This is a genomic window from Curtobacterium sp. MCBA15_008 (assembly GCF_001865065.1).
In the GTDB taxonomy this organism is placed as follows: domain Bacteria; phylum Actinomycetota; class Actinomycetes; order Actinomycetales; family Microbacteriaceae; genus Curtobacterium.
This window is the reverse complement of record NZ_MJGN01000075.1, coordinates 1-56,398: the sequence shown is the minus strand read 5'-3', so window position 1 is coordinate 56,398 and position 56,398 is coordinate 1. Positions and strand designations below refer to the sequence as shown.

The following is a 56,398-nucleotide window of genomic DNA, read 5'->3' as shown; positions in this document are numbered from 1 at the left end:
CGAGCAGAACGCGGCGTTCATGGCCGCGGCGGTCGGGCGGCTCACCGGTACCCCCGGCGTGGTGCTGGTGACGTCCGGGCCGGGGACGACCAACCTCGCGACCGGCCTCCTCACCGCCACGACCGAGCAGGATCCCGTCGTCGCCCTGGCCGGCGCGGTCCAGCTGTCCGACCGGCTCAAGCGCACCCACCAGTCGATGGACGCCGCTGCGTTCCTGGCGACGGTCACGAAGTCGACCACGGAGTCCACCGATCCGGACGACGTCCGCGAGGCCGTGGCCAACGCGTTCCGGGCGGCATCCACCGAGCCGAAGGGTGCCGCCGCCGTGGTGCTGTCGGCGAGCGTTCTGGCGGCAGCGGCGACACCGCTCCCGGCCGGACGTCCGGCCAACCTCACGCCCGCCCTGGGGCCGGCTCCGACGGACGACATCGCCCGCGCCGCCGAGTTGATCCGCGCGGCTCAGCGTCCGGTGCTGCTCGTCGGGCTCCGCGGCTCCGACCCGGAGAGCGTCCGTGCACTGCGGGCCGTGCTCGCCGACACCGAGCTGCCCGTCGTCGAGACCTTCCAGGCCGCGGGCCTCGTCTCCCGCGAGCTCGAGGACCACTACCTCGGACGCGTCGGCCTGTTCAAGAACCAGCCCGCCGACCTCGCGCTCACCGAGTCGGACCTGATCATCGCGGTCGGGTACGACGCCGTCGAGTACGACCCGGTGATCTGGAACGCGGAGGTGGACCGACCGGTCATCCACATCGACACCGTCCCGGCCGCGTACGACCGCCACTACCGCCCTGCCCTCGAGCTCCGGGGCAGCATCGCGGCGACGATCGACGCACTCTTGCCCGCCGTCTCCGGGCTGACGCTCTCGGACGACGCGCGACACCGCGCGGTCGAGCACCGCGAGCAGCTCGGGGCGATCGACGACCACGCGAGGACGGCGGACGCCGCACTCGGCCTGGTCGACCCGGCGCGACTGGTCCTGACGCTGCGGGACGTGCTCGACGACGACGCGACGGTCGCGTGCGACATGGGCTCGAACTACATCTTCATGGCGCGGCACTTCCGCGTGTACGAGCCGCGGCACCTGCTCTTCTCGAACGGCCAGCAGACGCTCGGTGTCGCGCTTCCCTGGGCGATGGCTGCCGCGCTCCTCCGGCCGGGGACGCAGATCGTGTCGGTGGCCGGTGACGGCGGGTTCCTGTTCTCCGCGCAGGAGCTCGAGACGGCGAACCGGCTCGGTCTCTCCCTCACCCAGATCATCATGCGGGACAACGCCTACAACATGGTCGCGTTCCAGGAGGAACTGAAGTACGGCCGGACCTCCGGGGTCCAGCTCGGCGACTACGACTCCGTCGCCCTGGCCGCGACCTTCGGCGGCACCGGACGGCGGGTGTCGACGCTCGCCGACTTCGAGACCGCGCTGCGCGCATCGCTCGACGAGCCGGGGGTGTCGATCATCGACGTCGCGGTCGACTACAGCCGCAACGCCGAGATCGCGGCGCACCTGGATGCGGACTCCTTCGAATGACCACGCCATCGCAGCCCACCCACCGGGTGGACGACTCGGACGACTACGCGGTCTACCAGACGTCGACGATCTCGGCCCTCCTGGCGGGCGTCTACGACGGAGACGTCACGGTGGCGCAGCTCCTCGAGCACGGCGACTTCGGGCTGGGCACCTTCAACCACCTCGACGGTGAGATGGTCGTCGTCGACGGCGTCTGCTACCACCTCCGTGACGACGGCAGCGTGACCGTCGCGTCGAGCACGGACCGGACGCCGTACGCGGCGGTGATGCGCTTCCACGGGGCGACGGAGATCACCGTCGACGAGCCCTGCACCCTCGCGGCGGTGACCGCCCGCGTCGACGCAGCGGTGGGCAGCCCGAACCTGCCCGTCGCGGTGCGGATCGACGGGACGTTCTCCACCGTCCGGACCCGGACGGTCGGGGAGCAGCACGAGCCGTACCCACCGCTCGTCGAAGCGACCGCGCACGAGACGACGAACACCCTCCACGAGACGACCGGTACCGTCGCGGGCTTCCGGACGCCGCGGTTCGAGCAGGCGATCTCCGTCGCGGGCTACCACCTGCACTACGTCGACGACGCCCGTCAGCACGGCGGTCACGTGCTCGACGTGGCGGTGCGGGAGGCGCGTGTCCGGATCACACCGATCTCCGAGATGCGTCTCGCCGTGCCGGACGGCGCCGCGTTCCTCGGCGCCGACATCGACGTCGACCAGATCGGCCAGCAGGAACGGCAGGCCGAGGGATGACCGCGTCGCGAGCGGACACCCCCACGGCCGTCACCGTCGACGACCTCGTCGGCGCGTGGACGCTCGTCAGCGCCGTGCAGACCTTCGACGACGGCGAGCAGGTGCCGGAGTTCGGTCCCACCGCCGACGGCTACATCATCTACACGGCCGACGGTTCCGTCTCCGCGACCCTCGGCGACGCGTCCCGCCCCCGGAGCGGTGCGACCGATCCGCAACGGGCGACCGACGGGCAGCTCGCGGCCATGGCGCAGCGGTTCATCGCCTACGCCGGACCGTTCACGCTCGACGAGGACACCGGCACGGTGACCCGCCACATCGTGACGTCGCTGTTCACCGACTGGCAGGCCGGCGAGCAGCGACGACGCGTCCGCATCGAGAACGGGCTCCTCCACGAGGCGGGGACGCCACGGGAGGCGCCCGACGGACGGCGCTTCACCGTCGAGCTCCGCTGGAGGCGGGTGCCGGCCGGCTGAGGCGCGCGCCTCACCGTCGAGCGGCCGCGCGGAACCCGAGGTCCAGGAAGTCGACCATCCAGGTGAAGCTCGCGTCGACGTCGGTCGCCATCTGGAACCCGTCGGACGCCTCGAGCGTGGCGAAGCCGTGCAGGACGCTGCGGAGCATCCGGAGCGCGTGCACCTCGTCCGCGGAGTCGAGCGCGTAGGCCCGCAGCGCCGCGGCGAACGACGCCATGGTCCGGTCGAGCGCCACGGTCAGCGGGTCGTCGGGATCGGTCGGCCGGACGCCGGTCGTCGCATCGTACCGGCCCGGGTGCTGCTGGACGTACCGGCGGACGGTCTGCGCCGCGGCCTCGAGCGCGTCGCGTCCCGCTCGGCCCTGCATCGCGTCCCGCAGCTCGTCGCCGAGTTCGGTGGCGGCGAGCACCGCGATGCGGCGGACGAGGTCGGGCAGCCCGTCGACGTGCTTGTAGAGGGACGGGGCCTTCACGCCGAGGCGCTCGGCGACGAGGCTCATGGTCAGCTGCGCGAGCCCGATCTCGTCGGCCAGGCCGGCCGCGGCCTCGGTGACGATCGCCGGGTCGAGGCCGGCCCTAGGCACGCTGGTCCCCGGCGACCGAGGGCAGCGTCCGACCGAGGAACGGCAGCAGCAGCGTGAGGACCTCGGCCGGCGCCTCGGTGTGCGGGTAGTGGCCGACGCCGTCGAGGACGACGAGGGTGCCGAGTCCGTCGGGCAGGTCGGCGAGGACGCGTTCGCCCTCGGCCCGCGGGTCCGCCCAGTCCGGGTCGGCGCTGCCCTCGACGACGAGGACCGGGCACCGGACGTCGCCCAGTCGTGCACCGGCGTCGGCCGGGGAGGTCTTCGTCATCGCCCGCAGCGCCGCCATCCGTTCGGGCTGCTGCAGCGTGCTCTCGATGCGCCGGCGCTCCTCGGTCCAGTCCGCCGGCTTTGTCGGGATCGCGATGTCCAGGTAGGCGAGCCAGCCGGGCAGGCTGCCGGTCGTCATGAGCTTGAGGAGCTGCATCGTCCCCGCGCGGTGGGTGCGGTTGCGGAGCAGGCCGACGAGGTCGAAGGACTGCTTCCGGGTGAACGGTGCGAGTTCGACGATGCCGACGACGTCGTCGGGCGCGGTCGCGGCGGCGATCGTCGCTGCCCCGCCGCTGATGGACTGTCCGACGACGACCGCCGGGCCGCCCAGGTGCCGGACGAGCGCGACGAGGTCGCCGGCGATGTCGGCGCGTTCGTAGCTCGCCCACCCGGTGCTCGAGTCACCCGCTCCGCGGATGTCGACGTTGGCGACGCGGTAGCCCGCGGCGACGAGCTCGGGGACGATGAACCGGTACGAGTGTCGGCTGTCGCCCATGCCGTGGGCGAGGACGACGAGCGGTCCCGTTCCGGTGACGTCGTACGCGATCGTCCCTGCACCGGTGTCGAGGTGTTCGAGCATGGCGGCCTCCTTGGCTATTGCCTGTAGCCAAAAGCTACACCGCGTAGCCAAAGCGTGTCAAGCGCTCAGCCCGGCAAGTGCTCCAGCCGCCAGCCACCGTCCGCCCCGGGGTCGCGGGAGTAGGCCAGCCGATTGCTCGGCCCCGCCGCGTCGCCCTGCCAGAACAGCATCCGCACGGGGGTGATCGCGTACCCGGCCCAGGTCTCCGGCGGCTCCAGGTCCGCACCGCGATCCCGTTCGAACGCCGCCCACCGCTCGCGCCGACGGACGTCCGGCTCGGCCGCGAGCTCGTGGTCGTTGAGCCACGCGAGCACCTGCAGGTAGCGGCTGCGAGCGGCGTAGGCGTCACGGGCCTCCTCCGCGGTGACCACCGCCACGTCGCCGGTCACGACGAGTTGCCGCGCGTGCTCGGGCTGGTGCAGGGTCACGGTCGCGCGGGGGACGGCCGCGAGCTCGGCGGCCTTTCGGCTGCGCGTGTCGGTGTGGAAGTGGAACCGTGCGCCGTTGAAGCGCGAGAGCAGCACGGTGCGCGCGGACGGGTACCCGTCGAGGCCGATGGTCGACAGCGTCATCGTCGGTGGCGCCGCGTCCGCCCCGTCCAACCACGCCGCGGCCAGGACGAGCGGATCCGACGACGACGACGCCGACGCGGCCGACACCGGCACGGGCCCGGCCGCCGCTGACGCCGGTGCCGGTGCCGCCGCCGGCACGGCCCCGCCCGCTGCCGTCACCGCGGCGACGCCGGGTCGAACCGCGCGATCTCGTGCAGCGACGCCACCGCCTCGTCGAGGGAGTGCTCCCAGAGCGCCGCCCCGTACGAGGCGGTCGCCCGGCTCGCGTCACCGACGACCCCGGCGTCCCCGAAGTCGTTCGAGAGCCACCCGAACGACACCGGTCCGCCGTTGAACGCGATCTTCGAGAAGGCGGCCAGGTGCTCGGGCACCCAGCGCTCGGCGAGCGTCATGTCGACGAGGTCGGGGCGCAGGTGCAGCATCATCGAGGTCTCCGCGGCACCGCCGTGGATGCCGAGGCCGAGTTCGTCGGCGTCCTCGCCGTCCGGCGCGGGGATCCGCGCGAGGGTCGGCATGAGGAACGTCTTCAGCCCGTACCGCTTGCGGATCTCGCGGAGCGCGACCTGCAGCAGGGCGACGTTGCCGCCGTGCCCGTTCGCGAACACGAGCGTGCCGGCGCCGGTGAGCGCCACGGCCCGACCGACCTGCACGACCGTGTCGAACATCGTCTCGGTGTCGAGCCACACCGTGCCGGGCGCCCAGCTGTGCTCGTCGGACTTCGTGAACGCGAGCGTGGGGAGCTGCCAGACGTCGAGTCCCTCGGCGGCGGCGCGTTCGACCGCCGCGCCGCCGATGTGGTCGGCGAGCAGGAAGTCGGTCAGGAGCGGCAGGTGCGGTCCGTGGTGCTCGACGGCCCCGGTCGGCTGCACGACGATGGTGTCCGGCCCGAAGCCCGCGGCGACGGCGGGTCCGGACAGCTCCGCGAGCTTGCGGGTGCCGGCGCCCGACGCGGTCACTTGCCGAACCCCGGCACGGCCGGCTGCGCCGACGCGGTCGACCCGCCCGACACCACGAGCGACGGGTCGATCACGTGTCCGGGGTTGAGCAGTCCGTCCGGGTCGGTGCGCTGCTTCAGCACGATGAGCTCCTCGACGCCGTGGTCGACGTAGTACTGGTGCGGGCTGTGCACCCGGACGCCCAGGTCGCGGAGCACCGGGTAGCCGGCGTAGACGTCCTCGGCCCCGGTGTAGGGCGCCGTGAGCATCCCGATCGGGCCGACGTGCGCCGCCTCGATGTGCAGCATCCCGCCCGGGTACACGGCCTCGACCTCGGCGATCCGGTCGATCAGCGCCTCGCCGCCGACCTCGACGTGGAAGTACTCGGTGTCCGGCGTGTTCCGCTTCAGCCACCAGATCGGGTGGTTGTACGACAGCATCGACACCTTCGTGGTCTGTTGCAGGCCCTCGCGGACGTCCTCGACGGTGCCGCCGGCCAGGTCGATCAGGTCGCGGGCCTCGTCGAGCGCGACGGCGTCGACGATGCCCCGGAGGCTCGCCCGCCCCGCCACGATCGCGGCGTCCTTCGGCAGGGTCGCGGCGATCTCGGCGCGGTCCGCGCTGACGAGCCGCGGGACCGGGTCCAGCCCGCGCAGGGTCCGGACGGCGGTCAGGGCCTGCTCGAACGTCGGGAACGTCGCGTAGACGGCGCGCCAGTCCTGCAGTGGCTCCAGCCGGACCGTGGCGCGGGCGATCACCCCGGCGGTGCCGTACGTGTGCACGAACGTCTGGGCTTCCTCGCCCTCGACGTGGAGCAGCTGGGCCGCGCCGGGCAGGGCGATGTCGAGCGCGGTCACGAAGCCCTGCCAGTTCGACCCGTGCGCGATCGACCCGGTGCCGCCGGACCCGCCGGACAGGAACCCGCCGATCGTCGACTGTGCGGTGGACGGGTACATCCAGAGCTGCTGTCCCGCGGCCGCGGCGGCCTGTTCGAGCGCGACCATCGAGGCGCCGGCCTCGGCCGTGACCCAGCCGTCGCCGACCTCGACCACGGCGCGTGCCCGGGACGTGTCGAGGACGAGGCCGCCGTGCAGCGGGATGCCCTGGCCGTAGTTGCCGGTGCCCTTCCCGCGGGTGGTGACGGGCACGCCGTGGCGGACGGCCGCCTGCAGGGTCGCCTGGATCTCGTCGGCGCTCGCCGGCGAGGCGACGAGGTCGGCCAGACCGAGCGGCAGCTGCTCGGTGAGGATGGGGCTCATGGTCGCCTCGTCGACGGAGGCGCGTTCACGGGTGCGCTGGTCGGTGCTGACGCCGCGCTCGCCGAGCAGGTCGACGAGCTCGGCGCGGAGCGCCTCGATCGTGGTGGTGGAGGCGGTGGTGACGGTGGTCATGCTGGCTCCTGTGGGGTGGACTGGTGCGGGACGACGGACTGGAGGCGCGGGGCGGTCTGGCACCGCGCCTCCAGTCCGGTTGTGGGTCGGCTCAGCCGGCCCGGGTCAGGAACCGAGCCCGATCTTCTGGTCGAGGAACTCGTTCGTGAACAGGTCGGAGGCCGTGAGCCCCGACTTCACGTCGCCGCCGGAGCCGGAGAAGACGGGGGTGGCCTTCTTGATGAAGTCGGTCATCCGCTGCTCGTCCATGTCGCCGACGTAGCCGTTCGAGCCGTCGGTCGCGATGCCGAGCTTCACCATCTGCTTCGCCGCGAACGCGCCGACCTTCGAGTCGTAGGTCCAGCCGTTGTTGTACTGCTGCACGAGCTTCGTGATGAGGTCGTTCGTCGCGCCGGGGGACTGCAGGTAGTCGACGTCGGCCTGCTGCGTGATCGGCACGAGCTTCTCGAGGCAGGGCTTGAGCTTCGACATCTCACCGGAGCGGATCGACATCGTCTCGGGGTAGGGGTTCCAGCCGGTGCTCGAGACGAGCTTGTAGTCGACCTTCTTGCCCCAGGCCGCGACCTGGTTCTGGTAGATGTACGGCTCGGCGGTGGCGAAGCCCTGCTGGGCGTCCTTGCCGCCGGCGGAGACGAACTTCGACGGGGTGCCGTCGTAGCTGCCGTCGAGGACGCTCTCGGGGAGGATGCCGGCCGACTCGAGGTACGACATGTACGAGGCGCCGTTGAAGTAGCGGACGACGCCCTTGTTCTTCTCCAGCTGCTTGCCGAGGTCCTTGATGCTGTCGACGTCCTTGTAGGTCGACGGGTCGTACATGATGACGAAGGGGGACTGGTCGTTCTCGGCGAACACCGCGGTGGTGGGGAGCTTGCCGGAGAACTGCACCGCCTCGTCGGTGGAGACGTAGCCGAGGGTGATCGACTTGTCCTGGTACATCTGCGAGCTGACCTTCGAGTAGCCGATGGCCGGGCCGCCGGCACGGATCTCGAGCTTGACGCCGGTGCTCTTGCCGTTGGCGACGAGGTCGCCGGTGACGCTCTTGTCGGAGGCGTTGATCGCCGGGTTGGCGCCGAGCATCTGGTACAGGTGGCCGTGCTCGCCCTCGGGGTTCCAGTCGGTCTGCACGACGACCGTCGCGGGGCAGACGCTCGACAGGTCGACCTTCGGCCCGGTGGCGGTGTTCGAGGTCGCGGCGGTCGTGTTCGTGGTGCCGGCCGAGCCCGACGCGCAGCCGGTGAGGGCGATGGCGGTGGCGGCGAGGGCGGCGGTGGCGACGCCGATTCGGGTGGTGGTGCGCATGGAGGCTCCGTTCGTGGTGCGGGTCTCGTGGTGCTGGGGTGGGTTCAGGGGTGCGGGTGCGGGTGCGGGTGCGGGCGCTGGGGTGTGGCGGCGGGCGCGGCGCGCTCGCCGCACTCGCCGCACTCGCCACGCGGGGTCAGCCGAAGTCGTGCCAGCGCCCGACGGCGAGGCGTCCGACGAGGCCGAAGACCAGGAAGACGGCGACGCCGTACAGCGAGGCGATGATGATCGTCGCGTAGAGCTCGGGGCCCATCAGGCGCGAGGCCGTCACCTGGATGAGGACGCCCAGCCCGGGGTTGCCGCGCTGGAAGAACTGGTCGCCGACGATCGCGCCGATGACGGACAGGCCGGCCGAGGTGCGCAGCCCGACGAAGATCGACGGCAGCGCGGCGGGGACCTGGAGCTTGACGAGCTGCGCGAGCCGGCTGGAGCGCTGCAGCTGGAACAGTTCGCGCTGGGCCCGGTCGGCCGACTGCAGCCCGAACAGGGTGTTCGACACCATCGGGAACAGGGCGATCATCACGGTGACGATGACCCGGCTGACGAACTCGTAGCCGAACAGGGCGCCGATCAGCGGCACGAGCGCCAGGATCGGCACGCACTGCAGCACGACGGCGTACGGGTAGAGCGAGTTCTCGAGCCACTTCGCCTGCGCCATCGCCATCGCCCAGACGACGCCGATCACGATCGCGAAGCCGAGGCCGGTGAGCGACACGACCGTGGTCCGGCCGAGTGCCGCCCAGAGGTCCGAGCCGAACGTCGTCGGCGCTCCGTTCATGCCGGTCGGCGCGACGATCGCCTTGAGGACGAGGTGCGGGTACGGCACCAGGAACGCGAGTTCCCGGACGTGGTCGTAGTAGTACGCGACGGCGTACCAGACGGTGACGAGCAGCGCGAACACGACGACGGGCTGCCACCAGGTGACCGAACGGCGGACGCGTGGTGCGGAACGGCGGGCGGCGGCGCGGGTCGCGCGGGCGTCGGCGACCTCCTGCAGGGTGGCCATCAGCGGTGTCCTTCCCGGAGTGCGTGCGAGACCTCGCCGACGAGCTCGGCGAACTCGGGGGTGAAGCGGATGTCGGGGTCGCGGGGCATCGGGAACGGCACGTCGAACCGGCCGACGATGCTGCCCGGACGGCCGGACATCACGATGACCTCGGTGGAGAGGTACACGGCCTCGGACACCGAGTGGGTGATGAAGAGGCCGGCGAACTGCTGCTCCACGAAGAGCCGGAGGAGTTCGTCGTTGAGGCGTTCACGGGTGATCTCGTCGAGGGCGCCGAACGGCTCGTCGAACAGGAACAGCTGCGGGTCGAGCGTCAGCGACCGGGCCAGGGACACGCGCATCCGCATGCCGCCGGAGAGCTGCTTCGGCAGGTTCGTCTCGAACCCGTTCAGCCCGACCAGGTCGATGGCGTGCTTCGCCTTGGCGGCCCGTTCGGCCTTCGGCACGTGCTGGAGCTCGGCGAGCAGCTCGACGTTGCCCTGCACGGACCGCCACGGCAGGAGGGTGGCGTCCTGGAACACGTAGCCGATCCGGTCCGCGGCGACCCCGGCGGTACCGTCCGAGGCGGTCTCGAGGCCGGACGCGATCCGGAGGAGGGTCGACTTGCCGCAGCCGGACGGGCCGACGACGGAGACGAACTGCCCCCGGTCGACGGTGAGGTCCACGCCCTGCAGCGCGATCGTGCCGTTCGGGAACGTCATCTCGACGTTCCGGAAGTCGAGCAGTGTGTCCGTCGCGGTGACGGGGGACGGTGCGGTGGTGGTCACGACTACCTCGTGTTCTCGTGCATGGGCGTGCGCGGTCAGGGAACGGGGACGGTTGCGGGCTCGGACTCGCGCGCCGGTGCGGCGTGGGTCCGGGCGGGGGCGGCGACGCTGCGCCGCACCTCGGTGCGGGCGACGAGGCGCCCGCGGGACAGGACGATGCGGTCGGCCGGGGCGTTCGCCACGGCGTCGGTGATGCTCGTCGCGGCGACGGCGAGCAGGTCGGCGCGTGCACCGGGCACGACGCCGGCGACCGGCAGCCCCATGACGCTGCGGGCGGTGTCGCTCACCATCGCGTACGCCTCCTCCGGCGTCAGGTGCCCGGCGGTGACGAGCAGGGACGCGGTCTCGAAGGCGTCGCTCCGTCCGACCGGGTTGAACGGGTCGCGGACGTTGTCGGCACCGGCGGCCACCCGGACGCCGGCGTCGAGGAGCGCCCGGATCGCCGTCAGCCCGCGCGGCGTCGCCACCGGGTGCTGCCACCCCTGCAGGTAGAGGTTGGTGATCGGGAGGGTGATGACGCCGAGGTCCGCGGCGGCCACGTCGGCGACGACCTCGGCGAGCCGCTCCGGGTGCAGGGTGCCGAGGCGGACGCAGTGCCCGGCGGAGTACTGCCGGTCGCGGGGCCAGTCGCGGACCGATCGGGCGTAGTGGTCGAGGGTGACGGGGCCGTCCAGGCTCTCGTCCGCGTGCAGGTCGACCCCGAGGCCGCGGTCGCGGGCGATGGCGAGCAGCCGGTCGACGTCCGCCGCGGGGTCCTCGGCCAGGTGCGGGGCGCCGCCGACCAGGTCGACGCCGAGGTCGAGGACGGCCGCCACGTGGTCGTCCGGGGCGAGGGGGCCGGCGAGGGCGACGAGCTCGATGTCCATCAGGTCGGCGAGTTCCTCCCGGACGCGCACCAGGGCCCGGGCACCGCGCACGGCGTCCGCGACCGTGGCGGAACCGTGCGCGCTGAGGACGTCGACGTGGCTGCGGACGGCGGTCGTGCCCGCGGCCAGCATCGCCAGTGCCTGGGTGCGGGCGCGGTCGGCGATCTCGTCGACCGACATCGTCGTCGCGTAGTCCGACCACGCGGCGATCGCCGAACCGAGGTCGCCGAGCGGCGGGTGGATGCGGTCGGCGCTGAGGGCCTTGTCGAGGTGGGCGTGCGGGTCGGCCGGGGCGGTCAGCAGCAGGCGTCCGGCCAGGTCGAGCGTGCTCTCGGCCGGGGCACCGAGGGACCCCGCGGGCACGACCTCGGTCACGTGTTCGCCGCGGATCGCGACGTCGACGAGCCCGCCGTCGGGCAGCAGGGCGGACCGCAGGAGGGTGATCCGGCGGGGCAGTGACGACTCCATGGGACCCTCTCGATCGTGTGTGACAATGTTGATCGCATCAACATTCACGATGCTAGGTGCGGCGTGTTTCCCACCCGTTTCCAGCCGGTTGCCGACTGTGACGAGCAGTCGCTCCCGGAACGCCCACCGCCCCCAGACCACGAACGGAGCGCGATGCCCACCGACCTCCTCGACGCCGATCGCGTCGTCGACGAACAGGCCAGACGGATCGGCGAACACGTCCGGAGCCGCCGCCGTGCCGCACGGATGACCCTCGTGCAGCTCGCCGACCGCACCGGGCTGTCGCACCCGTTCCTCAGCCAGGTCGAGCGCGGACACTCCCGTGCGAGCATGGTCTCGCTCGAGAAGATCGCCGCGGCGCTCGACACCACGCAGGTCGCACTCCTGGCCGCCGCAGCACCCGAGCGCGAGGAGCCCGACGACCAGACGCCGGAGGTCATCCGCGCCGGCGAGGGTGCGCGCGGACCGTTCTCCAGCGGCGAGGCGCGGCTGCTCGTGCACGCCGGACCGCACGCCTTCGAACCGCTCGAGTGGGTCGGGGACAACACCGACCTCGGCGAGTACTTCGAGCACCACGAGGACGAGTTCCTGACGGTGCTCGCCGGCGACGTCCTGCTCGACCTGCGGGGTCGACCGCCGCTGCGGCTCGGACCCGGCGACTCCGCGTACTACCGCGGCGGGACCGGGCACCGGTGGGCGAGTGCCGACGGCAGCCGGTTCCACATGATCGTCGTCAAGGAGTCCCCGCGCACCGGAGCGGCGTCGTGAGTGCCGCGCCGACCACGGCCGTCCCGACCGGTGCCGACCTGCGACGCCGCGTCCGCGTCGCCGGTCGGGAGCGCGTGACCGACGACGTCGTGGTGCTCGACCTCGCCGCACTCGACGGCACGCCGCTGCCGGACTGGGAGCCCGGCGCCCACATCGACCTCGAGGTCGCGCCCGGCACCGAGCGCCAGTACTCCCTCGTCGCGACCACGCCGGACGGGCACTGGCGGATCGCCGTCCTCCGCGAAGCCGCCGGCCGGGGCGGATCGGCCGCGGTGCACGACGGACTCGACGTCGGGGCCGAGACCACGGTCGCCGGCCCGCGGAACCACTTCGGCTTCGACCCCGGTCGCCCGGCGGTGTTCGTCGCGGGCGGCATCGGCATCACGCCGATCGCCGCGATGGTCGCTGCCGCGGAACGCGCCGGCACACCGTGGGAGCTGCACTACGCGGGTCGACGGCGGGACCGGATGGCGTTCGCGGACGCGCTCGTCGGCGATCACCCGGACCGGGTCGCGCTCGCCGTCTCCGACGAGGGCACCCGGCTCGACCTCGACGCGCTGCTCGGGCCGGTCCGTGACGCCGTCGTCTACTGCTGCGGCCCGCGCCGGCTGATGGACGCGGTCGAAGCGGCCACCGCGCGCTGGCCTGCCGGGAACGTCCGGGTCGAGCGCTTCGAACCCGCGGCGGACGTGGACGCACCGGGTGAGCCCTTCGAGGTGGAGCTCGCCGTCACCGGGGTCACCGTCACGGTGCCGGCCGACCGGACCCTGCTCGAGGTCGCCGAGGAAGCGGGCTCGTTCGTGCTGTCGTCCTGTCGCGAGGGCACCTGCGGGACGTGCGAGACGCCCGTGCTCGAGGGCGCGGTCGACCACCGCGACACCGTGCTGAGCCCCGAGGAACAGGCCGACGACCGCACCATGATGGTCTGCGTGTCCCGCGCCCGACGCGGCTGCCCGCGCTTGGTCCTGGAACTCTGATCGCGTCGGACGGGAGGCGGTGCGCGCGACGTGCGCACTGCCTCCCGTCCGTCCCGTCCTTGCCCCGCTACGGGCGTTCGGTGTCGTCGAGCGGCGCGCCGGTGAGCGCCGACAGGCGCTCCAGGCCCGCCTCGGCGACCAGTTGCCGTGCGAGCGGCCGCGCCCGCGCGACCGCCTCGTGCACGTCGACGCGGGTGACCTCGCCGTCGGCCAGGCTCAGCTCACCGTCGACCCAGACGTCCTTGACCTCGCGGCTGCCGGCCACGAACACGACCGCCTGGTAGGGGTCGTGGACGTTCGCCAGGGTCGGGCTCTCGCCGTCGAACACGACCAGGTCCGCGCGCTTGCCGGGCTCGAGCGAGCCGATCGTGTCGTCCATGCGCAGTGCGCGGGCGCCGCCGATCGTCGCCATCTCGAACGCCTCGCGGGCGCTCATCGCGGTGGCCTGCAGGTCGCGGACCCGGGCGAGCAGGGCCGCGGTCTTCATCGCCTGCAGGAAGTCCTGCGAGTCGTTCGACGCCGGGCCGTCCACCCCGATCCCGACCGGCACGCCCAGCGCGCGGAACTCGGCGACCGGCGCGATGCCGCTCGCCAGGATCCCGTTCGCCACCGGGTTGTGGGCGACGCCGACGCCGTTCGTCGCGTACCGCTCGCGGTCCTCGCGGTCGACCCAGACACTGTGCGCGGCGATCACCGGCACCTGGAACATGCCCGTCGCCTCGGCGTGGCCGATCGCCGTCCGGCCGGTCCGCTGTCGTGCCGCGGTGACCTCCTCGCGCACCTCGTGGAAGTGCACGTGCACGCCGTGTCCGCCGGCGACGGCGTAGTCGACGTGCTCCTGCCAGGTGTCGTCGGTGTAGCGGCCGATCGACGAGACGCCGACGCGGAACGAGCTGTAGCGGCTGGCGTCGGCGGCTTCGCGGAGGGCCTCGAACTCCTCGAGGATCGGTGTCGCCCCGAAGTCGCGGTCGACGTCACCGGAGCCGAACGACACCACGCCGCGCAGGCCGAGCTCCTCGAGCGCCTGCACGACCCCGGGCGTCGCCGGTTCGTCGGGCATCGGGTCGGCGCAGAACATGTCGTTCGCGGTCGTGACGCCGCTCCGGAGCATCTGGATGCCCTGCAGCATCGTGCCCGCGTACGCCTTCTCGCGGGTCATCACCGGGTTGACGCGGCCGATCAGGGCGGTGAGCCACTCCCAGAGCGTGTACTGCGAGCCGATGCCCGTGATGAGCCCCTCGCTGAAGTGCCCGTGGGTGTTCACGAAGCCGGGCGTGACGACGTCGTACGCGCCGCCGCGCACCGTCGCCTCGGGGTGGGCGGCCGAGAGCTCCGCGAAGGTCCCGACCGCCGCGACCTTGTCGCCGTCGAGCAGGACGGCCCCGTCGCGGATCGCTGCGGGCGTGGCGGAGTCGTCCGGTGCGGCGGTGAGCACCCAGCCGGCGCGGATCAGGGTCTGAGACATGCTGCGACCGTACGGGCCCGGTGTTCCGCGGGGGTTACGGGCGGGTTTCCCGGAAGGCCCCGGCGACCGGACGGGAACGGGCCGTCACGGGCCGGAAACAGCGGGCTGCTAGAAACGCCTGCATGCTGACCGTCACCGGCGCCCGCCGCGTCCTCGTCGACCCCCGGACCGAGCGCGACGGCGACGTCGTCGTGGACGACGGCAGCGACGTCGCGAGCACCCTCGACGCGTCGGGGTGCGTCGTCACCCCTGGCCTCGTCAACGCGCACCACCACCTGCTGCAGACCGCGTTCCGGACGCTCCCGGGGACCCGTGGGGTGCCGATGGCGGACTGGCTGCCGACGATGGCGCAGGCGTACGCGCGGGTCGGGCACGATCCCGAGCTCTACGGGTTGGCGGCGTCCGCCGGGGCCGCCGAGGGCCTCCTGTCCGGGGTCACGACCATCGCCGACCACCACCTGAACTGGCCTGCCGACGCGACCACCGACGACACGGTGGCGCTCGCCGCCGCGACGGTCGACGCCGTGCGGGGGCTCGGTGGCCGGCTCGTGTTCGTCCGTGGTTCGGCGCGGGACGACGCCCAGCGAGCCGCGACGTCTGCGGACGCGATCGCGTCGGGGCTGCTCCACGCGGAGGCCGTGGGCGGCGTCGACCCGGACGGCTTGCTGCAGGTGGCCGTCGGGCCGGCGGGGGTGCACTCCGACGGCGAGGCCACGTTCCGCGCACTCGGCGAGGTCGCCGCGCGGCACGGTCTCCGACGACGCACGCAGGCGAACGAGCAGGTCGACACGGCGATCGCACTGGAACGGTACGGGCGGCGGCCCCTCGACCTGCTCGACGAGTGGGGGTGGCTCGCGCCCGACGTCACGATCGCCCACCTGTGCGACGTGACCGACGACGAGATCACGCGCATCGCCGCGTCCGGTGCGAGCGCGACGCACGCGCCGGGCTGCGACGTGCCGATGGGCTGGGGGATCGCGCCCGTCGCGCGCCTGGCCGCGGCGGGGATCACGGTCGGTCTCGGCACGAGCGGTGGCGGCAGCAACGACGCGGGCCACCTGCTCGCGGACGGCCGGCTCGCGATGCAGGTCTCCGCGCTCGTCGGGCCACAGCTGCCGGCTCGGCAGGTGCTCGGCATGATGACCGAGGGATCGGCGGTCGGGCTCGGGCGTCCCGAGCTCGGGCACCTCGGTGCCGGGTCCGCCGGTGACCTGTGCGTGTGGGACGTCTCCGGTGTCGCGGACGCGGGGGTCGACGACGTGGTGGCCGGTCTGCTCTGGGCGTCGCCCGGTCGCCGGCCCCGGCACGTCGTGGTCGGCGGGCGTGTGGTGGTCCGGGACGGGAGGCTCGTGTCGGCTGACGAGCGCGAGGTGGCGGCCCGGCTCGCCGAGCGGTTGGCGCGGACGCCGGCCCGGTGACGCGGGGGCGCGCGGCGTTCGATGCGTGCGAACCCTGCGACACGGCACGCGTCGAACGACAAGTGGGATGTCGGAACATGCGCACGCACCAGATGCATGCGCACCTTGCGACACCACACGCGTCGAACGACAGGTGGAACGTCGGAACATGCACACGCACCAACGCCCACGGCCCCCCGCGCCGTGCGTCACACGCGCAGCGCCTCGCCCCGTCGCCGGTGCAGGGGCCCCTCGCCGCCGGTGAGCGCGCCACCGCCGGCCCCGTTCCGCACCGCGATCACCTCGGCCATCACCGCGATCGCGATCTCCGCCGGCGTCACCGCACCGATGTCGAGCCCGATCGGGGACCGGAGCCGCCCGAGGTCCGGCGTCCCCAGCGCCCGGAGCTCCTCGAGCCGCCGCTCGTGTGTCGCGCGGGACCCCATCGCGCCGACGTAGCCCGCACCACGCCGCAGTGCGAGGTCGATCACCGCCGCGTCGAACCGGTCGTCGTGGGAGAGCACCACGACCGCGGTGCTCGCGTCGACGGGTGTCTCCGCGAGCACCCGGGTCGGCCATCCGACGACGCGCTGGTCGGCGGCCGGGAAGCGCTCGTCGGTGAGGAACACCGGGCGCGGGTCCACGACGGTGACGGCGTAGCCGAGGACCGCCGCCGCGTTGGTCACCGCAACGGCGAACTCGACGGCACCGACCACGATGCACCGGGGACGGGTGTCGGCCCGCTCGGTGAAGACCCGTCCGCGGCAGCCCTCCGGCGCGGTGACGACGGTGGCGAGCGTCCCCGGGTCGAGCGAGAGCGCCAGGGACACCGGGGCGCCGGTCTCGGCCCGTCGCAGGGCGTCGACCACCGCGTGGTCGTCCGGCGCGACCCGGTGCACGAGGACCTCGATCCGGCCGCCGCACCGGAGCGCGGGCGCCCACACCGCATCGGGGTCGCCGTCCGGTCCGGTCTCGTCGAACCCGAACCGCTCGAGGACCGCGACGCCCGTGGCGAGCACCTCCTCCGCGGTGCCGTACAGCGACCCCTCGACGCAGCCGCCGGAGATGGTCCCGACGACCTCGCCGCCGGGCAGGATCGCCATCGAGGTCCCGACGCCGCTCGGCGCGCTGCCCTGCATCGAGACGGCCGTCGCGACGACAACGGGGTCACCCGCGTCGAGCACGGCCAGGAGGCGCGGTGCGAGTTCGAACATCAGGCACCTCCGGCGTCGGTCGCGTTGGCGATCAGGGCCCAGACCCGGTCCCGCGTCATCGGCAGCCGGTACGGGCGGATCCCGATCGCGTCACGTACGGCGTTGGCGACCGCCGGTGCGACGGGGTTGTACGGCGCCTCGCTCATCGACTTCGCCCCGAGGGGCCCGAGGGGGTCGTGCGTCCGGGCGAAGAGCACCTCGGTGCGCGGCACGTCGGAGATCTTCGGCACCCGGTAGGAGCGGAAGGCGTCGGTGAGGACCCGACCGGTGTCGTCGAGCAGGACCTCCTCGTACAGGGTCGAGCCGATCGCCTGCGCCGACCCGCCCTCGACCTGACCGCGCAGCTGCTCGGGGTTGAGGACCGTCCCGGCGTCGACCGCCTGGACGCTCTGCAGCACCCGGACCTCACCGGTGGGGCGGTGCACGGCCACGCGTGCGCCGTGCACCGTGAACGCCAGCGACCGCGGCGTGCCGTCGTGGCGTCCGTGTGCGAGCAGCGGCCCGTCGGCGAGCAGCTCGTCGTGCCCGACCAGTTCGTCCCCGATCCGGACGCCCTCGGGGCCGACCGCGATCGCGGGGCCGAGCGGGCCGTCGGCCGTGCGGGGTGTGCGCGCGCCGACGATCGCCATCGCACGGGCGACCAGGTCGTCTCGGAGCGTCTGTGCTACGGCGTACAGCGCGCGCCCGGCGACCACGACCCCCGCCGACCCGAACGCGCCGGTGTCGTGCTCGGCGGCGTCGGTGTCGGACTGGTGCACGTCCACCCGATCGGGCGTGGTGCCGAGCGCGTCCGCGACGAGCTGCGTGTGCACCGTCGTCGTGCCGTTGCCGAACTCGGCCGTGCCGACCCCGATCCGGTAGCGCCCACCGGGCCGGAGCTCCACCGTGGTGTGGGCGTGGTGGCCGCGCGGCGGCATCGTCGCGATGGCCGCGAGGGCGATCCCGGTGCCGTACGCCCAGTCCGGCGAGTCGTCGAGCACGGGGCCGTCCATCCGGGGGACCTCGGGGAGCGGGCCGGCGAGGGCGTCCTCGACGAGGTCGAGGCACTGGTCGAGGCCGTAGCTGCCCTCCCACCGCAGGTCGGTCTCCTCGTCGGGGTCGGTGACCACCAGCGGGTCCCCGGGCACGATCACGTTCCGGCGGCGCAGGTCGACCGGGTCGATGCCGAGCTGCCGTGCGAGTTCGTCCATCGCGGACTCGATCGCGAAGACCACCTGCCCGAGGCCGTAGCCGCGGAAGGCCCCGGCAGGGAGGTTGTTCGTGTACACCGACTCCGCGTCGACCCGCTTCACCGGGCACCGGTAGACCGCGACGGACTCGCTGACCGAGTGGAACATCACGCCGACGCCGTGGTTGCCGTACGCGCCGGTGTCCATGGTCTGGTCGACGTGCATCGCGGTGAGCGCACCGTCAGCGGTCGCGCCGAGCCGGACCCGCACGCGCATCGGGTGACGCGTCGGCGCGATGGTGAACTCGTCCTGCCGGCTGTACTCGTACTGCACGGTGCGTCCGGTGCGGAGGACGGCCAACGTGACGAGGTCCTCGGTGAGCAGCTCCTGCTTGCCGCCGAACCCGCCACCGACCCGCTTCGCGACCACGCGCACGCGCTCCGGGTCGAGCCCGAAGACGCGCGCGATCTCGTCGCGCACCAGGAACGGCACCTGCGTGGCGGTCCGCAGCACGAGGCGTCCGTCCGCGTCCAGCCGCCCCCGTGTGGCGTGCGTCTCGAGCGCCGCGTGGGAGACACGCCCCGTCGACCAGGTGCCGTCGACGGTCGCGTCGGCCGTGGCGAGGGCGGCGTCGACGTCGCCCGTCGCACCGTGCAGCGCCGCGACGACGTTCCGCTTCGGTTCGGCGATCCGGTGCTCGGCCGTCGACTTCTCGCCGTGCAGCAGGGGAGCGCCCGGCCGTCGTGCCTCGTCCGGGTCGTGCACGCTCGGCAGCACCTCGTACTCGACGCGGACCAGGTCGCACGCCAGCTCGGCGGTCCGGACGCTGTCGGCGACGACGGCCGCGACGCGCTGGCCACGGAAGCGCAGCACGCGGTCGAACACCAGCGTGTCGTCGGGGTCGTCGAGCCGCGACTCGTGCCGGCCCGTCGAGAAGAGCACCCCGGGGTCGTCGTGGTGGGTCAGGACGGCGTGCACGCCGGGCAGGGCCTCGGCCGCCGTCGTGTCGATGGCGGTGATCCGGGCGTGCGGGTGGGGGCTGCCGAGCACGGCGAGGTGCAGCAGCGCCTCGGTGCCGCGCACGTCGAGGGTGTACTCCTCCTGCCCGGTGACGATCCGCCGTGCGGCCGGGGCAGCGACGGAGCGGCCGATCGCCTCCCCGGCGCCGGCGCAGGCGGTGTTCGTCACGCCGTCCAGGGCGTCCTCGATCGCCCGGTACCCGGTGCACCGGCAGAGGTTCCCCTTCAGCCTGCGGTGGCGGTCGGCCAGGTCGTCGGGGTCGAGGGTGGACGCGGTCACCACGAAGCCCGCCGTGCAGAACCCGCACTGGAACGCGGCCGCGTCGGCGAAGGCGCGCTGCACGGGGTGCGGGTCCTCCGGGGTGCCGAGCCCGGCGGCGGTGGTCACCGAGCGGCCCTCCAGCCGGTGTGCCGGGGTGATGCAGGAGTGCACCGGGACGCCGTCGACGAGCACAGAGCAGGCTCCGCAGTCGCCCGCGTCGCAGCCCTTCTTCACCGAGGTGACGCCGTGCTCGCGCAGCAGCGTGCGGAGGACCTGGCCGGGCTGCGGGTCCACCTCGAACGGGGCGCCGTCCACGTCGATCCTCATGCCGCCACCGCCGTCGTCCGGGCGGCTTCGTCGCGCAGCTCGTGCGCGAAGCGGGTGCTCACGGCGCGACGCCACGCGGGGGAGCCGTGCGGGTCGTCGTACCAGTCGTCGTGCGCACTCAGGGCCTCGGCGAGCACCTCGGCGCGGGGCACCGACGGGAACCGGAGCACGAGCGGCCGGGGCGTCGCCGCGGTCACGACGAGCACGAACCCCGCCGACGACCACCGGGCGGTGACGAGCGAGCCGGACCGGCCGTGCGGGCTGAGCGACACCCGGCGGAACCCGGTCGTCGCGGTCAGCGCCGCCTCCGGCACCTCGAACGACCGGATGACCTCGTCGGTGCCGAGGTCGAGCGTCCGGACGCCGAGCACGAGCTCCGCCACCGGGACCCGGCGCTCCCCGCCGTCCGACGTCCAGACGACCGCGGTCGCGTCGAGCGTGCTCAGCAGCGCGGTCATCGCGCCGGCGGGCAGCCCCACAGCCACGTTGCCACCCACGGTCGCGCTGTTCCAGACCTTGAACGACGCGAGCAGCGCGTTCGCGCACCGGTCGACGAGCGGCCACGCCGACCACTCCGGTTCCGGACGCAGCCGGAGCAGGGCCGCGATCGTGCAGGTCGCCGCGATCGTCAGCGAGCCGGGCGCCCGGTCGACGTCCGGCCAGCCGAGCGCGGTGAGGTCGACGAGTCCGGTCAGGCCGGGCTGCTCCTCGGAGAAGAGCCAGGTACCCCCGGCGAGCGGGCGGTCACCCGCGGTCAGGGCGAGGTCGTCGCGGCGCGTGGGCGTCCGCACGGTGCGGACGGTGACGAGGTCCATGGAAGGGTCCGATCGGAGTGGTCGAGGGGGAACTGAGGACACGTCCCCGCCGTCGGCCGTGCGCGATCATCCCGCGGTTCCACGCCGAGGTCGGACGCGTCGAGCTGCTGGCGCTGCCGCTGCTGTGCACGACGACCTCCTCGGATCGGATCTGGTGTCGGCCACCGTACGGAACGGGTGTTTCAGCGTGGTTACGGGCCGGGAACACTCGGTGACGGCGGTCGCGACAGGCCGTCACCTGCCGGAGACACCGCCGAAACAACCGGGTGGAATCCTCCGGGACATGACCGACACGACCACGGGCACCCCCGCGAGCCCGACCTCGACCGCCACGACCGTGCACCTCGGTGCCAACCAGTACGGGAAGGCCGAGGTCCGGCTCGTCCGGGTGACGCGCGACACCCCGCGGCACGAGATCGAGGACCTGACGATCACGACACAGCTGCGGGGCGCGGCGCTCGCCGACTCGTACACCGACGGTGACAACGCCAAGGTCCTCGCCACGGACACCCAGAAGAACACCGTCTACGCCTTCGCCCGCGAGCACGGCGTGCACACGCCGGAGGACTTCCTGCTCCGCCTCGGTCGGCGCTTCACGAGCGCGTTCGACTGGTACGAGGGCGCCACGCTCTCCGCCGAGCAGCACGCCTGGGAGCGGATCGCGGTGGACGGCAGCGAGCACGACCACGCCTTCGTCCGCGCCGGCCGCGGTACCCGGACCGCGGTCGTGCAGGTCGACGGCCAGGACGTCCACGTAGTCGCGGGCGTCACCGACCTCACCGTCCTCAAGTCGACCGGCAGCGAGTTCCACGGGTTCCCGCGGGACGGCTACACCACGCTCGCCGAGACCGACGACCGCATCCTCGCGACCTCGGTGACGGCCCGCTGGCGGTACACGCCCGAGGCCGTCGCGGCCGGGATCGACTACGACGCGCTGTACCGAGGGGTCCTCGACCGGATGCTCGCGACCTTCGCCGAGCTGCACTCGCTGGCGCTCCAGCAGACCCTCTTCGCGATGGGCCGCGCGGCGATCGAGGCATTCCCCGAGATCGCGGAGGTCCGCTTCGCGATGCCGAACAAGCACCACTTCCTGGTCGACCTGGCGCCGTTCGGCCTCGACAACCCGGGCGAGGTCTTCTTCGCCGCCGACCGGCCGTACGGGCTCATCGCCGGCACGGTCGTCCGCGACGGCGTCGCCGAGGCGCCCGCGGCCTGGACCGCCGTGCCGGGCTTCGTGTGACGGCGGAGGGCGGTCGCACCACGGGGCTCCTGCTGGCGGCCGGCGCCGGGACCCGGATGGGGCGGCCGAAGGCCCTCGTCGCGGGCCCGGACGGCACCCCGTGGACGGTGCACGCCGCGGCGACGATGCTCACGGGCGGCTGCGACGACGTCGTCATCGTCCTCGGTGCGCGCGCCGACGAGGCCGCCCTGTTGCTGCACGACCGGCCCGGCGTGCGCACCGTCGTCGCACCGGACTGGGCGCGCGGCCTCGGCGCGTCGCTCTCGCGGGGCCTGGCGGCGCTGGCCGCGTCGTCCACCCCGGTCGACGCCGCGCTCGTCTCGCTCGTCGACCTGCCGAGGCTGCCGTCGGCAGCGGTGCGACGGGTCCTCGGGGAGCGGGCCGGACGGACCGGCGCCGTGCGGCAGGCCGAGTACGCGGGGCGCCCGGGGCACCCGGTCCTGATCGGCCGAGCGCACTGGGCGGCCGTGTCCGACCACCTCGACGTGGCCGCAGCCGATCCGTCGACCGCGGACCGTGGCGCGGGTGCCTGGCTGCGAGCCGTCGGCGCCGAGGCCGTGCCGTGCGCCGACCTCTGGGACGGCGCCGACCAGGACCGGGTCTCAGGCCCCTGACTCCGAGAACAACACCACCAGCGTGGCCACCAGGCCGATCACCACGATCGCCAGGTCGAGCACGGCCAAGGTGACGAGCCGTGCACGCCGCGGTCGCACGGCAGCCCGCACGACCACCATCGCCACGAACAGCACGACCACGGCGACGAGTGCCGGCCACCCCACGCCCGGCGAGCGGATCGCCATCAGGACCATCACGGCGGCGACGAGCACCGCGGTGACGGCACCCCACACGAGCCAGTTCGATCCGGATGCGGTGCGCAGTGCCGGCTGGTCACCGACACGGGTTGGATCGGTCTGGTGCGGCTGGTGGTCTGACACGGCCCGGACCGTACGCGGACGGCGCTCCCCGGGGTCTCAGCGCCGCAGCACCGCTCGCACCTGCGCCTCGATGTCGCCCATCACCGCGTCGACGTCCGGCGTCGTCGTCGCGGCCATCGCCAGGAACGTCACCGCCGAGACCGCGCGGGCGAGCTGCACGGCGTCGTCGTGCCCGGTCCCGTCACGTTCGATGATCGCGACCAGCTCGGCCTCGGTCTGCGCCACGATGGTCAGTGCAGCGGCGTGGTTCGGCTCGGACGGGTCCCCGAAGACCATCTCCCGCAGGTACGTCCGTCCGTTCTCGACCTGCTCGCGGTTGCAGGCGACCACCGGCCGCACGAGCGCGAGGACCGCGGGGACGGCCGACGTCGACGACCCGGCCGCGGAACGCGCCGCAGCGCGCCCCGCTTCGAGTGCTTCGGCGTAGTGGGCGTTCTGGACGAGCAGCAGCAGCTCGCCCTTGGTCCGGGCGTAGAGGAACAGGGTGCCGGTGCCGATGTCCGCGGCGTCGGCGATCTGCTGCGTCGTGACGTCGTCCACCCCGTGCTCGGCGAAGAGCGTGGCCGCGGCGGCGACGATCCGGTCGAGCTTCTCCTGCTTGTTCCGCTCGCGGCGACCGCCGGTTGTCGATTCGGGCACTCCTGGTCCTTCCGCCGCCGTCGTCGTCCCTCATCCTGCCACGGCCTCTTGACGATCGGGCTGAGTGCACTCAGTATTGAGTGTACTCACCGACCGAGACGAACCGAGATCGGACGACCATTCAGGCATTCGTGCTCACCCGCTACCAGCAGCCCCTCGAGCTCCGGGACGTCCCGGAGCACGTCGTCGGACCCGGCGACGTGCTCGTCCGCGTCGAGGCGGCCGGCCTGAACCAGCTCGACGAGAAGATCCGGCTGGGCGAGTTCAAGGCGATCCTGCCGTACGACCTGCCGCAGGTCCTCGGGCACGACGTCGCCGGCACGGTCGTCAGCGTCGGGGACCACGTCCGCGCGTTCCGACCCGGCGACCGGGTGTACGGACGACCGCGGAAGGACCAGGTCGGCACCTTCGCCGAGCGGGTCGCCGTGGCCGAGCAGGACCTCGCGCCGATCCCCGCCGGCCTGAGCACGGTCGAGGCGGGGTCGCTCCCGCTCGTCGCCCTGACGGCCTGGCAGGCGCTCGTCGAGCGCGGCGACGTCCGCCCCGGGCACCAGGTGCTCGTGCACGCCGGCGCAGGGGGTGTCGGTTCGATCGCGATCCAGCTCGCGAAGCACCTCGGCGCGACGGTCGCGACGACCGCGAGCGCAGCGAACGCCGACTTCGTCCGGTCGCTCGGCGCCGACGTCGTGATCGACTACCGGAACGAGGACTTCGAGGCGCTGCTCGACGGCTACGACCTCGTGCTCGACAGCCTGGGGGGCGACAACCTCGCGAAGTCCCTCCGTGTGCTGCGGCCCGGCGGACGCGCGATCGGGATCGCCGGCCCGCCGGACCCGGCGTTCGCTCGGGGTGCGGGGCTCAATCCCCTCGTACGGCTCGCCGTCGCCGGGCTGAGCCGGAAGGTGCGCTCGCAGGCGGCCGCGCTCGAGGTCGGCTACGAGTTCCTGTTCATGCACGAGAGCGGCGCGCAACTCCGTGAGCTGTCGGTGCTCGTCGAGGCCGGGGCGGTCCGTCCGGTGGTCGGTCGGACCGTCTCCTTCGCCGAGACCGCAGACGCGCTCTCCGCAATGGCGTCCAGTGGCGTGCGCGGCAAGACCGTCGTCGTGTTCTGACCGAGTAGCGGACAACGCTCCGCTCAGCCTGTACGTTCACAGCGAGGTCGCTGAACGCAATCGAGTCCCAGGGAGCAGAACACATGGCAAACACCACCGCAGGTCGCCCGACCTCCGTCACCGTCTCGTTCGTCATCTGGCTGGTGGTCGTCCTCGCGAACATCATCCAGGGCATCATCAGCCTGGTCTCGGGCAGCGGGTCGTCCGCGGCCGAGAGCGTCGGCACCGCTCCGCTCGTCGGAGGCGCGATCTTCGCGTTCGTCCTGGCCGTGATCGAGCTCATCATCGTCTTCAAGATGCGCGACGGCCGCAACTGGGCCCGCATCGTCCTGCTCGTCCTCGCCATCCTGCAGGTCATCGGTGTCGGCGTCGGCGCGGCCTCCGGTGGCAACGCCTTCGGCTGGATCGGAGCCGTCGCGGTGATCGTCGCGACCGTGCTCATGTTCGTCGGCGGCGCGAACGGCTACTTCCGCCGTCGCTGACGACGTGCTCCCGGGTCGCGACGCGACCCGGTGACGGACTGGAGGCGCGGTGCCAGCTGGCACCGCGCCTCCAGTCCGTTCCGTGGTCAGGCGAGCACGACCACCTTGCCGGCGACCCGCCCGGCCTCGGCCTCGGCGTGGAGCGCCGGCAGCTCCGCGAGCGTGATGCGCCTGGTGACCTCGACCGTCAGGTCGCCCGCGTCGACGAGGGCGACGAGCTGGGTGAGGCGCTCCCGGTTCGGCAAGACGAACACGGTTGCAGCACGCACCCCGCGTGCCGCATCGTCGGGCGTCGCCATGAAGGCGGTGGTGCTCACGACGATCCCGCCGTCGCGCACGGCGGCGACGTCGGCGGCGAACTGCTCCGGGTCGAGCGGCGCGAGGTTGAGCAGCACGTCGACCTGCCCGTCGAGCGCGTCGAGCGGCGCGGTCGTGGTGTGGTCGATCACCTGGTCGGCGCCGGCTGCCCGGACGGCGTCGGCGCTCCGGGGGCTGGCCGTGGCGACCACGGTGACACCGGCACGCTTCGCGAGCTGGACGGCGTACTTGCCGACGACGCCCCCGGCGCCGACGATGAGCACCCGCTGCCCGGCCGTCAGGTGCCCGTCGTCGAAGAGTGCCTGCCGCGCGGTCAGGGCGACCGAGGGCAGGGCCGCAGCGTCGGCGAGCGGGATGCTGGTCGGCGCTGGTACGAGTGCCTCGACCGGGGCCACGACGTACTCCGCGGCACCGCCGTCGCGCTCCATCGGCAGGAACCCGATCACCTGATCGCCGACCGCGATGCCCTCGACGCCGTCGCCGAGCGCGTCGACCGTGCCGGACACGTCGTAGCCGGGCACGTGCGGGAGGCTGATCGGGATCGGCAGGAACCCGCCCCGCATCCCGCCGTCGGCGGCGTTGTAGGCGGACGCCGCGACGCGGATCCGCACCTCGCCGGTACCGGGAGTCGGCTGCTCCACGTCGACGATCTCGAGGACCTCGGGTCCTCCGACCCGTCCGAACTGCACTGCCTGCATGGTTGCTTCCCCTTCGTTGTTGCTTCGATTTCGAAGCACTAGGGGAACGGTAGCACTGCTTCGAACTCGAAGCAACAGGTGCGAGAGGATGGGATCCGTGAGCCGTGCCCAAGCGATCCTCGACGCCCTCGTCCGCCAGGTCGACGCGACCGGCTTCGTCGCCCACGGGGTGCACGTGCTGGTCGGCGACGACACCGCCGAACACCACTGGACGCCGGACGTCCGGCGCGAGGTCCACTCCGTCGCGAAGGGCGTGTGCGTCCTCGCCACCGGCATCGCCGCCGACGACGGGCTGGTCGACGTCGACGTCCCCGTCGGTCGGTACCTGCCCGAGTTCGTCACCGGCCCCGGCGTCGACGCGGTCACCCTCCGGCACCTCCTGACGATGACGAGCGGCATCGACATGCCGTGGTCGCCGACGGAGCGGAGCGACTGGCCGGACCTCGCCGCCGAGTTCCTCGGGCGGCCCTCCCGCGGCCGGGTGTTCCAGTACGCGAACGCGAGCACGTACACCGCGATGCGCGTCCTCGAGACCCGTGTCGGCGACGTCGGGGCGTTCGTCTCGGAGCGGGTGTTGGCCCCGCTCGGCATCGACGGCGTGGAGTGGGAGCGCTGCCCGAACGGGTACGTCGCGGCAGGGGAGGGGATCGCGCTGCGCACCGAGGAGCTCGCGCGGATCGGTCGCCTGATCCGTGACCGCGGTGTGGTCGACGGGCAGCGGGTCGTGAGCGGTCGGTGGTGCGATGCGATGCACACGGACTGGATGCGGCGCGAGGGCACCGACCCCGCGTACGACCGCCATGCGATGGCCGGCTGGGGTGGGCCGGGCCGGCTCTGGCGGCTGCACGGGGCGTTCGGCCAGATGCTCCTGTTCGACGAGGGCGAGGGCGAGGGCGAGGGCGAGGGCGGCGGAACCGTCGTCACCGTGACCGCCGACGACCACGCCGGCGCCGACGCGTTCGCCGCGTCCGTCGCCGACGAGCTGGCCCGCCGACTGCCCTGACGCACCAGGACGGCCGCGCAGCGCACGCATGTGCGCCACCTGCGAGCGTGAGCCCCCCGCCGGTGCGATGATGAGCGGCGGCCGTCGCCCGGACGGCCGGAGACGGAAGTGACGAGCGTGACCGAGACCCGCTCTCAGACACCGACGACCGAGACGACCGACGACGGTCGTCACGGCCCGGGCAAGGGCATCGCCGTCCTGGCCCTCGCCGCCCTCGGCGTGGTGTTCGGCGACATCGGCACGAGCCCGCTGTACGCGCTGCGGACGGTGTTCACGATCGACGACGGCCTGGTCAAGGCCAACCAGGAGGACGTCTACGGCGTCATCTCGATGATGTTCTGGAGCATCACGATCATCGTCTCGATCAAGTACGTCCTCGTGCTCATGCGGGCGGACAACGACGGCGAGGGCGGGGTGATGGCGCTCGCCGCGCTCGCCCGACGGCTGTACGCGAAGCGCCGCGGCGGGGCCACGATCTTCCTCGTCATCGGGATCGTCGGCGTCTCCCTCTTCTACGGCGACTCGGTGATCACGCCCGCGGTCTCGGTGCTGTCCGCGGTCGAGGGGCTCGGCACGGCGGCGCCGTCGGTGGGGCACCTCGTCGTGCCGATCGCGGCGGTCATCCTGGTCGTGCTGTTCGCCGCGCAGCGGTTCGGCACCGGCAAGGTCGGCAACCTGTTCGGCCCGGTCATGCTGCTCTGGTTCGTGGTGATCGCCGCCGCCGGCGTGCCGCACATCCTCGCGCACCCCGGGGTCCTGCAGGGCCTCTCGCCGACGTGGGCGATCGCGTTCACGTTCGCCCACCCGTACATCACCTTCGTGGCGATGGGCGCGGTCGTGCTGGTGATCACCGGTGCCGAGGCGCTGTACGCGGACATGGGGCACTTCGGACGCACCCCGATCCTCCGCGCGTGGTTCTTCGTCGTGTTCCCCGCGCTCGTCCTCAACTACCTCGGGCAGGCGTCGCTCGTGCTGAGCGATCCGTCCACCGCGAAGGACCCCTTCTTCCTGCTGTTCCCGGACGGCCTGCGCCTGCCGGTGGTGGTGCTCGCGACGCTCGCCACCGTGATCGCGAGCCAGGCGGTCATCTCCGGGGCGTTCTCGCTCACCCGCCAGGCCGTCCAGCTCGGCCTGCTGCCGCCGCTGACGATCCGGCAGACGTCACGGCAGGAGAGCGGGCAGATCTACCTGCCGGCCGTCAACCTGCTGCTGTTCATCGGCGTGCTCGCGATCATGCTCGCGTTCCGGTCCTCGGCGAACCTCGCCACCGCGTACGGGGTGTCCGTCACCGGCGCGCTCGTCGTCGACACCCTCCTGCTGCTGCTCGTCGTGCGACCGCTCTGGAAGTGGAAGCCGTGGAAGCTCGTCGTCGCAGCCGTGGCGTTCGGCGGCCTCGAGCTGACGTTCCTGGCCGGCAACCTGTCGAAGATCATCCACGGCGGATGGGTGCCGCTCCTCATCGCCCTCGCCGTGATCACCGTGATGACCACCTGGCGGCGCGGGCGTGCCCTCGTGCAAGAGGAACGGAAGGAGCGCGAGGGGTCCCTCGCCGATTTCATCGAGCGGGTCAACGAGCACCACATCCCACGCGTGCCCGGGGTGGCGGTGTTCCCGCACCCGAACAAGGAGACCACCCCGCTGGCGCTCCGCGCGAACGTCGAGCACAACCACGTGCTGCACCGCACCGTGCTCATCGTGTCGGTCCTCACCGCCAACGTGCCCCACGTCCCGCACGCGAAGGCGTTCTTCCGCGACGACCTCGGCTACGAGGACGACGGCATCGACCACATCACGGTCAAGTTCGGCTTCTCGGACGACCAGGACCTGCCGAAGGCCCTGCACGCGGCCTGCCTGGCCGAGGTCCTCGACATCGACCCGGAGGAGATGCAGCGCGCGTCGTACTTCATCTCCCGCGGCGCGCTCCGGCCGACCGCCGGCAACCGCGGCATGGTGTCGTGGCGGAAGAAGCTCTTCGTCGGCCTCGCGCACAACGCCGCCGACCCCGCCGCGCGCTTCGGGCTGCCCGCGCAGCGCACCGTGACGATGGGGAGCGACGTCGAGATCTGATCCGCACCGATTCCTGACGGCCTGACTGCTAACGGCCTGCCCCGGACGCCCGATACTGCCTCGCACACACCACGTCCAGAGCATCCCCCACGCAGGAGGCAGTTCGCATGCGGTCCCCGTTCGTCGTCGTCGCCACCCTCACCGTCGCACTCGTCTCGACGACCGCCCTGGTCGGCGGTGCCCCGGTGTCAGCCCGGGCCGCCGCCCTGCCGGCGTCCTCCACCGCCACGGCGAAGATCGCCGAGTCGACCGCCCTCCCGCGCGGGAACGTGACGACGAACGGCCGCACCTGGAAGCAGTCGTACCGGCAGGACTTCACGACCGCGGCGACGCTCGGCACCGTGACGAAGAAGTACCCGGGCCTCGGCACCTACGACGGGTTCTCGGACACGACCGGCCGGGGGCGGTACGCGCCGGCGAAGGTCCTCAGCGTCAAGAACGGCGTGCTCGACTTCGCGCTCCGCACCGAGAAGGGGCAGCCGCTCGTCGCCGCGGTCATGCCGGACGGGTACGCGCCGCACCGGACCGGACGGGTGTCGATCCGGTACAAGACGACGAAGACGGCGGGCTACAAGTTCTCCACGATCCTGTGGCCGTCGAGCGACAACTGGAACGAGGGCGAGATCGACTGGCCGGAGGCCGACCTCGGCGCGCGCCCCCGCCCGGCGTCGGCGGTCCCCGGTAGCTGGTCAACGCGGACGGGCATGCGGTTCGAGCCCGGCAAGGAGGCCTTCGCGGCGACCGACTCGACGGGCTACCACGTGGCGACGACCGAGTGGGACAAGGGCATCGTCCGCTTCTACTGGGACGGCAAGCTCGTGACGTCCACCACGAAGGCGGTCCCGAAGACGCCCTTCCGTGTGACCCTGCAGGCCGAGACCACCACCAGCGGCGCGGCGATCCCGGCGTCCGCGGTCGGGCACGTCAGCGTCGACTGGGTCGCCGTCTGGAACTGACCCGGCGCTGAGGCCGCGACGGCGCCGTCCGGACGGGCGTCAGAGCGCCGCGGCCGCCGCGCGGAGTTCGTCGAGCGCGGCCAGGGCGTGTCCCGCAAGCGGGTCGTCGTCGGTCCGCCCCGAGCCGGACCACCGGTCGAAGCCCTGCTTGAACGCGAGCACGCCCATCTCGCTCGCGAGCCGTGCTGGTGCGACCGCGACGCCGCGCGCGAGGAGCGCCTCGGCCATCGCGGCCGCCATCCCCACGCTCTTCAGGGCGTCGCGCTCCTGCAGTTCGGCGCTCGCCGCGACCGCCGCCCGGAGCCGTGGGCCGAGTTCGCGGTTCACCGGACCCATCTCCTCCGATGCCCGAGCGAGCCCGGCGGCGACGGCGTCGAGCGGACCGCTGTCGGCCGGGGCCTCGGCGATCCCCTCGGCGAGGAGTCGGCTCAGCGTCTCCTGACCCGCCACGAGGAGTTCGCGCTTGTCGGGGAAGTGCCGGAAGAAGGTGCTCTTGGTCACGCCGGCGCGTTCCGCGATCTGCGTCACGGTGGTCTCGTCGTAGCCCTGCTCGGAGAACAGGTCGACGGCCGCCAGGACGAGCCGTTCCCGGGCTCCGGGTTCCCATCGCGCCATGCCGCCATCCTATCGACGGGACAATTGTCCCATCGCGGGTGTACGGTGATGAGACAACAGTCCCATCACTCGTGATCGCACTCCTAGGAGCACCCATGCACGTCTTCGTCACCGGTGGCACCGGCACGATCGGCACCGCCGTCGTCACCGAACTCGTCTCGTCCGGCCACACCGTCGCCGCATTGGCCCGGTCGGACCGTTCCGCAGCAGCCCTCACCGCCGCCGGGGCGACCCCCGTGCCCGGCTCGATCGCCGACCTCGACGTCCTCCGGGCCGGGGCGGCAGCAGCCGACGGCGTCGTCAGCCTCGCCTTCTCGAACGACTTCAGCTCGGCCGAGGCACTCGCCCGGGGCATCGCCGAGGAGTCCGCCGCCATGGCCGCCCTCGGCGAGGAGCTCGTGGGCTCCGACCGCCCCTTCGTCGTCGTCTCCGGGACGCCGTGGGTCCCCGGGCGGGCATCGGTCGAGACGGACCCGCTCCCGCTCGAGGGGCCGGTCGCCGGTCGCGCACGGTCCGTCCTCGCCGCACTCGCCCTCGCCGACCGCGGCGTCCGCGTGTCCGCCGTCCGCCTGCCCCGCACGGTGCACGCGGACGGAGCCGGGGGCTTCGCCGGCATCCTCACCGAGACGGCGCGGGGCTCCGGGGTCGCCGGGTACCCGGGCACGGGTGAGCAGCGCTGGCCGGCCGTGCACGCGCGGGACGCCGCGGTGCTCTTCCGCCTGGCGCTCGAGGGTGCGCCCGCCGGCACGGCCTGGCACGCGGTGGCGGACGAGGGTGACCGGGTCCGTGACCTGGTGGCGGTCATCGGCCGCCGACTCGGCCTGCCGGTCGAGCGGGTCGCGGACGAGGTGTTCGGCGAGTTCGCCCCCATCTTCGCGATGGACCAGCCCGCCTCCGGTGCGCACACGCAGCGCTCGCTGGGCTGGCAGCCCCGGCACCCGAGCCTGCTCGCCGACCTCGAGAACGTCACCCCGTGACGGACGGGAGGCGCGGCTCGGACCCGCACCGCGCCTCCCGTCCGTCACGGCGCGACAGGGCGCGGGGCGCCCCCGGGGACGCGGATCAGCTCCTCGTCGCCTCCGAGGTCGAGTGTTCACCTGCGAGTTCTCACAGGTGCGCTCGGCAACATGTCCCCCGTGCACAGCGCGTCGCCAGTCGATCCGGGCGAGTCGCCCGCGAATCGTTGCCCGATCGTGGCCGATCCGCACGGCTTACCCGCAAACGAGGGGTAGACCGATCATTCCCATGCCGGTGCGGATCGGCGGGGGATGCGTCGTGGACCGACACGGTTGCGCGCGCCGGAAGCTCAACACCTGTCGTCGATCTGTTGAGCAACAGTCGTTGTCGAGTGTCGAAGGGGGCCGACTGGGCACAACCTGGACAGGCGCGGCGATGTCGAGAAGGTACGGTTCCGCGTCCGTTCATGCTCGATCAGGAGGCAGCAACGCATGTGGAACCGAACAGCCGCCAGGGACTGGCGGCGGATCACCTCGTTCGTGGTGGCCGCCGGCACCGTCGCGGTGAGCGCGCTCGGCATCAGCTCGGCGCACGACCATCACCACCACCACCACGCCGGAGGCGACGCGGGCTCGAGCCCGACGCAGCCGGCGACCCCGACCCCGACCACCCCCACCTCGGACCCCACCGAGCCGACCCCGGCGCCGACCGCGTCGGCCCCCATCACGCCGGGTCCGGCACCGACCGGGTCGACCCCGACCCAGACCCCGACGACGCCGGCGAGTCCGGCGGGCAGCACGTCCTCGATGCCGACCGGCAACGTGACCTCGAACGGCCGCACCTGGGTGCAGAGCTACGCCGAGGACTTCACGACCGCCGCGGCCAAGGGTTCCGTGCTGCAGAAGTACCCGGAGATGGACGCCTACGACGGCTACAAGGACACCAGCGGCCAGGGCCTCTACGCCCCGGACAAGGTGCTCAGCGTCGCGAACGGCAACCTGGACTTCGACCTGCACTCCGAGAACGGGCAACCGCTCGTCGCGACGATCCTGCCGGACGGGTACTCCGCGCAGACCACCGGTCGCGTCTCGGTCCGCTACAAGACGACGAAGACCCCGGGCTACAAGTTCGTCGGCATGATGTGGCCGTCGAGCGACGACTGGAACCAGGGCGAGATCGACTGGCCCGAGGCCGACCTCGGCGGGGTTCCCCGTCCGGCGTCCGCGGTGCCCGGTACGTACTCGAACGGTGCGATGCAGTTCGAGCCCGAGTCCGAGCAGTTCGCACCGACGGACTCGACCGGGTACCACGTCGCCACGACCGAGTGGGACAAGGGAGCGGTCCGGTTCTACTGGGACGACAAGCTCGTCGCCACCACGACGAAGGCCGTGCCCACGGCGCCGATGCGCGTGACCCTGCAGGCCGAGACGTCGCTCGGTGGGGGCACCACGCCCGCGTCGAGCAAGGGCAGCGTGGACATCGACTGGATCTCCATCTGGAAGTGACCCCGCACCGCGGCGCCCGGACCACCATCGGTCCGGGCGCCGCGGCGTCCGGCTACCGCGTCAGTGGTGCTCGCGACCGCGCAGCCGCCCGATGCCGAGCACGATCCCGACGATGAGCATCCCGAGCACGACGCCGAAGACCGCCGAGACCGCGGTGTCGACGATCCACGTCACGACCGGTCCGGCCGCTTCGATCGCGTGCTCGATCGCGTGGAGCAGGTCGTACGGTCCGTGCCAGAACGTCTCGGCCAGGTTCGCGATGACGAGGTGCCCACCGACCCACAGCATCGCGACGGTGCCGACGACGCTGATCACCCGGAAGACGGCCGGCATCGCCCGCACGATCCGGGCGCCGGTGCGCCGGGTCCGCCGCACCGGGTGCTTCATCATCTGCAGGCCGATGTCGTCGACCTTCACGAGCAGCCCGACCGCGCCGTAGACCAGCGCGGTCATGCCGAGCCCGATCACCGCGAGCGCACCGACCGTCGGCCAGAACCCGAGGTCCGTGTCGAGGCTCGCGAGCGCGATGAGCATGATCTCGGTGCTGAGGATGAGGTCGGTGCGGATCGCCCCGAACACGAGCTTCGGCTCGGTCGTGGGCTCCGTCGACTCGGTCTCGTGGTGCGTGCCGAACCACTCCAGGACCTTCTCGGCCCCCTCGAAGCACAGGTAGGCGCCACCGAGGACGAGGAGCCACGGCAGCACCCACGGCGCGAACGCGGTCAGCAGCAGCGCCAGCGGGATGATGATGACGAACTTGTTGAACAGGCTGCCGAGCGCGATCCGCCCCACCACCGGCAGCTCCCGCGCCGGCTCGAGCCCCTGCACGTACTGCGGCGTCACGGCGGCGTCGTCGATGACGACGCCCGCGGTCTTCGCGCTGGCCTTGAGGGCGGCGGCGAGGATGTCGTCCACGACCGCGAGCAACCCGACTGACATCCGTCCTCCACTCGTCGCCTGTCCGTCCGTACAGACCAGCGGCTCACAGACTAGGGCCTGGAGGCGCGGTGCCAGGCCGCACCGCGCCTCCAGGCCCGCAGACGGAGACCGCAGAGCGGATTGTCAGAGGTCGAGCCGGTTCCAGACCTGCTCGCCGCGACCGTCGTCCGGTTCCGGGTGCGCCGCGGTCGCGGCGGGGTCGCGGACGAAGCCGAGCCGTCCGGCGACGGCGAACGACGGTGCGTTCCACGCACGGATCGTCGCCCAGAGGCGCGGGTACCCGGCGAAGCGTGCCGCGTCGACCACGGCGGCGGCTGCCTCGGTGGCGTAGCCGTGGCCGTGTGCGGCCTCGAGGAACTCGTAGGCCAGCTCCGGCTCGGCCGCGGTGGACCGCCCGACGACCAGCCCGCAGTACCCGAGGGCCGCACCCGTCCCACCGAGTCGCACCGGGTGGAGCGGCAGCGGTGTCCCGACCGTCGCGGCGAGGGAGCGGACGGAGGCGGTCGCGGCGTCGTGGTCCGGTCTGCCGTTCGTGCGCGGTGTCGGCGGCTCCCCACGACGCGCCGCCGAGGTGCTCCGTTCGGCGACGAGGTCGGCGTACCAGCCGGCATCGTCGTCGGCCCAGCCGCCGAGGACGAGTCGTGACGTCCGGATCGTCGAGGGCAGGGGGACCGGAGCGGACATGGTCCGACCGTACCCGCGGGTGGGAGCCGGCCGCTCGTGCGCATGCTGGCTGAACCGTGCGGGCTGCCAGTCGCCCGCGAGGACGGTGAGGTCAGCGGCGACCCCGCCGCCGGACAGCAGGAGGCTCCATGTACTTCCACGCACAGACCTGGATCAACGACATCGCTCCCGGTGACCCGGACCCCGCCGCAGCCAACGCGCTGCAGGAGGGACTCGGCGGCCAGTTCGGCGAGATGCGCACGATGATGCAGTACCTGTTCCAGGCGATGAACTTCCGCGGTCCGGCTGCGAAGCCCTACCGCGACCTCATCCAGGGCGTCGGCACCGAGGAGATCAGCCACGTCGAGCTCATCGGCACCACGATCTCGCGGCTGCTCGACGGTGCCCCCGGGTACTCGGGGAAGGTCACCGACCCGGTCGACCAGCCCGGAGCGAAGGGTGCGACGCCCCTGTCGATCGCGCTCGACACCGGCAACATCCACCACTACCTCGTCGGGGCGCAGGGTGCGCTGCCGGTGGACTCCGCGGGCAACCCGTGGAGCGGCAGCTACGTCTACAACTCCGGCAACCTGCCGCTCGACCTGCTCTACAACCTCATGCTCGAGTCCACGGGGCGCCTGCAGAAGTGCCGCATCTACGAGATGACGGACAACCCGACCGCGCGTGCCACGGTCGCGTACCTGATCGTCCGCGACCAGGCGCACGAGAACGCCTACGCCAAGGCGCTCGAGACGCTCGGTGTCGAGTGGAAGTCCCTGCTGCCGATCCCCAAGACGAACGCCGAACGGTTCCCCGAGGTCAAGGAGCTCGTCGACCTCGGCCTGCAGAGCAAGCAGTACAGCTTCGACCTCGACGGGGCGTCCGAGGCCGCCAAGATCTTCCGAGGCGCGTCCCCGTCCGGTGACGGCACCGACCTCGACGCGTCCGAGCAGGCACCGAAGGGGGCGCCGTCGTTCATCGCGGAGGAGCGCCTCGAGGAGTTCGCACCGGGACTCGACGCCGACCTGCTGGCACTCATCCAGCAGACCGCGGAGCTCGAGCTGACCGAGGCGGAGACGCCGCAGTACGGTCCGGTCGCCTGAGCGGACTCAGTCGAGGCAGAACTCGTTGCCCTCGACGTCCTGCATGACGATGCACGACTCGTTCACCGCGTCGGCGGTCATCCGCCGGAACTGCGTGGCGCCGAGGGCGACCAGCCGGTCGCTCTCGGCGTCGAGGGCCGCGAGCCGTTCGGCGCCCACCAGGCCGGTGCCCACCCGCACGTCGAGGTGCACCCGGTTCTTCACGACCTTGCCCTCGGGGACGCGCTGGAAGAACAGGCGCGGGCCGACGCCGTCCGGGTCCTGACAGGCGAACGCCGAGCCCTGGTGCTCCGGCGGGAGGGCCTGGTCGAACGCGTCCCACGAGTCGAAGCCGGGCGGTGGCGCGGGCACCACGTACCCGAGCACCTCGCACCAGAACCGTGCCACCCGCTCCGGGTCCGCACAGTCGAACGTCACCTGCACCTGCCGCACCGTCGCCGCCATGGCGCCACCCTAGGCTGAACGTCGCCGTGGTGTCGTCCGTATGCTCGCGGCATGGCTGACTTCACCGCCGCTCAGGCCGCCGTCGTCCGGATCGAACGTGCCGAGGAAGGTCGCTGGGACCTCTCGGTGATCAGTGACTCCGGCGTCGCGATGGGGCACGGCGTGTACCTCTTCGACGCCGCGCACGACGACGCCGAGGACGAGCAGGCCGCGGCGGCCGACTTCGTGCAGCAGTACGGGTTCCGGTTCGAGCGCGAGGCCGTCGTCGCCGACGGGCCGGACGCCTACTGGGCCCCGCTGCTGCCGTCCGACGCGCAGTAGGGCTCACCCCGGGTCACTGCAGGGCGGACGCCTCGAAGCCGATCAGCCAGGTGACCCCGAAGGCATCGCGGACGATCCCGTCCCAGTCGCCCCACGGCCGCTGCTGCAGGGGATCGACGACGGTGCCGTCCGAGGCGAGGTCGTCGAACCACCGCCGCAGCACGTCCGGTTCGTCGGCGCCGAGCAGCGAGAACAGCACGCCCGAGGCCTGGAACGGTGTCTCGCCCGTCGCCGCGTCGGCCGCGAAGAGCTGCAGTTCGCCGGCGAGCTGCCCGTGCGCGACCGCGTCGGCGGGACCGTCCGTGCGGGAGAACTCGGCGAAGGTCGCGACGCGGACCTCGCCGCCGAAGACGCCCTGCCAGCGCTCGAGCGCCTGACGGGCAGTGCCGGCGAACTGGAAGTAGGGCGAGGGCCCGTGCACGTTCATGCGGGGACGATACCGCCGCCGCGGAGGGCGCACCAGGGGTTGCTCAGCCGAGCAGGTCGATCGCTCGGTCGACGGCGTCCGCCGGGCGCCCCGCACCGCCGGACGCCCACCAGGTGAGTGCGGCGTTCGTCGCCGCCGCGAGCGTGCTCGCCCGGACGATCACCGCCAGGTCGTCGACCGTGCCGCCGTCCCGCTCCGCGACGAACCGCACGATCGCGTCGGTGAGCGACGTGATCGTGGCGTCCCCGCCGCGCTGCAGGGACGGGTTCGTGCGGATGACGCGGAGCCGGTGCCGGGTGACCTCGATGGTCTCCTCCGGGAACGACGCGCCCACCCGGTACGCGGCTCGGAGGGCGGTCGCCGACGGCTCGTCCGCGGGCCGTGCTCGGAGTGCGTCGGTGAAGCGGGTCGCGAACTCGTCGAGGCCGCCCCAGACGAGGGCGGCCTTGCTCGGGAACAGCCGGAACAGCGAGCGTCGACTGATGCCGGCTGCCGCGGCGACGTCGTCCATCGACACGGCGTCGAAGCCCTGCTCGTCGAACAGCCGCAGCGCGACCAGGGACACCGCGTCGGGGTCGATCGTCCGGGGGCGTCCGGTCGGCCGGTCGTTCGTCGAGCTCATGGAGTCCTTTCGGCACTGAGTGCTATAACCGGTGCGGCGCAGCGAGCGCCTCTCGAGGAGGAGACGACATGACCGACACCACCGCCGGACGGTTCACCGGCACGACCATCATCGTCACCGGAGCGGGTTCCGGCATCGGACGCGCCACGGCCGCGCGCATCGCGAACGAGGGCGGCAGGGTCATCGCGACCGACGTGGTCGCGGAGCGGCTCGAAGCCCTGCGTGGCGACCTCGTCGGGCGCGACGGGCTCGACGTCGAGACGGTCGTCGGCGACGTCGCTGCAGCAGAGACGATCGACGCGCTGATCGCCGCCGCGGGGGAGCGGGTCGACGGCCTGGCCAACGTCGCCGGCATCATGGACGCCTTCCTGCCGCCGAGCGAGGTGGACGACGCCACCTGGGACCGGGTGTTCAGCGTGAACGTCACCGGCCCGATGCGGCTCACGCGCGCCGTCCTGCCGCTGATGATCGCGGCGGGTCGCGGCTCCGTCGTGAACGTCGCGTCCGAGGCGGCGCTCCGGGGCTCGGCTGCCGGAGCCGCCTACACGGCGTCGAAGCACGCGATCGCCGGCTTCACGAAGAGCGTCGCGTTCTTCCACGGGCCGCAGGGCATCCGCGCGAACGCCGTCGCGCCGGGTGCGGTGGCGACGAACATCGAGGCGCCGATGCGGAGCGAGTACGCCGCCGGACGTGTCGGCCCGATCATGCAGGTCGCGATCCCGCCGGTCGCCCAGCCGGAGCAGCTCGCCGCCGCGATCACCTGGCTCCTCAGCGACGACTCCGCCAACGTCAACGGCGCCGTGCTGCCGAGCGATGGCGGGTGGTCCGTCGTCTGACGCCGAGTACGCGCGGAACGTCCCGCGCGCCTACGCCTGCACGACGGCGGCCACCGCGGCCACGACGACGGCGCGGCGCCGGGCTGCCCCGACCTCGTCGGTGAGCCGGGCGTACTCCGGGGTCGATCCGCTCCAGAGGGCGGCGGTGTGGATGACGATGCCGAGGAGTTCCGCCGCGGTGAAGGTCGAGGAGAGTCGTCCGGTGCCCTGGGCCTCCTCGATCGCCCGGAGTTTCGCCGCGTTGCTCCGGACCACGGCGTCGATCGGCTGCTGGGCGTCCCCGCGCTCGAGTCGGTACCACGTCGCCAGGCGCTGCACCCACGGCCGCCGGGCGTAGGAGTCGTGCAGGCGTCCGGCGTACCCGGGCAGGTCGTCGGCGTCGATCGTCACCTCGTCGAGGGTCTCCGCCACCATCGCGTCGAACACCGCGTCGAACAGCCCGTCCTTGCTGCCGAAGTAGTGGTAGATCTGCGCCTTGTTGCTCGCGGCGGCCGCGGCGATCCGGTCGACCCGGGCACCGGCGATCCCGACCGCCGCGAACTCGTCGCGGGCGGCGGTGAGGAGTCGGGCGCGGGTGGCGTCGGCGTCGCGGGGCATGGGCACCTCGCGATGCTATCAACCGAACGGTTGACAACGATCTGATGCGGGTGTTCGATGGGCGCTGTCAACCAAACAGTCAGTTAGGAACCTCATGTCCGTCCTCCTCGTCACCGGTGCCTCCCGCGGCCTCGGTCGTTCGATCGTCACCACCGCCCTCGCTGCCGGCCACCAGGTCGTCGCCGGCGTCCGCGACCTCCACGCCCTCGACGACGTCACGGTGCCCGACGGTGCCGCGCTCGTGCCGGTCGCCCTCGACGTCACCGACCCCGAGGCCGCACGCGCCGCGGTCAGCACCGCCGTCGAGCGCTTCGGTCGCCTCGACGTGCTCGTCAACAACGCCGGGTACGCGAACCTCGCGGCCATCGAGGACGCCGACCCCGACGACTTCCGTGCACAGGTCGAGACCAACCTGTTCGGCGTCGTCACGCTCAGCCGCGAAGCGGTCCGCGTCATGCGCGAGCAGGGCTCGGGCCACATCGTGCAGGTGTCGTCGGTCGGCGGCCGCATGGCGACGCCGGGCCTCGGTGCGTACCAGACAGCGAAGTGGGCGGTCGGCGGGTTCTCGTCGGTCCTCGCGAAGGAGGTCGCGCCCTTCGGCGTCCACGTCACGGTCCTCGAGCCGGGTGGCATGCGGACGGACTGGGCCGGATCGTCGATGCGTGTCGCACCGGTACGCCCCGAGTACGCGCCCACCGTCGGGGTCTCCGCGCAGATGCACGGCGGGACGAGCATCGGTGCGAGCGACCCGGACCTCGTGGCCGACCTCGTCCTGCAGGTCGTCGCGATGGACGAGCCGCCGCTCCGGCTGCTCGTCGGCCCGGACGCGTTCGAGCACGGCACCGCTGCGGGTCGCGCGCTCCTGGCCGAGGACGAACGGCACGAGGAACTCAGCCGGTCGACGCAGGCCGCGGACGCGACACCGGAGCAGTTGGACCCGCTCGCACGGGCCTGAGCGGGTCGTTCCTTCCCATCGCACCCGGAGTGGAGAACGGAATCGGGCGTCGGAGGTCGAAAGTCCTGGCCTCGTACGCCCGATCCCACTGAGTACGCGCGGAACGACCCGGCGCGAGCGTGTCGCGATGCGCGCCGTTGCGCACCGCGACACGGGTCTCAGCCGCGGTGGCGGCGTCGGGCCGTGCGGATCCCGCGGAACCCGAGAAGTGCCGCGCCGGCCGCGAGCAGCCCGGCGGCCCAACCGATCGGCGTGGAGGTGTCCGCGCCGGTGTAGGCCAGGTGGTCGGCCGTCGCGACGGGGGTCGCGGTGGCGACCGGGTCCGCGAGTCCGGAGGAGGTCGGCGCGGCCTGGACGACCACCGGGATCGCCGTGACGTCGGTCACCGGCTCGGTCGGGTCCTCGGGCGTCGTCGGGGTCTCCGGGGTGGTCGGCGTCTCCGGCGTGGTCGGCGTCGTCGGTGTTGTCGGCGGCGTCGGGTCGGTCGGCGTGGTGGGCGTCGTCGGTGTGGTCGGCGTCGTCGCGGCGGGGATCACCTCGACCGTGAACTCCGTGCACACGCCGTCGACCGTCACCGAGATGACGTGCGACGAGGCGTGCGGGAACGTGATCGTGAAGCCGGAGTCGCCGTGCACGACGACGTCCGAGTCGACACTCGACCAGACCTCGGCGGTCGCCGATGCGTTGGTCGCGTTGCCGTACGCGTCGCTGGTCCACGGCACGAGGGTGATCGAGCCGCCCTCGTTCACGCGGATCGGTCCGGGCGAGGTCGAGCCGTCGGGTGCGACCCAGGTGTACGAGCCGTCCGATGCCGCAGGGACGTCGTGGACGACGACCCCGAGCTGCAGCGACGCCGCCGGGGCAACGGTCATCCGCACCCACTGGCTCGCGGTCCCGCAGTCGTTCGTGGCCGTGACGAGCGCCGTGAAGGTGCCCGCGTAGGTCGGCGTGCCGCCGAGCACGCCGTCGTGGAACCACAGCCCCTCGGGCAGTGAGACGGAACCGCCCTCGACGGTGGTCAACGTGTAGGTCGCTCCGTCCGCGTCGTCGGCGCGGAGGTCGGCGCTGACCTCCTCGCCGGCACGGACGGAGGGCAGGACCACGGGCGCGGACTGCGACGACGTCGAGGAGTACGACGGCATCCGGTGCTCGTCGTGTCCGTGCCCGTGCGAGCCGGGCTTGCCGTGCCCGTCGGGCTTCGAGGACGGCTCGGCCGAGGGTGCGGTGGACTGCCGGCTCGACGTGGTCGCCGGGGTCTCCTCGGCGGGTGCCGTGGTGGTGGCAGTGTGCGCCGTCGTCGCGGCCGGCGTCGCCGCCGGGGCGGGGGCGGACGGCGCCGCCGCGGACGGAGCAGTCGGCGCTGCGGAAGCGGGAGCAGCCGGCGACGGTGCCGGTGCAGCTGCGGCGGGCAACGGTGCCGGTGCTGCCGGTGCTGCGAGTGCGGCGACCGCGGGCGCGGCGGCCGTACTGCTCGACGACGCGTCTGCGGCCGCCACTGAGGTGGACGTCGACGGCGCCGCGGTGGTCGTGGCCATCGCGGGGACGATGCCGAACGCGCTCGACACCAGGACGGTGCCGGTCGCGGCGGTGATGAGTGCTGCGGTGCGACAGCTGGGGCGGTGCTTCATCGGGTCGGACTCCTCGGCGTGCGTACCGGTCGTCACGACCGGGAACCAGCCGTCGGGTACGGCCGTTGGTCCGGAGCGTATGCACCTTCGAGCGCCGTGTGAGGAGTCCTGCGCGATGCCGAACGCTGCCTGTGGGACCACGCAGCCTCGGGGTTTCCCGCAATCCCGCACCGCTGTCCGCAGCGGACGTTGCGGAGCCGTGACGTGCCTCCAGGCCGGGTGGGACGGAGGCCGCTGGCGGGCCGGACGCGCGCACTCGGATCGACACCGTTGATGTCGTACGACGTCGACTGAGTCGTTCCGACGCTGGTGCAACGGGCCGCGTCGACACGGGACGACACCGTTGACGTCGTACGACGTCGACTGAGTCGTTCCGAGTCGGCGATGCACCCGCACACCGAGCCCGCCAGCCGAGCCCGCCCGCCGAGCAACCCCGTCAGGCGGAGGCCAGCGCGCCCATCTCCCGCACCACGGCACGCAGCCGCGTCGCGAGCTCGTCGGCTCCCTGGACGGTCTCGCGGTGCGCGACCTCGCTGAGTGCCGACATGACCAGCGCGACCGCCGTGCGCGCGGTCTGCTCGTCGGTGCGGGAGCCGACCGTGCTGAGGAGCGACTGCCGCGACTCGGCCATCCACTGCATGACCATCGGCGCCATCTCGGGTCGGAGCACGAGGAGCTCCTTCATCCGGCGGCGGTCCTGCGACAGCGGGACGGTCCGCGCGACGAGGCCGCACAGGTCGTCGACGAGTCGGCCGTCGGCGTCCGCGAACCACTCCGCGGCGGAGTCGGGGACCTCGACGGTGTCGAGGCCGAGCGCTGCGTGCGCCTTCGATGTGAAGTAGTTGAAGAACGTCCGCGGCGAGACGTCGGCGTCCGCGCAGATCTGCTCCACCGTGACCCCGTCGAGGCCGTGCGCCGAGACGAGCGTCAGGGCGGCGTCGTGCAGCGCCTGCCGGGTCTGCTGCTTCTTCCGTTCGCGCAGCGTGCACGGCTCCGTCGCCGCGGTCGCTGCCGGTGTGGTGGTCACGAGGACTCCCTGTCTACGGATCGTGCTGGTGGGTGGGGCGCCCGTCCGGAAAGGGGGCACGGACGGACGCCCCGGTCGGTCACCGACGCTGGGTCGGTGTGGAGCCGGTCATCGGACCGGTGAAGGAACCCGCCTCGGCGGCGGCCAGGCCGGCGGACGCCTCGAGCTGCGCCTCGGCGTCGGGTCCGGCGGAACCGGCGGCGTCGGCGCGCTCCTGCAGGGCGGAGCGCTGGCGGAGCGGCGGCACCCGGAAGAACCAGGTGAGGACGAACGCCAGCAGGATGACGCCGAGACCGACCCAGTAGATCGTCACGGACGAGGCGTTGAAGCCCGCCATGAACGGTCGGGTGAGGCGGCTGTCGGCACCGGTCAGGAACGAGGTGTCGTTCGTGCTCGTCGCGCTGTCGTTCTGCGTGCTGCCGTCGTCGACCTTCTTCGCGAGCTCCGGGGTCAGCTGCTTCACCCAGTACGAGCGCTGCGTGGCGTCGGACCAGTCGACGGACACGGTGTCGCCCTGCACGGAGGCGTGTGCCTTCGTGGCGACGGCGTCGCGTGCGGCGGCCTCGGCTGCCGGGGTGGCGGCGGCGACCTGCTGGTCGATCACGGACTGCGCGGCGGCTGCCGGCACGGCGCCCGCGGCGACCTGCTGCTGGACGCCGGCGGTGACCTGCTCGGTGACCTGTGCGACGGCGGCCTGGTCGGCGGACGCCACGGCGTCGTCGAGCTGCGACTGCACGGTCTTCGTCAGCGGCGTGACGATCGGCGTCCAGATCTTGTCCATCGCGCCCTGGTTCGCCTTCGCGCTCGCGACGGTGGGGTTCAGCGCGGCGTCGAGCGCCGGGCCGAGGTCCTTCTGGTTCGCGGTGGCGTGCAGGATGTTCGCCGGCATCACCGAGAACAGGATGGACAGGAGCACGGCGGTGCCGAGCGTCCCACCGATCTGGCGGAAGAACGTGGCGGACGACGTGGCGACGCCCATGTCCCGGGCCTCGACGGAGCCCTGCGAGGCCAGGGTCAGCGACTGCATGACCGAGCCGAGCCCGAGGCCGATCAGGAACATGCCGATCATCAGGAACCAGAGCGGCTTGTCGATCGTCATGAACGTCAGGACGACGTAGCCGACCGATACCAGGCCCGTGCCGATGACCGGGAAGATCCGGTAGCGGCCGACCCGGGCGACGATCTGCCCGGAGGTGATCGAGGCGATCATCAGGCCGCCCACGAGGGGGAGCGTCGCGAAGCCGGACTCGGTCGGGGTGAGGCCGACGACGATCTGCAGGTAGAGCGGGATGGTCAGCATGGCGCCGAACATCGCGAAGCCGACGAGGAACCCGATCACGGTCGCCATCGAGAACGTGCCGGACCGGAAGAGCTTGAGCGGGATGATCGCCGCGTCGCCCATCTTCGACTCGACGAGGAGCAGCCCGATCAGGCCGGCGACGCCGATGACGTAGCAGGCGAGGGCGGCGGGGGAGCCCCAGCCCCAGGTACGGCCCTGCTCGGCGACGAGCAGCAGCGGCACGAGGGTGACGATGACGGCGGTGGCGCCCCACCAGTCGACCTTCGGCTTCGTGGCGTCCGCGCCGTGCACCTTCGGCAGGTGCAGGAAGACGATCACCATGATGAGCGCGGCGACGCCGATCGGGACGTTGATGAGGAGCACCCAGCGCCAGCCGGTGATCCACAGGATCTCGGAGGTCCCGGCGAGGAGACCGCCGATGAGCGGCCCGATGACGGAGGAGATGCCGAACACGGCGAGGAAGTAGCCCTGGTACTTGGCGCGCTCACGCGGGGCGAGGATGTCGCCCATGATCGCGAGCGGCAGCGACATCAGCGCACCGGCGCCGATGCCCTGCACGGCGCGGAAGCCGGCGAGCATGAGCATCGAGGTGGACATCGACGACAGCACGGCGCCGAGGATGAACACGACGATGCCGAAGATGTAGAGCGGACGGCGGCCGAAGATGTCGGAGAGCTTGCCGTAGATCGGCGTCGCGATGGTCGAGGTGATGAGGTACGCCGTGGTGACCCAGGCCTGCTGGTCGAGGCCGTGCAGGTCGTCACCGATCGTCCGGATCGCCGTGCCGAACACCGTCTGCCCGAGGGACGACAGGAACATGCCCGCCATCAGCCCGTAGATCACGAGCAGGATCTGGCGGTGGGTCATCAGCGGCTGCTGGCCGGGGGCGCCGGAGGCCGCGGGGGCCTCGGACGAGTGCCGGCCGTGCTGCACCGGAACGGGTGCGGTGGCGGTCATCGAACTCCTTTTTCGTGCTGTGTAACTTTGCAGACTGCGCAACGATACATCCATTGCTTCCAGCAAGCAACTAAATCTGCCCCTACGCTGGCGACGTGACCGATGGACGAGACGCCGCCGAACGGCTCCTGCGCGACCAGCTCGACCGGTTGTGGGTGCGGCAGACCCTGCGCTCGTCGCTCATCGAGTCCCGCGGCGGGCTCGACCCCACCGCCCGCGTGATCCTGCGCGCCGTCGACCACTTCGGCGCCGTCCGCTCGATGGCCATCGCCGACGCCACCGGGCTCTCCCGTCCGGTGATCAGCCGCCGGGTGGCGTCGCTCGTCGAGTCGGGCTACCTCGGCACCGAGCCGGACCCCGCCGACGGCCGCGCCAGCCTGGTGTCGATCGCCCCCGCCGGACGGAATCTGCTCGACACCCTCGACGTGGCCGGTGCCGAGGTCTTCGACGACCTCACCCAGGCGTTCGCGACCGAGGAGCTGCACACCCTCGCCGGACTCCTCGCCCGCCTCAACGACCGCGCCGACACCGTGCTCGGCATCGGTGCGACGGCCCGGAGTGACTCGGCCTGAGTGCCGGACCGTCACTGCTGGCGGCGTATTCGAGATACCGTTTGCGCATGAGCACGGACACCGTTACCACCACCGAGACCGCCGACGAGGGGCCCGTGGTGACCTTCGCCGACCTCGGCCTGAGCGACGCGGTGCTCAAGGCCGTCAAGGACATCGGCTACGAGACGCCCTCCGCCATCCAGGAGGCGACCATCCCGACGCTGCTCGAGGGGCGCGACGTCGTCGGCCTCGCGCAGACCGGAACCGGCAAGACCGCGGCCTTCGCGCTGCCGATCCTGTCCCGCATGGAGGCCGGCGCCAAGGTGCCGCAGGCCCTCGTGCTGTCCCCGACCCGCGAGCTCGCGCTGCAGGTCTGCGAGGCGTTCGAGCAGTTCGCCTCCCACATGAAGCACGTGCACGTCCTGCCCGTCTACGGCGGCCAGGCCTACGGCGTGCAGCTGTCCGCGCTCCGCCGCGGCGTCGACGTCGTGGTCGGAACCCCCGGTCGCATCATGGACCACATCGCCAAGGGCACGCTCGACCTGTCGCAGCTGAAGTACCTCGTGCTCGACGAAGCCGACGAGATGCTCAAGATGGGCTTCGCCGAGGACGTCGAGACGATCCTCGCCGAGACCCCGGACGACAAGCAGGTCGCGCTGTTCTCGGCGACGATGCCGGCCCAGATCCGCCGCATCTCGCAGCAGTACCTCAACGACCCGGCCGAGATCACCGTCAAGACCAAGACGAAGACCGCGGCGAACATCACGCAGCGCTACCTGATGGTCTCGTACCCGCAGAAGGTCGACGCGCTCACCCGCATCCTCGAGGTCGAGGACTTCGAGGGCATGATCATCTTCGTCCGCACCAAGAGCGAGACCGAGACCCTCGCCGAGAAGCTCCGTGCCCGCGGGTACGCCGCCGCCGCGATCTCCGGTGACGTCGCCCAGGCGCAGCGCGAGCGGACCGTCAACCAGCTGAAGTCCGGCAAGCTCGACATCCTCGTCGCCACCGACGTCGCCGCCCGCGGCCTCGACGTCGACCGGATCACGCACGTCGTGAACTACGACATCCCCGTCGACATCGAGTCGTACGTGCACCGCATCGGCCGCACCGGTCGTGCCGGCCGTTCGGGCGACTCGATCAGCTTCGTCACCCCGCGTGAGCGCCGCCTGCTGTCCGCGATCGAGCGGCACACCAAGCAGCCGCTCACGCAGATGCAGCTGCCGACGATCGAGGACGTCAACGAGACGCGCCTGACCCGCTTCGACGACGCCATCACCGCCGCGCTCGAGCAGCAGGACCGGATCACCGCGTTCCGCGACATCATCGCGCACTACGTCGACCACCACGACGTGCCCGCCGACGACGTCGCCGCCGCGCTGGCGGTCGTGGCGCAGGGTGCGGACCCGCTGCTGCTCGACCCGAAGGCCGACGAGCTGCGGAACCGCGTCGACCGCGACGGCCGCAGCAGCGACCGCCGTGACCGCGACGACGACCGTGGCGGACGCTCCGACCGCGGCGACCGTCCGGACCGTGGCCCGCGCCGCTCGCAGCCGATGACCGCGTACCGCATCGAGGTCGGTCGCCGGCACCGTGTGGAGCCGCGCCAGATCGTCGGTGCGCTCGCGAACGAGGGCGGCCTGCGCCGCGACGACTTCGGCGCGATCCGCATCCAGCCGGACTTCTCGATCGTGGAGCTGCCGGCCGACATGGACGGCGGCGTGCTCGACCGCCTGACCGACACCCGGATCAGCGGCAAGCTCATCGAGATCAAGCCGGACCGCCGTGGCGGCGGTGGCGGCGGACGTCGCTTCGACCGCGACGACCGTGACCGTGACCGCGACGACCGCCCGGAGCGCAAGCCCCGCCGCTGACGCGAGCGGACCGACGCGAGCGACGACCGACCGCTGACGCGAGCGGACGACCGACGGGAGGCGCGGTGCCAGCTGGCACCGCGCCTCCCGTCCGTCGTTGCGGGATGGCGCACGGTGGACCGCACGATCCGCGGCGGAGCCCCCACAGGCGTGCCGGGGGTGGTGGGATACCCGGAGCCGTGACGCACGAGCCGCGGGAACGAACAGGGGACGCACGTGTACAGAGCCGTAGTCACCGCCGCAGCCGCGGTGGCGCTCGTCATCGGGGGAGTGTCGCCGGCCATGGCGGCTCCCTCGTCGTCGGTGCCGGGTGCACCGACCTCCGTCAAGGTCACCGGAGCCGCCGACAGCGCGACCGTGACGTGGTCCGCCCCGAAGTCGGGCGCGAAGGTCACCGGGTGGCGCGTCGCCGTGACGCCCGCCGAGCGACAGCCGGACAAGGGCGTCGACCGCCTGCCCGCCGTCGCCCGCTCCGACCGGTTCGGCGCGCTGACCCCGCGCACGCAGTACACGTTCAGTGTCCGTGCCGTCGGTGCACGCGGCACCGGTCCGGCCGTCGCGGTGCGGTACACCGCCCCGACCTCGGTGCGGACGGTCCAGTCGCTGTTCGCCCTCGACGGCACCGGCGCCGTCGTGCGGTACCCGACGAGCGGCACCGGAGCGCCGAAGACCGTCGCCCCGAACGGCACGGGCTACACGGCGGACGACGTGGGCGACGTGTTCGTGCCCTCGGCCGACCGCACCTCGATCGTGATGTACCCGGCCGACGGCAGCGCTGCCCGGACGATCGCGAGCGGCCTGCACCTCTCCGCGGACCTCCGCTCGGACGTCGCCGGCAACCTGTACTGGGCCGACTCGGTGTCCGGTGCGGTCACGAAGCTCGCGGTGACGGGCGGCACCCCCGTAGCGATCATCCCGTCGCACGGGACCGCGTGGGCGGTCGGTCGTGACGGCACCGTCTCGGCGTTCACCCGCGCGGCACCGATGACGACGACCGCCACGGTCGTGAGCGTGGCACCGAACGGCGCGAAGACCACCCGCAGTGTGGAGGAGCCGGGGTACTCGGGCTTTGGTGGACTCCTGGCCGACGGTTCCGGCACGCTCTACTTCGAGTACGGCTCCACCGGCGCATCCGGTGCCTCGCGCTGGGAGGTCCTGCCCGCGGGCACGTCCACCCTGGTCGCCGGGGTCCCGCGTCTGGCCTTCGAGTACGCGGCGACGAACGACAAGTCGTTCCTGCTCGCCCAGTCCGAGGGGTGGTGCGCGGCACCCGCCGATGCCAGCCCGACGGGCTGCCAGGCGGACAAGACGGTCCGGCACCTGTTCTCGCGGGCGCTCGACGGCACGATCGTGGACCGGACGACGAGCGGTGTCACCAGTGAGGGCCGCGGCATGCACGTCGGCGCCGCCGACGTCGCCGGCGACGTGTTCATCGACGTCGCCTCCGGCGCGACCCCCGGGCTCTGGCGCCTGCCGGCCGCGGGTGGCGTCGCGCAGCAGCTCAGCACCGGACAGTTCACGCGCCTGCTGGTGATCTGACCGGAGCACGGGCGGACGGGAGGCGCGGTGCGGGCTCGCACCGCGCCTCCCGTCCGTCACGGCGTCAGTCCGGCGACCGTGCGGCGGCAGACCTCGTCCCACGGTGTCGGCTCGATGCCGAACCGCGCTCGGCTCGCACGGTCGTCGACGACGTACGGCGCCGTCCACTGGTAGCCCATCTCGGCGAGCTCACGCGTCATCGGCGAGACCAGGCCGAGCGCGCGGAGCACGCCGACGGGCACGCGCCGGACGGTGACCGGCGGCCTGCCGGCGACCGCGAGCATCTCCGTCACGGCCTGCCGCTGTGACCGTGGGGCGTTGGTCGGCACGATCCAGGTGCGACCGTGCGACTCCTGGTCGTCCACGGCCGCGACGAGCGTGCGGGCCACGTCGAGCACGTCCGTGAAGCTGTGCGGCAGGTCGGTCCGGCCGATCATCGACACCGCCTTGCCCTGCAGCGCGGCGGGGAGCACGCGGGTGACGTGCCCGTTGTCGCCGATCCCGGGACCGACGTAGTCGGACGCGCGGACCTCGACGGCGCGGAGGCGCCCGGCCTCGTGGGCGGCCAGGGCGTCGGCCCAGAGCCGCGCTCGCAGCACGCCCTTGTGGTCGGTGGCCGCGTCCGGCAGTCCCGGGTGCATCGGTCCGTCGACCGGGCCGTACGGGTAGAGGTTGCCGGTGATCGCGTAGGTCGCGCCGGTGCGCTCGGCGGTGGTGCGGAGCGCGTCCGCCAGGGGCGGCCAGACCCGCTCCCATTGCGTGTAGTCGCCGGGGTTCGCGCAGTTGTGCAGGGCCGCGGCGCCCTCGGTCACCCGGGTGAGCGCCGTCGCGTCCGAGGCGTCGAGTGCGACGTGCTGCACCCCGGTCGGGCCGGTGTCACGACCGGAACGGGTGACGACGGTGACGCGGTCGCCGCGCTCGGCGAGGAGGGCGGCGACGTGCCGGCCCACCGGACCGGCGCCGACGATGACGTGGTGCTGGGACATGGTTTCCTGCTTCCGTGGGCTGGGGTCCGTGATCGAGAGCAGTGCTCTCTGGAATGAGCATGCACCGGTTCCGGCCGAACCACAAGAGCACTGCTCTCATTTGTGTGCAGTGCTCTCTCGTGGCAGGGTGGGGCCATGGCACCGACAGCGCGCGAGCTCGCACGACAGACCGTGCAGGACGGCATCCTCGCCGCGGCGCGCGCACGACTGACGGCCGAGGGGCCCGCACAGCTCAGCCTCCGTGCCGTCGCCCGAGACGTCGGACTGGTGTCCTCGGCCGTGTACCGGTACTTCCCGAGTCGCGACGACCTGCTCACCGCGCTCCTCATCGCGGACTACGACGAGCTGGGCGCGGCGGTCGAGGCCGCGGAGACCGCCGCTGGTCCGGAGCCCGGTCGGCGCTGGGTCGCGGTCTGCCGGGCGATCCGGACGTGGTCGATCACCCACCCGGGCGACTTCGCGCTGCTCTTCGGTTCGCCCGTGCCGGGCTACGTCGCCCCGCGGGAGACGGTCCAGCCGGCGACGCGCACCACGCTGACCATCGTCCGGGTGGTCGCGGACGCGGTCGCGGGTGCCGACGACGCGGCAGGTCCGGATGCTGCTGCCGGGAGGCACGGATCACCCGTCGCGCCGGCGGCGGCTCCCGGGGCGGTCGGCCCGTCGGTCGCCGACGGGGTCGCCTCCCTGCAGGCGTTCGGCATCGAGCTGCCGGAAGAGGTCCTCGTCCGGACCCTGATGGCGTGGACCACCGTGTTCGGAACGATCTCGTTCGAGCTCTTCGGGCACTCGGTCGGCTCCGTGTCGGACGGCGCGGCCTGGTTCGACCAGGTCGTCGCGCGCGTCGCGGCGGACGCCGGGTTCGCGGCGGTGTTCGACTGAGTGCTTCCGTCCGCGTGGCGTCGTTCGTCCGTCCGCGTGGCGCTGTGGAGGGACGCCGCTCGTCCCCAGATCGGGGCGTCCGACTGACGGACCCCACCGACGTGCGGTAGACAGGTCGGGACGCCCTGGTCGGCCCGACGGCCGGAGCGCACGACCGCAGCGTCGGCACCCGGAGCCGACGCCCGGACGGAACCAACCCCTCGGGCGCGCACCGCGGCCGGGGCCCCGGTGATCAGGAGGCACGCTTGCGACGCAGCACGTTCGTCGAGCCCGTGGCCGGAGCCGCCCGGTGACCGCGGTCGACCTCAGCCGCCGCGACCACCGTCGGCTCACCACCGGGACGTCCCGCCGTCGGCTCGTCACCGTGCGGACCGTCGCGCTGCTCGCCTCGCTCGCGGGGATCAACTACGTCGTGTGGCGCTGGGCTGCGTCGGTGAACTGGCACTCGTGGTGGATCGCGGTGCCGCTCATCCTCGCCGAGACCTACAGCGTCATCGACTCCCTGCTCTTCGCGTTCGGCGCGTGGCGGCTCCGAGAGCGCGGCGAACCGCCGACGAAGCCGTCACCGGACGTCACGGTCGACGTCTTCATCACGACCTACAACGAGCCCGTCGAGCTCGTCGTCCGGACCGCGCGGGCGGCGAAGGCGATCACGCACCCGCACGCGACCTGGATCCTCGACGACGGCGACCGTCCGGAGATGCGGGCGGCGGCAGAGGCCCTCGGCATCGGCGTCATCACCCGCGGCGCCGACTGGGTCGACCGACCGCGTCACGCCAAGGCCGGCAACCTCAACAACGCGCTGCTCGCGACCCAGGGGGAGTTCCTGCTCATCCTCGACGCCGACCAGGTGCCGGAGCCGTCGATCCTCGACCGGACGCTCGGGTACTTCAAGGACCCCCGGATGGCGCTCGTGCAGACGCCGCAGTGGTTCGAGAACGTGCCGGACGCCGACTTGCTGGGCAGCCAGGCGCCGCTCTTCTACGGGCCGATCCAGCAGTCGAAGGACGGCTGGAACGCCGCGTTCTTCTGCGGGTCGAACGCCGTCCTGCGTCGCGAGGCGCTCATGCAGCTCGGCGTCACCCGCTACGTGCGCGAGGTCGAGGCGTCGGTCGCACGCACGATCAGGACCTCACGGAAGCTCCTCGCCCGGGCCCGCGAGACCGAGACGGACCCGCGGGTGCTCGGAGCGCTGGACGAGGCCGAGGCCGTCGTCGACCGGGCGCGCGACCAGGTGCAGCGCGGCGAACCGCTCGGCGACGTCACGTACGGGTTCCAGCGCGGCATCGACGCGATCGCGTTCCGGTTCGCGGCGTCCGACCTCGAATCGGTGCGGAACGACCTGCAGGAGCTCGCGGCGATGTCGACCGAGGCGGACACCTTCGCCGGACTCGACGACGCCGCGCTCGACGTGCTCGGGCGTCGCGACGCCTCGCCGGTCGCCGCCATCGAGTCCATCGCGGTGCTCGCCCGCGCGCTCGACGTCAACCGCGACGACGAGGCCCAGCCGATCATGCCGCTGGCCACCATCTCCGTGACCGAGGACATGGCGACCGCGATGCGCCTGCACGGCCTCGGGTGGAAGTCGGCGTACCACGACGAGATCCTCGCGAAGGGTCTCGCGCCCGAGGACCTGCCGACCATGCTCGTGCAGCGCCTCCGCTGGGCGCAGGGGACCATGCAGGTGTTCTTCCGCGAGAACCCGCTCGTGCAGAAGGGCCTGTCGTGGGGGCAGCGGCTCATGTACTTCTCGACGATGTGGAGCTACCTGTCCGGGTTCGCCGCGATCGTCTACATCGCCGCGCCGGTCCTGTGCCTGTCGTTCGGCGTCGTGCCGGTGCAGGCCTACAGCGTCGACTTCTTCGCCCGCCTCATCCCGTTCCTCGTCCTCAACCAGCTGCTGTTCTGGGTCGTCGCCGCGGGGCGGCCGACGTGGCGTGGGCAGCAGTACTCGTTGGCGCTGTTCCCGGTCTGGATCGAATCGGTGACGAGCGCGTTCGAGAACGTGTTCCGCGGCAAGCCGCTCGGCTTCCGGGTCACGCCGAAGGTCCGTGACGAGTCCGAGCAGAAGCCGCGGTGGGACCTCGTCCGACCGCAGCTGTACGCGATGGGGGCTCTCGTCGCCGCGCTCGTGCTCATCGGCATCCGCTACCTCACCGGGCAGGCGTCGGGCATCGCCCCGCTGGTGAACACCGCGTGGGTCGTCTTCGACCTGTTCATCTTCAGCATCGTGGTCCGTGCCGTCCTCTACCGCGGCCCCGGACCGGGGACTGTGCAGTCCGAGCACGAGTCGAGCACGGTGGGGAGCCCGCTGTGAGCCCGGCCCGCACCGAGTTCGACGTGCCGGCGACCGTGGAGTCGCTCGACCTCGTGCAGGACCGGTTCGGCGCGTGGTGGGAGACCCTCGGGATCGACGACGTCCGACTCCGGTTCGGCCTCGAGACCGCGGTCACCGAGATCGCCGGGAACATCGTCGAGCACACCAGGCGCACCGACCACGAAGCAGGCAGGCGGTACACCGTCGAACTCGACGTCACCGAGCAGGAGCTCGTGGCCGTGCTCACCGACAACGGGATGCCGGCCGACGTGGACCTCGCCGCGGTCACGATGGCCGACCCCGACCAGGAGGGCGGCCGTGGCCTCGCCCTCGCGATCGCGGCGCTCGACCGGCTCGAGCACCGGCACGAGGGCGGACGGAACATCTGGACGCTGGCGTGCTCGCGGTGAGGCGACAGGCAGCCCGGGTCGTCGCGTTCCTCGTCGTGGTCGGCACGCTGCTCCTCGGCGGAGCCCTGCCGGCGTCGGCCGCCCAGGCGACGACCGTGGCCACCGCTGCCACCGCTGCGTCCGTGACGCCGCTGGCGGGGAAGGCCTGGTTCGGACCCGACCTCGGCTGGGGCGACGACGCTCCGGACGGCTACGCCGGACGACTCGGTGCGACGCCGTCGATGTACGGCGTCGAGATCGCGTACCCCCTCGACCGCGGCGCACGCAAGGAGTTCCTCCGCGCCACCCGGGCGGCGGCCGCGCAGGGCGCCGTCCTCGTCGTGAGCCTCGAGCCGGACCGGTCGCTCCGGTCGCTCGACGCCGCGGACGCCCGCGCGGCGAACCGGCTGCTCGAGCAGGTGCACGACCAGTACGACACCCAGGTGCTCGTCCGGTTCGCGCCGCAGATGAACGGCACGTGGGTCCGCTGGGGACAGCAGCCGACGCAGTTCGTCACAGCGTTCCGGACCCTGGCGACGGCGGTGCACGACGGCGACTCGGACGCGCTGATGGTGTGGTCGCCCTCGTACGGCGCCGGCTACCCGTTCGGTGAGTCCGCCGGGCGTCTGCAGGACCTCTCGGCGACCGACGTGGCCAAGCTGGACACGAACGGCGACGGGCAGCTGACCGCGGCCGACGACCCGTACGAGCCGTACTGGCCGGGCGACTCGTCCGTCGACTGGGTCGGCTTGTCGATGTTCTCGTTCGGCAAGGGGAAGGCGACCGAGGCCGCCGGGCGGGACGTCCCGCTCACCCGGAACGACGTTCCCGAGGCGGACGAGGTCGCCGGGCGCTTCGACGAGACCTGGGGCTACGAGCAGCCGCAGCGCGGGACCTTCTACGACCGCTTCGCCGAGGCGGACGACCGGCCGATGCTGCTCGACACGGGTGCGCTCTACGACCACTCGCTCCGGGGCGCCGACGAACTCGCGGTGAAGCAGGGCTGGTGGCGGCAGGTGATCGCCGCCGTCCGGGAACGCCCGCTCGTGCGGGGCGTGACTTTCCTCGAGACGAACCGCCGCGAACCCGAGGCGGCGGGCCGCGTCGCCGACTGGCGGGACACGGCCGTGCCGGGCATCGCCGGGTCGTTCCGGACCGACCTCGAGCGTGCCGACCACTTCGTCTTCGGACCGGTGACCGAGCGGGTGACCCCGCAGGACGGCGCGGCCGCGACCGACCAGCAGTACGACACCGGTGGCGACCAGATGGCGTGGATCGTCTGGTGTGCGGTCGGGCTCGCCGTCGTGTTCCTGCTGAGCGGCGTGTTCGGCCGGCTGCTGCCGAGCTGGCGTTACCCGGACGACGGCAAGCCCGGACGTGACCTCCGCCTCGACCTGTTCCGCGGGTTCATCATCCTCGCCGTGGTGATCACCCACATCGAGATCGGCGGCCCGTACTCGTACATCACGCTGCACGCCGTGGGGGCGATCACCGGCGCGGAGATGTTCGTGTTCCTGTCCGGCATGGTCCTCGGCATGACGTACCCGTTCGCGATCAAGAAGTTCGGCGAGTGGGCCGCCGCGGTCGGTGCCTGGAAGCGTGCGCGGAAGCAGTACCTCGTCACGCTCGCGGTGATCCTCGTCGTCTTCGCCCTGAGCTTCGTGCCGTTCCTCAACACCGACGCGATCACCACCTTCACCGACCGGGGGACCGGCACCGGTGGCGTCGGGGCCGAGGGACGCGTGTACGACCTCTACCCGAACGCGATGCAGCTGCTGGCGTACCCACCGCCCTGGTACGCGATCCGGCAGTTCCTGCTGCTCGAGATGGGCCCGTGGCCGTTCAACATCATGGGCCTGTTCGTGGTGTTGAGCCTGTTCATCCCCGCGTTCATGTGGGTGATCCGTCGCGGGTTCTGGTGGGCGCTGCTCGTCGTCAGCTGGGCGCTCTACGTCTACCAGGCCGTCAACCCGGAGTTCCGACCGATCAACTCGCAGTTCGAGTCGGTGTTCCCGCTCCTGACGTGGCAGGTGGTGTTCACGCACGGCCTGGTGCTCGGGTACTACCGACGGCAGATCATCGGCGCGCTCACCGGGCGGCTCGGCAAGGTCCTCGTCGGGGTCGGCATCGGTGGGTACGCGCTCTTCCTGGCGTACGTCTGGGCCGCGAACCAGTACGGCTTCACGCCCGTGCCGTTCCCGGCGTCGATGTACGACGCGCTGTACAACACGGCGTACCAGCGGGTGGACCTGCAGTGGGGGCGCCTGGTCGACATCGCGTTCTTCGCGATCGTGTCGTACGCGATCCTCACGGTGTTCTGGAAGCCCATCGCGGCGGTCATTGGATGGCTGTGGATCCCGATCGGCCAGGCGAGCCTCTACGTGTTCGTCTGGCAGGTGTTCTTCGCGCTGGCGATCGCGTCGATCCCGGGGGTCGACTGGTACAACGGCTGGATCGGGTTCGCCGTGCACTCGGCGCTGATCATCCTGGTCTGGTACATGATCCGGCGGAAGTTCCTCTTCTCGGTCATCCCGCGCTGATCGCGCGACCTGCGCCGTGACGGACGGGAGGCGCGGTGCCAGCTGGCACCGCGCCTCCCGCCCGCCCGTGCTCCGGTCAGATCACC

The 56,398-nt window shown here is 72.4% G+C and carries 53 protein-coding genes (1 of these 53 cut by a window edge); 26 read left to right on the top strand and 27 right to left on the bottom strand.

The window, feature by feature from the left end; all coding sequences use genetic code 11:
• The 3 genes in view from alsS to BIU96_RS18475 are tightly spaced (each overlapping or abutting the next) and all read left to right on the top strand, a layout consistent with a single transcriptional unit that may run on beyond the window.
• On the top strand, positions 1-1,525 hold the 3' portion of the coding sequence (alsS, locus tag BIU96_RS18485) for an acetolactate synthase AlsS (RefSeq protein ID WP_083403074.1). Its footprint begins 197 nt before the window's first position; only the last 1,525 of its 1,722 coding nucleotides appear in the window; its start codon lies beyond the left edge, outside the window; it ends in the stop codon at positions 1,523-1,525.
• A complete protein-coding gene (gene budA, locus BIU96_RS18480; RefSeq protein WP_071294071.1) occupies positions 1,522-2,271 on the top strand; it encodes an acetolactate decarboxylase in 750 nt (249 codons plus the stop codon). Before alsS ends, budA begins: the two co-directional genes overlap by 4 nt.
• A complete protein-coding gene (locus BIU96_RS18475) occupies positions 2,268-2,744 on the top strand; it encodes a lipocalin-like domain-containing protein (protein ID WP_071294070.1) in 477 nt (158 codons plus the stop codon). Before budA ends, BIU96_RS18475 begins: the two co-directional genes overlap by 4 nt.
• 10 nt (positions 2,745-2,754) lie before the next feature.
• Here BIU96_RS18475 and BIU96_RS18470 read toward each other — a convergent pair whose 3' ends face one another.
• The 9 genes from BIU96_RS18470 to BIU96_RS18430 all read right to left on the bottom strand — a co-directional run bounded on the left by BIU96_RS18470 (position 2,755) and on the right by BIU96_RS18430 (position 11,478).
• Entirely contained in the window at positions 2,755-3,327 is a 573-nt protein-coding gene (locus BIU96_RS18470; RefSeq protein WP_071294069.1) for a TetR/AcrR family transcriptional regulator, read from the bottom strand.
• On the bottom strand, positions 3,320-4,174 hold the full coding sequence (locus BIU96_RS18465; RefSeq protein WP_071294068.1) for an alpha/beta fold hydrolase: 855 nt from the start codon (positions 4,172-4,174) through the stop codon (positions 3,320-3,322). The genes BIU96_RS18470 and BIU96_RS18465 overlap by 8 nt, the downstream gene beginning before the upstream one ends.
• A gap of 65 nt (positions 4,175-4,239) precedes the next feature.
• On the bottom strand, positions 4,240-4,905 hold the full coding sequence (locus tag BIU96_RS18460; RefSeq protein ID WP_139200148.1) for a pyridoxal 5'-phosphate synthase: 666 nt from the start codon (positions 4,903-4,905) through the stop codon (positions 4,240-4,242).
• Positions 4,902-5,702, bottom strand: a complete 801-nt coding sequence (locus BIU96_RS18455; RefSeq protein ID WP_071294067.1) for a creatininase family protein — start codon at positions 5,700-5,702, stop codon at positions 4,902-4,904. Before BIU96_RS18455 ends, BIU96_RS18460 begins: the two co-directional genes overlap by 4 nt.
• A complete protein-coding gene (locus tag BIU96_RS18450) occupies positions 5,699-7,072 on the bottom strand; it encodes an FAD-binding oxidoreductase (RefSeq protein ID WP_071294066.1) in 1,374 nt (457 codons plus the stop codon). The genes BIU96_RS18455 and BIU96_RS18450 overlap by 4 nt, the downstream gene beginning before the upstream one ends.
• A 105-nt stretch (positions 7,073-7,177) precedes the next feature.
• A complete protein-coding gene (locus BIU96_RS18445; RefSeq protein ID WP_071294065.1) occupies positions 7,178-8,371 on the bottom strand; it encodes a nitrate ABC transporter substrate-binding protein in 1,194 nt (397 codons plus the stop codon).
• A 136-nt stretch (positions 8,372-8,507) separates the two neighbouring features.
• Positions 8,508-9,377: an ABC transporter permease gene (locus BIU96_RS18440; RefSeq protein ID WP_071294064.1), complete on the bottom strand. Its 870-nt coding sequence runs from the start codon at positions 9,375-9,377 to the stop codon at positions 8,508-8,510.
• Positions 9,377-10,144, bottom strand: coding sequence for an ABC transporter ATP-binding protein (locus tag BIU96_RS18435; RefSeq protein WP_071294063.1), 768 nt, complete (start codon positions 10,142-10,144; stop codon positions 9,377-9,379). The genes BIU96_RS18440 and BIU96_RS18435 overlap by 1 nt, the downstream gene beginning before the upstream one ends.
• A 35-nt stretch (positions 10,145-10,179) precedes the next feature.
• The gene (locus BIU96_RS18430; RefSeq protein ID WP_071294062.1) at positions 10,180-11,478 is read right to left on the bottom strand and encodes an amidohydrolase family protein; all 1,299 of its coding nucleotides are present in this window, start codon (positions 11,476-11,478) and stop codon (positions 10,180-10,182) included.
• A 153-nt stretch (positions 11,479-11,631) separates the two neighbouring features.
• Here BIU96_RS18430 and BIU96_RS18425 point away from each other — a divergent pair, with 153 nt between their 5' ends.
• Positions 11,632-12,246 (top strand): helix-turn-helix domain-containing protein, encoded by a 615-nt coding sequence (locus BIU96_RS18425; protein ID WP_071294061.1) that lies wholly within the window; start codon positions 11,632-11,634, stop codon positions 12,244-12,246.
• Positions 12,243-13,223 (top strand): PDR/VanB family oxidoreductase, encoded by a 981-nt coding sequence (locus BIU96_RS18420; protein ID WP_217642299.1) that lies wholly within the window; start codon positions 12,243-12,245, stop codon positions 13,221-13,223. Before BIU96_RS18425 ends, BIU96_RS18420 begins: the two co-directional genes overlap by 4 nt.
• 67 nt (positions 13,224-13,290) lie before the next feature.
• Here BIU96_RS18420 and BIU96_RS18415 read toward each other — a convergent pair whose 3' ends face one another.
• The gene (locus BIU96_RS18415) at positions 13,291-14,688 is read right to left on the bottom strand and encodes an amidohydrolase family protein (RefSeq protein WP_071294060.1); all 1,398 of its coding nucleotides are present in this window, start codon (positions 14,686-14,688) and stop codon (positions 13,291-13,293) included.
• 122 nt (positions 14,689-14,810) lie between these two features.
• On the opposite strand from BIU96_RS18415, the gene BIU96_RS18410 reads away from it, so the two are divergent.
• Entirely contained in the window at positions 14,811-16,106 is a 1,296-nt protein-coding gene (locus BIU96_RS18410) for an amidohydrolase family protein (protein WP_071294059.1), read from the top strand.
• A gap of 188 nt (positions 16,107-16,294) precedes the next feature.
• Here BIU96_RS18410 and BIU96_RS18405 read toward each other — a convergent pair whose 3' ends face one another.
• From BIU96_RS18405 to BIU96_RS18395, 3 genes are read right to left on the bottom strand one after another with little or no spacing between them, the layout of a single operon-like run.
• Positions 16,295-17,299, bottom strand: coding sequence for an XdhC family protein (locus tag BIU96_RS18405; RefSeq protein ID WP_071294058.1), 1,005 nt, complete (start codon positions 17,297-17,299; stop codon positions 16,295-16,297).
• On the bottom strand, positions 17,299-20,076 hold the full coding sequence (locus tag BIU96_RS18400) for a molybdopterin cofactor-binding domain-containing protein (RefSeq protein WP_071294057.1): 2,778 nt from the start codon (positions 20,074-20,076) through the stop codon (positions 17,299-17,301). Before BIU96_RS18400 ends, BIU96_RS18405 begins: the two co-directional genes overlap by 1 nt.
• On the bottom strand, positions 20,073-20,891 hold the full coding sequence (locus BIU96_RS18395) for a xanthine dehydrogenase family protein subunit M (RefSeq protein WP_071294056.1): 819 nt from the start codon (positions 20,889-20,891) through the stop codon (positions 20,073-20,075). Before BIU96_RS18395 ends, BIU96_RS18400 begins: the two co-directional genes overlap by 4 nt.
• A 283-nt stretch (positions 20,892-21,174) precedes the next feature.
• Here BIU96_RS18395 and pucL point away from each other — a divergent pair, with 283 nt between their 5' ends.
• Together pucL and BIU96_RS18385 are read left to right on the top strand one after the other, a co-directional pair.
• Positions 21,175-22,131 (top strand): factor-independent urate hydroxylase, encoded by a 957-nt coding sequence (gene pucL / locus BIU96_RS18390; RefSeq protein ID WP_071294055.1) that lies wholly within the window; start codon positions 21,175-21,177, stop codon positions 22,129-22,131.
• Complete coding sequence (locus tag BIU96_RS18385; protein ID WP_254786244.1) at positions 22,128-22,745, top strand: NTP transferase domain-containing protein; 618 nt, start codon at positions 22,128-22,130, stop codon at positions 22,743-22,745. Before pucL ends, BIU96_RS18385 begins: the two co-directional genes overlap by 4 nt.
• Here the strand turns inward: BIU96_RS18385 and BIU96_RS18380 are convergent.
• Complete coding sequence (locus BIU96_RS18380; RefSeq protein WP_071294054.1) at positions 22,734-23,066, bottom strand: hypothetical protein; 333 nt, start codon at positions 23,064-23,066, stop codon at positions 22,734-22,736. The genes BIU96_RS18385 and BIU96_RS18380 overlap by 12 nt on opposite strands.
• 36 nt (positions 23,067-23,102) lie before the next feature.
• A complete protein-coding gene (locus tag BIU96_RS18375) occupies positions 23,103-23,705 on the bottom strand; it encodes a TetR/AcrR family transcriptional regulator (protein ID WP_071294053.1) in 603 nt (200 codons plus the stop codon).
• A gap of 119 nt (positions 23,706-23,824) precedes the next feature.
• Between BIU96_RS18375 and BIU96_RS18370 the strand changes: the two genes are divergently transcribed.
• Together BIU96_RS18370 and BIU96_RS18365 are read left to right on the top strand one after the other, a co-directional pair.
• Entirely contained in the window at positions 23,825-24,817 is a 993-nt protein-coding gene (locus BIU96_RS18370; protein ID WP_071294146.1) for an NADP-dependent oxidoreductase, read from the top strand.
• Between the two features lie 83 nt (positions 24,818-24,900).
• Complete coding sequence (locus BIU96_RS18365) at positions 24,901-25,299, top strand: hypothetical protein (RefSeq protein WP_071294052.1); 399 nt, start codon at positions 24,901-24,903, stop codon at positions 25,297-25,299.
• An 86-nt stretch (positions 25,300-25,385) separates the two neighbouring features.
• Here BIU96_RS18365 and BIU96_RS18360 read toward each other — a convergent pair whose 3' ends face one another.
• Positions 25,386-26,315 (bottom strand): NADP-dependent oxidoreductase, encoded by a 930-nt coding sequence (locus BIU96_RS18360; RefSeq protein WP_071294051.1) that lies wholly within the window; start codon positions 26,313-26,315, stop codon positions 25,386-25,388.
• Positions 26,316-26,412: 97 nt separating this feature from the next.
• Between BIU96_RS18360 and BIU96_RS18355 the strand changes: the two genes are divergently transcribed.
• The 3 genes from BIU96_RS18355 to BIU96_RS18345 all read left to right on the top strand — a co-directional run bounded on the left by BIU96_RS18355 (position 26,413) and on the right by BIU96_RS18345 (position 30,341).
• Positions 26,413-27,318: a serine hydrolase gene (locus tag BIU96_RS18355; protein ID WP_071294145.1), complete on the top strand. Its 906-nt coding sequence runs from the start codon at positions 26,413-26,415 to the stop codon at positions 27,316-27,318.
• Between the two features lie 117 nt (positions 27,319-27,435).
• The gene (locus tag BIU96_RS18350; RefSeq protein ID WP_071294144.1) at positions 27,436-29,385 is read left to right on the top strand and encodes a potassium transporter Kup; all 1,950 of its coding nucleotides are present in this window, start codon (positions 27,436-27,438) and stop codon (positions 29,383-29,385) included.
• A 107-nt stretch (positions 29,386-29,492) separates the two neighbouring features.
• The gene (locus BIU96_RS18345) at positions 29,493-30,341 is read left to right on the top strand and encodes a glycoside hydrolase family 16 protein (protein WP_071294050.1); all 849 of its coding nucleotides are present in this window, start codon (positions 29,493-29,495) and stop codon (positions 30,339-30,341) included.
• 39 nt (positions 30,342-30,380) lie between these two features.
• On the opposite strand, the gene BIU96_RS18340 is transcribed toward BIU96_RS18345, so the two are convergent.
• Complete coding sequence (locus tag BIU96_RS18340) at positions 30,381-30,956, bottom strand: TetR/AcrR family transcriptional regulator (protein ID WP_071294049.1); 576 nt, start codon at positions 30,954-30,956, stop codon at positions 30,381-30,383.
• 95 nt (positions 30,957-31,051) lie between these two features.
• Between BIU96_RS18340 and BIU96_RS18335 the strand changes: the two genes are divergently transcribed.
• Entirely contained in the window at positions 31,052-31,933 is an 882-nt protein-coding gene (locus BIU96_RS18335; RefSeq protein ID WP_071294048.1) for an NAD-dependent epimerase/dehydratase family protein, read from the top strand.
• A 471-nt stretch (positions 31,934-32,404) separates the two neighbouring features.
• The gene (locus BIU96_RS20465) at positions 32,405-33,418 is read left to right on the top strand and encodes a glycoside hydrolase family 16 protein (protein ID WP_139200146.1); all 1,014 of its coding nucleotides are present in this window, start codon (positions 32,405-32,407) and stop codon (positions 33,416-33,418) included.
• A gap of 60 nt (positions 33,419-33,478) precedes the next feature.
• Here BIU96_RS20465 and BIU96_RS18320 read toward each other — a convergent pair whose 3' ends face one another.
• Positions 33,479-34,357: a DUF808 domain-containing protein gene (locus BIU96_RS18320; protein ID WP_071294045.1), complete on the bottom strand. Its 879-nt coding sequence runs from the start codon at positions 34,355-34,357 to the stop codon at positions 33,479-33,481.
• Positions 34,358-34,480: 123 nt separating this feature from the next.
• On the bottom strand, positions 34,481-35,041 hold the full coding sequence (locus tag BIU96_RS18315; protein WP_083403072.1) for a GNAT family N-acetyltransferase: 561 nt from the start codon (positions 35,039-35,041) through the stop codon (positions 34,481-34,483).
• A gap of 128 nt (positions 35,042-35,169) precedes the next feature.
• On the opposite strand from BIU96_RS18315, the gene BIU96_RS18310 reads away from it, so the two are divergent.
• Complete coding sequence (locus BIU96_RS18310) at positions 35,170-36,123, top strand: manganese catalase family protein (protein WP_071294044.1); 954 nt, start codon at positions 35,170-35,172, stop codon at positions 36,121-36,123.
• 6 nt (positions 36,124-36,129) lie between these two features.
• Here the strand turns inward: BIU96_RS18310 and BIU96_RS18305 are convergent, their stop codons facing one another.
• Complete coding sequence (locus tag BIU96_RS18305; RefSeq protein WP_071294043.1) at positions 36,130-36,567, bottom strand: VOC family protein; 438 nt, start codon at positions 36,565-36,567, stop codon at positions 36,130-36,132.
• 51 nt (positions 36,568-36,618) lie between these two features.
• Between BIU96_RS18305 and BIU96_RS18300 the strand changes: the two genes are divergently transcribed.
• Positions 36,619-36,888, top strand: a complete 270-nt coding sequence (locus BIU96_RS18300) for a hypothetical protein (RefSeq protein ID WP_071294042.1) — start codon at positions 36,619-36,621, stop codon at positions 36,886-36,888.
• A gap of 13 nt (positions 36,889-36,901) precedes the next feature.
• On the opposite strand, the gene BIU96_RS18295 is transcribed toward BIU96_RS18300, so the two are convergent.
• The gene (locus BIU96_RS18295) at positions 36,902-37,315 is read right to left on the bottom strand and encodes a VOC family protein (protein ID WP_139200145.1); all 414 of its coding nucleotides are present in this window, start codon (positions 37,313-37,315) and stop codon (positions 36,902-36,904) included.
• A gap of 43 nt (positions 37,316-37,358) precedes the next feature.
• Positions 37,359-37,937: a TetR family transcriptional regulator gene (locus BIU96_RS18290; RefSeq protein ID WP_071294041.1), complete on the bottom strand. Its 579-nt coding sequence runs from the start codon at positions 37,935-37,937 to the stop codon at positions 37,359-37,361.
• A gap of 68 nt (positions 37,938-38,005) precedes the next feature.
• On the opposite strand from BIU96_RS18290, the gene BIU96_RS18285 reads away from it, so the two are divergent.
• Positions 38,006-38,773, top strand: a complete 768-nt coding sequence (locus BIU96_RS18285) for an SDR family NAD(P)-dependent oxidoreductase (RefSeq protein WP_071294040.1) — start codon at positions 38,006-38,008, stop codon at positions 38,771-38,773.
• Between the two features lie 30 nt (positions 38,774-38,803).
• On the opposite strand, the gene BIU96_RS18280 is transcribed toward BIU96_RS18285, so the two are convergent.
• A complete protein-coding gene (locus tag BIU96_RS18280; protein ID WP_071294039.1) occupies positions 38,804-39,370 on the bottom strand; it encodes a TetR family transcriptional regulator in 567 nt (188 codons plus the stop codon).
• Positions 39,371-39,464: 94 nt separating this feature from the next.
• Here BIU96_RS18280 and BIU96_RS18275 point away from each other — a divergent pair, with 94 nt between their 5' ends.
• Positions 39,465-40,325 carry an SDR family NAD(P)-dependent oxidoreductase gene (locus tag BIU96_RS18275; protein ID WP_071294038.1) on the top strand — a complete coding sequence of 287 codons (861 nt, stop codon included), beginning with the start codon at positions 39,465-39,467 and terminating at the stop codon, positions 40,323-40,325.
• Positions 40,326-40,483: 158 nt separating this feature from the next.
• On the opposite strand, the gene BIU96_RS18270 is transcribed toward BIU96_RS18275, so the two are convergent.
• The 3 genes from BIU96_RS18270 to BIU96_RS18260 form a co-directional block, all read right to left on the bottom strand.
• On the bottom strand, positions 40,484-41,953 hold the full coding sequence (locus tag BIU96_RS18270) for a hypothetical protein (RefSeq protein WP_175477616.1): 1,470 nt from the start codon (positions 41,951-41,953) through the stop codon (positions 40,484-40,486).
• 436 nt (positions 41,954-42,389) lie between these two features.
• Positions 42,390-42,980, bottom strand: coding sequence for a TetR/AcrR family transcriptional regulator (locus tag BIU96_RS18265; protein ID WP_071294036.1), 591 nt, complete (start codon positions 42,978-42,980; stop codon positions 42,390-42,392).
• Between the two features lie 79 nt (positions 42,981-43,059).
• Positions 43,060-45,237, bottom strand: a complete 2,178-nt coding sequence (locus BIU96_RS18260) for an MDR family MFS transporter (protein WP_071294035.1) — start codon at positions 45,235-45,237, stop codon at positions 43,060-43,062.
• A 95-nt stretch (positions 45,238-45,332) separates the two neighbouring features.
• Between BIU96_RS18260 and BIU96_RS18255 the strand changes: the two genes are divergently transcribed.
• From BIU96_RS18255 to BIU96_RS18245, 3 genes are all read left to right on the top strand, one after another.
• Positions 45,333-45,809 carry a MarR family winged helix-turn-helix transcriptional regulator gene (locus tag BIU96_RS18255; protein WP_071294034.1) on the top strand — a complete coding sequence of 159 codons (477 nt, stop codon included), beginning with the start codon at positions 45,333-45,335 and terminating at the stop codon, positions 45,807-45,809.
• A gap of 47 nt (positions 45,810-45,856) precedes the next feature.
• Entirely contained in the window at positions 45,857-47,662 is a 1,806-nt protein-coding gene (locus tag BIU96_RS18250; protein ID WP_071294033.1) for a DEAD/DEAH box helicase, read from the top strand.
• Between the two features lie 216 nt (positions 47,663-47,878).
• Complete coding sequence (locus tag BIU96_RS18245; RefSeq protein WP_139200142.1) at positions 47,879-49,201, top strand: fibronectin type III domain-containing protein; 1,323 nt, start codon at positions 47,879-47,881, stop codon at positions 49,199-49,201.
• Positions 49,202-49,257: 56 nt separating this feature from the next.
• Here the strand turns inward: BIU96_RS18245 and BIU96_RS18240 are convergent, their stop codons facing one another.
• Positions 49,258-50,187, bottom strand: coding sequence for an NAD-dependent epimerase/dehydratase family protein (locus BIU96_RS18240; protein ID WP_071294031.1), 930 nt, complete (start codon positions 50,185-50,187; stop codon positions 49,258-49,260).
• A gap of 135 nt (positions 50,188-50,322) precedes the next feature.
• Between BIU96_RS18240 and BIU96_RS18235 the strand changes: the two genes are divergently transcribed.
• The 4 genes from BIU96_RS18235 to opgC all read left to right on the top strand — a co-directional run bounded on the left by BIU96_RS18235 (position 50,323) and on the right by opgC (position 56,312).
• Positions 50,323-51,066 carry a TetR/AcrR family transcriptional regulator gene (locus tag BIU96_RS18235; protein ID WP_071294030.1) on the top strand — a complete coding sequence of 248 codons (744 nt, stop codon included), beginning with the start codon at positions 50,323-50,325 and terminating at the stop codon, positions 51,064-51,066.
• A gap of 289 nt (positions 51,067-51,355) precedes the next feature.
• Positions 51,356-53,383, top strand: coding sequence for a glycosyltransferase (locus BIU96_RS18230; protein WP_254786243.1), 2,028 nt, complete (start codon positions 51,356-51,358; stop codon positions 53,381-53,383).
• Positions 53,380-53,793: an ATP-binding protein gene (locus tag BIU96_RS18225; RefSeq protein WP_071294029.1), complete on the top strand. Its 414-nt coding sequence runs from the start codon at positions 53,380-53,382 to the stop codon at positions 53,791-53,793. Before BIU96_RS18230 ends, BIU96_RS18225 begins: the two co-directional genes overlap by 4 nt.
• Entirely contained in the window at positions 53,790-56,312 is a 2,523-nt protein-coding gene (gene opgC / locus BIU96_RS18220; protein WP_254786242.1) for an OpgC domain-containing protein, read from the top strand. Before BIU96_RS18225 ends, opgC begins: the two co-directional genes overlap by 4 nt.
• Positions 56,313-56,398: the final 86 nt, after the last annotated feature.

Coding starts and splice junctions, on each gene's coding strand:
- BIU96_RS18235 (WP_071294030.1), top strand. CDS start 50,323: ATGGCACCGACAGCGCGCGAGCTCGCACGACAGACCGTGCAGGACGGC.
- BIU96_RS18280 (WP_071294039.1), bottom strand. CDS start 39,370: ATGCCCCGCGACGCCGACGCCACCCGCGCCCGACTCCTCACCGCCGCC.
- BIU96_RS18345 (WP_071294050.1), top strand. CDS start 29,493: ATGCGGTCCCCGTTCGTCGTCGTCGCCACCCTCACCGTCGCACTCGTC.
- BIU96_RS18335 (WP_071294048.1), top strand. CDS start 31,052: ATGCACGTCTTCGTCACCGGTGGCACCGGCACGATCGGCACCGCCGTC.
- BIU96_RS18405 (WP_071294058.1), bottom strand. CDS start 17,299: ATGTTCGAACTCGCACCGCGCCTCCTGGCCGTGCTCGACGCGGGTGAC.
- BIU96_RS18250 (WP_071294033.1), top strand. CDS start 45,857: ATGAGCACGGACACCGTTACCACCACCGAGACCGCCGACGAGGGGCCC.
- BIU96_RS18425 (WP_071294061.1), top strand. CDS start 11,632: ATGCCCACCGACCTCCTCGACGCCGATCGCGTCGTCGACGAACAGGCC.
- BIU96_RS18240 (WP_071294031.1), bottom strand. CDS start 50,187: ATGTCCCAGCACCACGTCATCGTCGGCGCCGGTCCGGTGGGCCGGCAC.
- BIU96_RS18410 (WP_071294059.1), top strand. CDS start 14,811: ATGCTGACCGTCACCGGCGCCCGCCGCGTCCTCGTCGACCCCCGGACC.
- budA (WP_071294071.1), top strand. CDS start 1,522: ATGACCACGCCATCGCAGCCCACCCACCGGGTGGACGACTCGGACGAC.
- BIU96_RS18475 (WP_071294070.1), top strand. CDS start 2,268: ATGACCGCGTCGCGAGCGGACACCCCCACGGCCGTCACCGTCGACGAC.
- BIU96_RS18360 (WP_071294051.1), bottom strand. CDS start 26,315: ATGCAGGCAGTGCAGTTCGGACGGGTCGGAGGACCCGAGGTCCTCGAG.
- BIU96_RS18275 (WP_071294038.1), top strand. CDS start 39,465: ATGTCCGTCCTCCTCGTCACCGGTGCCTCCCGCGGCCTCGGTCGTTCG.
- BIU96_RS18400 (WP_071294057.1), bottom strand. CDS start 20,076: ATGAGGATCGACGTGGACGGCGCCCCGTTCGAGGTGGACCCGCAGCCC.
- BIU96_RS18290 (WP_071294041.1), bottom strand. CDS start 37,937: ATGAGCTCGACGAACGACCGGCCGACCGGACGCCCCCGGACGATCGAC.
- BIU96_RS18300 (WP_071294042.1), top strand. CDS start 36,619: ATGGCTGACTTCACCGCCGCTCAGGCCGCCGTCGTCCGGATCGAACGT.
- pucL (WP_071294055.1), top strand. CDS start 21,175: ATGACCGACACGACCACGGGCACCCCCGCGAGCCCGACCTCGACCGCC.
- BIU96_RS20465 (WP_139200146.1), top strand. CDS start 32,405: ATGTGGAACCGAACAGCCGCCAGGGACTGGCGGCGGATCACCTCGTTC.
- BIU96_RS18440 (WP_071294064.1), bottom strand. CDS start 9,377: ATGGCCACCCTGCAGGAGGTCGCCGACGCCCGCGCGACCCGCGCCGCC.
- BIU96_RS18305 (WP_071294043.1), bottom strand. CDS start 36,567: ATGGCGGCGACGGTGCGGCAGGTGCAGGTGACGTTCGACTGTGCGGAC.
- BIU96_RS18445 (WP_071294065.1), bottom strand. CDS start 8,371: ATGCGCACCACCACCCGAATCGGCGTCGCCACCGCCGCCCTCGCCGCC.
- BIU96_RS18340 (WP_071294049.1), bottom strand. CDS start 30,956: ATGGCGCGATGGGAACCCGGAGCCCGGGAACGGCTCGTCCTGGCGGCC.
- BIU96_RS18450 (WP_071294066.1), bottom strand. CDS start 7,072: ATGACCACCGTCACCACCGCCTCCACCACCACGATCGAGGCGCTCCGC.
- BIU96_RS18415 (WP_071294060.1), bottom strand. CDS start 14,688: ATGTCTCAGACCCTGATCCGCGCCGGCTGGGTGCTCACCGCCGCACCG.
- BIU96_RS18320 (WP_071294045.1), bottom strand. CDS start 34,357: ATGTCAGTCGGGTTGCTCGCGGTCGTGGACGACATCCTCGCCGCCGCC.
- BIU96_RS18365 (WP_071294052.1), top strand. CDS start 24,901: ATGGCAAACACCACCGCAGGTCGCCCGACCTCCGTCACCGTCTCGTTC.
- BIU96_RS18285 (WP_071294040.1), top strand. CDS start 38,006: ATGACCGACACCACCGCCGGACGGTTCACCGGCACGACCATCATCGTC.
- BIU96_RS18260 (WP_071294035.1), bottom strand. CDS start 45,237: ATGACCGCCACCGCACCCGTTCCGGTGCAGCACGGCCGGCACTCGTCC.
- BIU96_RS18315 (WP_083403072.1), bottom strand. CDS start 35,041: ATGTCCGCTCCGGTCCCCCTGCCCTCGACGATCCGGACGTCACGACTC.
- BIU96_RS18310 (WP_071294044.1), top strand. CDS start 35,170: ATGTACTTCCACGCACAGACCTGGATCAACGACATCGCTCCCGGTGAC.
- BIU96_RS18430 (WP_071294062.1), bottom strand. CDS start 11,478: ATGGAGTCGTCACTGCCCCGCCGGATCACCCTCCTGCGGTCCGCCCTG.
- BIU96_RS18395 (WP_071294056.1), bottom strand. CDS start 20,891: ATGGACCTCGTCACCGTCCGCACCGTGCGGACGCCCACGCGCCGCGAC.
- BIU96_RS18465 (WP_071294068.1), bottom strand. CDS start 4,174: ATGCTCGAACACCTCGACACCGGTGCAGGGACGATCGCGTACGACGTC.
- BIU96_RS18270 (WP_175477616.1), bottom strand. CDS start 41,953: ATGAAGCACCGCCCCAGCTGTCGCACCGCAGCACTCATCACCGCCGCG.
- BIU96_RS18295 (WP_139200145.1), bottom strand. CDS start 37,315: ATGAACGTGCACGGGCCCTCGCCCTACTTCCAGTTCGCCGGCACTGCC.